This is a genomic window from Streptomyces sp. NPDC001920 (genome assembly GCF_053594495.1).
In genome coordinates, this window is record NZ_JBSFEP010000016.1 from 114,331 (window position 1) to 170,104 (window position 55,774).

51 protein-coding genes and 2 pseudogenes (2 of these 53 running past the window's edge) are annotated in these 55,774 nt (G+C 71.6%); 27 read left to right on the forward strand and 26 right to left on the reverse strand.

The genetic code is table 11. The features are described 5' to 3' along the window. From ACWCPI_RS26875 to ACWCPI_RS26885, 3 genes are all read right to left on the reverse strand, one after another. Positions 1–173, reverse strand: partial view of a hypothetical protein gene (locus ACWCPI_RS26875; RefSeq protein ID WP_451040546.1) — the 5' portion only. The gene continues 268 nt to the left of window position 1, outside the view; only the first 173 of its 441 coding nucleotides appear in the window; its start codon is at positions 171–173; its stop codon lies off the left edge, out of view. Positions 174–420: 247 nt separating this feature from the next. Further along, positions 421–1,368 carry a DUF389 domain-containing protein gene (locus ACWCPI_RS26880; protein ID WP_451040547.1) on the reverse strand — a complete coding sequence of 316 codons (948 nt, stop codon included), beginning with the start codon at positions 1,366–1,368 and terminating at the stop codon, positions 421–423. A gap of 41 nt (positions 1,369–1,409) precedes the next feature. After that, positions 1,410–1,658 carry a hypothetical protein gene (locus ACWCPI_RS26885; protein WP_451040548.1) on the reverse strand — a complete coding sequence of 83 codons (249 nt, stop codon included), beginning with the start codon at positions 1,656–1,658 and terminating at the stop codon, positions 1,410–1,412. 351 nt (positions 1,659–2,009) lie between these two features. Here ACWCPI_RS26885 and ACWCPI_RS26890 point away from each other — a divergent pair. From ACWCPI_RS26890 to ACWCPI_RS26900, 3 genes and pseudogenes are all read left to right on the forward strand, one after another. After that, positions 2,010–2,447: pseudogene (locus ACWCPI_RS26890) on the forward strand (hypothetical protein); the annotation flags it as partial. After that, positions 2,444–3,304 carry a MurR/RpiR family transcriptional regulator gene (locus ACWCPI_RS26895; protein ID WP_451040549.1) on the forward strand — a complete coding sequence of 287 codons (861 nt, stop codon included), beginning with the start codon at positions 2,444–2,446 and terminating at the stop codon, positions 3,302–3,304. The pseudogene ACWCPI_RS26890 and the gene ACWCPI_RS26895, both read left to right, overlap by 4 nt. A gap of 79 nt (positions 3,305–3,383) precedes the next feature. After that, entirely contained in the window at positions 3,384–3,977 is a 594-nt protein-coding gene (locus tag ACWCPI_RS26900) for a hypothetical protein (protein WP_451040550.1), read from the forward strand. A gap of 24 nt (positions 3,978–4,001) precedes the next feature. Here ACWCPI_RS26900 and ACWCPI_RS26905 read toward each other — a convergent pair whose 3' ends face one another. The 5 genes from ACWCPI_RS26905 to ACWCPI_RS26925 all read right to left on the reverse strand — a co-directional run bounded on the left by ACWCPI_RS26905 (position 4,002) and on the right by ACWCPI_RS26925 (position 7,748). Next, entirely contained in the window at positions 4,002–4,376 is a 375-nt protein-coding gene (locus ACWCPI_RS26905; protein WP_451040551.1) for a hypothetical protein, read from the reverse strand. 14 nt (positions 4,377–4,390) lie between these two features. After that, positions 4,391–4,909 (reverse strand): roadblock/LC7 domain-containing protein, encoded by a 519-nt coding sequence (locus tag ACWCPI_RS26910; RefSeq protein WP_451040552.1) that lies wholly within the window; start codon positions 4,907–4,909, stop codon positions 4,391–4,393. A 79-nt stretch (positions 4,910–4,988) separates the two neighbouring features. After that, positions 4,989–5,783, reverse strand: a complete 795-nt coding sequence (locus tag ACWCPI_RS26915; RefSeq protein WP_451040553.1) for a transcriptional regulator — start codon at positions 5,781–5,783, stop codon at positions 4,989–4,991. After that, positions 5,780–6,172, reverse strand: a complete 393-nt coding sequence (locus ACWCPI_RS26920; protein WP_451040554.1) for a hypothetical protein — start codon at positions 6,170–6,172, stop codon at positions 5,780–5,782. Before ACWCPI_RS26920 ends, ACWCPI_RS26915 begins: the two co-directional genes overlap by 4 nt. 181 nt (positions 6,173–6,353) lie before the next feature. Further along, a complete protein-coding gene (locus ACWCPI_RS26925; RefSeq protein WP_451040605.1) occupies positions 6,354–7,748 on the reverse strand; it encodes a diaminopimelate decarboxylase in 1,395 nt (464 codons plus the stop codon). Positions 7,749–7,915: 167 nt separating this feature from the next. On the opposite strand from ACWCPI_RS26925, the gene hutU reads away from it, so the two are divergent. Genes hutU through hutI form a run of 4 tightly spaced genes read left to right on the forward strand, consistent with a single transcriptional unit; the run spans position 7,916 to position 13,516 of the window. Next, entirely contained in the window at positions 7,916–9,634 is a 1,719-nt protein-coding gene (gene hutU, locus ACWCPI_RS26930; protein WP_451040555.1) for a urocanate hydratase, read from the forward strand. A gap of 50 nt (positions 9,635–9,684) precedes the next feature. Then, a complete protein-coding gene (locus ACWCPI_RS26935) occupies positions 9,685–10,887 on the forward strand; it encodes an allantoate amidohydrolase (RefSeq protein ID WP_451040606.1) in 1,203 nt (400 codons plus the stop codon). Next, positions 10,878–12,230: a formimidoylglutamate deiminase gene (locus ACWCPI_RS26940; protein ID WP_451040607.1), complete on the forward strand. Its 1,353-nt coding sequence runs from the start codon at positions 10,878–10,880 to the stop codon at positions 12,228–12,230. The genes ACWCPI_RS26935 and ACWCPI_RS26940 overlap by 10 nt, the downstream gene beginning before the upstream one ends. After that, positions 12,227–13,516: an imidazolonepropionase gene (gene hutI / locus ACWCPI_RS26945; RefSeq protein WP_451040556.1), complete on the forward strand. Its 1,290-nt coding sequence runs from the start codon at positions 12,227–12,229 to the stop codon at positions 13,514–13,516. The genes ACWCPI_RS26940 and hutI overlap by 4 nt, the downstream gene beginning before the upstream one ends. A 21-nt stretch (positions 13,517–13,537) precedes the next feature. Here hutI and ACWCPI_RS26950 read toward each other — a convergent pair whose 3' ends face one another. Together ACWCPI_RS26950 and ACWCPI_RS26955 are read right to left on the reverse strand one after the other, a co-directional pair. Next, positions 13,538–15,100, reverse strand: coding sequence for a ricin-type beta-trefoil lectin domain protein (locus ACWCPI_RS26950; protein ID WP_451040557.1), 1,563 nt, complete (start codon positions 15,098–15,100; stop codon positions 13,538–13,540). 318 nt (positions 15,101–15,418) lie between these two features. Beyond that, positions 15,419–16,360 carry an RNA polymerase sigma factor SigF gene (locus ACWCPI_RS26955; protein WP_451040558.1) on the reverse strand — a complete coding sequence of 314 codons (942 nt, stop codon included), beginning with the start codon at positions 16,358–16,360 and terminating at the stop codon, positions 15,419–15,421. A 239-nt stretch (positions 16,361–16,599) separates the two neighbouring features. Here ACWCPI_RS26955 and ACWCPI_RS26960 point away from each other — a divergent pair, with 239 nt between their 5' ends. From ACWCPI_RS26960 to ACWCPI_RS26990, 7 genes and pseudogenes are all read left to right on the forward strand, one after another. Then, entirely contained in the window at positions 16,600–16,986 is a 387-nt protein-coding gene (locus ACWCPI_RS26960) for an STAS domain-containing protein (protein ID WP_451040559.1), read from the forward strand. A gap of 236 nt (positions 16,987–17,222) precedes the next feature. Continuing rightward, positions 17,223–17,735: an ATP-binding protein gene (locus ACWCPI_RS26965; RefSeq protein ID WP_451040560.1), complete on the forward strand. Its 513-nt coding sequence runs from the start codon at positions 17,223–17,225 to the stop codon at positions 17,733–17,735. Positions 17,736–18,087: 352 nt separating this feature from the next. Then, complete coding sequence (gene serS / locus ACWCPI_RS26970; RefSeq protein WP_451040561.1) at positions 18,088–19,377, forward strand: serine--tRNA ligase; 1,290 nt, start codon at positions 18,088–18,090, stop codon at positions 19,375–19,377. Positions 19,378–19,511: 134 nt separating this feature from the next. Next, on the forward strand, positions 19,512–20,198 hold the full coding sequence (locus ACWCPI_RS26975; protein ID WP_451040562.1) for an LPXTG cell wall anchor domain-containing protein: 687 nt from the start codon (positions 19,512–19,514) through the stop codon (positions 20,196–20,198). A 28-nt stretch (positions 20,199–20,226) separates the two neighbouring features. Beyond that, positions 20,227–20,589 (forward strand): hypothetical protein, encoded by a 363-nt coding sequence (locus ACWCPI_RS26980; protein ID WP_451040563.1) that lies wholly within the window; start codon positions 20,227–20,229, stop codon positions 20,587–20,589. Between the two features lie 41 nt (positions 20,590–20,630). Further along, positions 20,631–21,752 carry a hypothetical protein gene (locus tag ACWCPI_RS26985; protein ID WP_451040564.1) on the forward strand — a complete coding sequence of 374 codons (1,122 nt, stop codon included), beginning with the start codon at positions 20,631–20,633 and terminating at the stop codon, positions 21,750–21,752. Between the two features lie 62 nt (positions 21,753–21,814). Continuing rightward, positions 21,815–23,099, forward strand: a pseudogene (locus tag ACWCPI_RS26990) (hypothetical protein). Between the two features lie 154 nt (positions 23,100–23,253). Here ACWCPI_RS26990 and ACWCPI_RS26995 read toward each other — a convergent pair. After that, complete coding sequence (locus tag ACWCPI_RS26995) at positions 23,254–24,765, reverse strand: peptide MFS transporter (protein WP_451040565.1); 1,512 nt, start codon at positions 24,763–24,765, stop codon at positions 23,254–23,256. 486 nt (positions 24,766–25,251) lie between these two features. Between ACWCPI_RS26995 and ACWCPI_RS27000 the strand changes: the two genes are divergently transcribed. Continuing rightward, the gene (locus ACWCPI_RS27000) at positions 25,252–25,929 is read left to right on the forward strand and encodes a response regulator transcription factor (protein WP_018566970.1); all 678 of its coding nucleotides are present in this window, start codon (positions 25,252–25,254) and stop codon (positions 25,927–25,929) included. A gap of 32 nt (positions 25,930–25,961) precedes the next feature. Continuing rightward, on the forward strand, positions 25,962–27,236 hold the full coding sequence (locus tag ACWCPI_RS27005) for an ATP-binding protein (protein ID WP_451040566.1): 1,275 nt from the start codon (positions 25,962–25,964) through the stop codon (positions 27,234–27,236). Positions 27,237–27,284: 48 nt separating this feature from the next. Here the strand turns inward: ACWCPI_RS27005 and ACWCPI_RS27010 are convergent, their stop codons facing one another. Next, positions 27,285–27,848 carry a GtrA family protein gene (locus tag ACWCPI_RS27010; protein WP_451040567.1) on the reverse strand — a complete coding sequence of 188 codons (564 nt, stop codon included), beginning with the start codon at positions 27,846–27,848 and terminating at the stop codon, positions 27,285–27,287. 164 nt (positions 27,849–28,012) lie between these two features. Between ACWCPI_RS27010 and ACWCPI_RS27015 the strand changes: the two genes are divergently transcribed. Genes ACWCPI_RS27015 through ACWCPI_RS27025 form a run of 3 tightly spaced genes read left to right on the forward strand, consistent with a single transcriptional unit; the run spans position 28,013 to position 30,887 of the window. After that, positions 28,013–29,173, forward strand: a complete 1,161-nt coding sequence (locus ACWCPI_RS27015; protein ID WP_451040568.1) for a 5-(carboxyamino)imidazole ribonucleotide synthase — start codon at positions 28,013–28,015, stop codon at positions 29,171–29,173. After that, positions 29,170–29,697 (forward strand): 5-(carboxyamino)imidazole ribonucleotide mutase, encoded by a 528-nt coding sequence (purE, locus tag ACWCPI_RS27020; protein WP_388807918.1) that lies wholly within the window; start codon positions 29,170–29,172, stop codon positions 29,695–29,697. The genes ACWCPI_RS27015 and purE overlap by 4 nt, the downstream gene beginning before the upstream one ends. Positions 29,698–29,702: 5 nt before the next feature. Further along, positions 29,703–30,887: a dipeptidase gene (locus ACWCPI_RS27025; RefSeq protein WP_451040569.1), complete on the forward strand. Its 1,185-nt coding sequence runs from the start codon at positions 29,703–29,705 to the stop codon at positions 30,885–30,887. On the opposite strand, the gene ACWCPI_RS27030 is transcribed toward ACWCPI_RS27025, so the two are convergent. Then, positions 30,836–31,966: an alkene reductase gene (locus ACWCPI_RS27030; RefSeq protein ID WP_451040570.1), complete on the reverse strand. Its 1,131-nt coding sequence runs from the start codon at positions 31,964–31,966 to the stop codon at positions 30,836–30,838. The two genes, ACWCPI_RS27025 and ACWCPI_RS27030, sit on opposite strands and share 52 nt — an antisense overlap. Positions 31,967–32,027: 61 nt before the next feature. Between ACWCPI_RS27030 and ACWCPI_RS27035 the strand changes: the two genes are divergently transcribed. Next, the gene (locus ACWCPI_RS27035; RefSeq protein WP_451040608.1) at positions 32,028–32,387 is read left to right on the forward strand and encodes a MerR family transcriptional regulator; all 360 of its coding nucleotides are present in this window, start codon (positions 32,028–32,030) and stop codon (positions 32,385–32,387) included. 108 nt (positions 32,388–32,495) lie between these two features. Then, positions 32,496–33,632 (forward strand): dipeptidase, encoded by a 1,137-nt coding sequence (locus ACWCPI_RS27040; protein WP_451040571.1) that lies wholly within the window; start codon positions 32,496–32,498, stop codon positions 33,630–33,632. 52 nt (positions 33,633–33,684) lie between these two features. Here the strand turns inward: ACWCPI_RS27040 and ACWCPI_RS27045 are convergent, their stop codons facing one another. Both ACWCPI_RS27045 and ACWCPI_RS27050 read right to left on the reverse strand, forming a co-directional pair. After that, complete coding sequence (locus tag ACWCPI_RS27045; RefSeq protein WP_451040572.1) at positions 33,685–34,071, reverse strand: VOC family protein; 387 nt, start codon at positions 34,069–34,071, stop codon at positions 33,685–33,687. A 37-nt stretch (positions 34,072–34,108) separates the two neighbouring features. Then, positions 34,109–34,468, reverse strand: coding sequence for a VOC family protein (locus tag ACWCPI_RS27050; protein WP_451040573.1), 360 nt, complete (start codon positions 34,466–34,468; stop codon positions 34,109–34,111). A 118-nt stretch (positions 34,469–34,586) separates the two neighbouring features. Between ACWCPI_RS27050 and ACWCPI_RS27055 the strand changes: the two genes are divergently transcribed. After that, a complete protein-coding gene (locus tag ACWCPI_RS27055; protein ID WP_451040574.1) occupies positions 34,587–35,087 on the forward strand; it encodes a CGNR zinc finger domain-containing protein in 501 nt (166 codons plus the stop codon). 151 nt (positions 35,088–35,238) lie between these two features. Here the strand turns inward: ACWCPI_RS27055 and ACWCPI_RS27060 are convergent, their stop codons facing one another. After that, entirely contained in the window at positions 35,239–36,582 is a 1,344-nt protein-coding gene (locus tag ACWCPI_RS27060; protein WP_451040575.1) for a UDP-glucose dehydrogenase family protein, read from the reverse strand. A gap of 189 nt (positions 36,583–36,771) precedes the next feature. Between ACWCPI_RS27060 and ACWCPI_RS27065 the strand changes: the two genes are divergently transcribed. Beyond that, complete coding sequence (locus tag ACWCPI_RS27065; protein WP_451040576.1) at positions 36,772–37,929, forward strand: acyl-CoA dehydrogenase; 1,158 nt, start codon at positions 36,772–36,774, stop codon at positions 37,927–37,929. Positions 37,930–38,000: 71 nt separating this feature from the next. Here ACWCPI_RS27065 and ACWCPI_RS27070 read toward each other — a convergent pair whose 3' ends face one another. Next, positions 38,001–38,558, reverse strand: a complete 558-nt coding sequence (locus tag ACWCPI_RS27070) for an acyl-CoA thioesterase (protein WP_451040577.1) — start codon at positions 38,556–38,558, stop codon at positions 38,001–38,003. Positions 38,559–38,676: 118 nt separating this feature from the next. Between ACWCPI_RS27070 and ACWCPI_RS27075 the strand changes: the two genes are divergently transcribed. After that, entirely contained in the window at positions 38,677–39,945 is a 1,269-nt protein-coding gene (locus ACWCPI_RS27075; protein ID WP_451040578.1) for an LCP family protein, read from the forward strand. A 60-nt stretch (positions 39,946–40,005) separates the two neighbouring features. Here ACWCPI_RS27075 and ACWCPI_RS27080 read toward each other — a convergent pair whose 3' ends face one another. Continuing rightward, positions 40,006–40,368: a four-helix bundle copper-binding protein gene (locus ACWCPI_RS27080; protein ID WP_388807931.1), complete on the reverse strand. Its 363-nt coding sequence runs from the start codon at positions 40,366–40,368 to the stop codon at positions 40,006–40,008. Positions 40,369–40,563: 195 nt separating this feature from the next. After that, positions 40,564–42,015: an LCP family protein gene (locus tag ACWCPI_RS27085; protein WP_451040579.1), complete on the reverse strand. Its 1,452-nt coding sequence runs from the start codon at positions 42,013–42,015 to the stop codon at positions 40,564–40,566. A 142-nt stretch (positions 42,016–42,157) separates the two neighbouring features. On the opposite strand from ACWCPI_RS27085, the gene ACWCPI_RS27090 reads away from it, so the two are divergent. Next, positions 42,158–43,186: a glycosyltransferase family 2 protein gene (locus ACWCPI_RS27090; RefSeq protein WP_451040580.1), complete on the forward strand. Its 1,029-nt coding sequence runs from the start codon at positions 42,158–42,160 to the stop codon at positions 43,184–43,186. 29 nt (positions 43,187–43,215) lie between these two features. Here ACWCPI_RS27090 and ACWCPI_RS27095 read toward each other — a convergent pair whose 3' ends face one another. The 4 genes from ACWCPI_RS27095 to ACWCPI_RS27110 all read right to left on the reverse strand — a co-directional run bounded on the left by ACWCPI_RS27095 (position 43,216) and on the right by ACWCPI_RS27110 (position 49,542). Further along, positions 43,216–44,802 carry an LCP family protein gene (locus ACWCPI_RS27095; RefSeq protein WP_451040581.1) on the reverse strand — a complete coding sequence of 529 codons (1,587 nt, stop codon included), beginning with the start codon at positions 44,800–44,802 and terminating at the stop codon, positions 43,216–43,218. Positions 44,803–45,232: 430 nt separating this feature from the next. Further along, positions 45,233–47,026, reverse strand: a complete 1,794-nt coding sequence (locus tag ACWCPI_RS27100) for an LCP family protein (RefSeq protein ID WP_451040582.1) — start codon at positions 47,024–47,026, stop codon at positions 45,233–45,235. Between the two features lie 224 nt (positions 47,027–47,250). Next, positions 47,251–48,405 (reverse strand): LCP family protein, encoded by a 1,155-nt coding sequence (locus tag ACWCPI_RS27105; protein WP_451040583.1) that lies wholly within the window; start codon positions 48,403–48,405, stop codon positions 47,251–47,253. A 381-nt stretch (positions 48,406–48,786) separates the two neighbouring features. Then, positions 48,787–49,542 carry a TIGR03089 family protein gene (locus tag ACWCPI_RS27110; RefSeq protein WP_451040584.1) on the reverse strand — a complete coding sequence of 252 codons (756 nt, stop codon included), beginning with the start codon at positions 49,540–49,542 and terminating at the stop codon, positions 48,787–48,789. A 140-nt stretch (positions 49,543–49,682) separates the two neighbouring features. Between ACWCPI_RS27110 and ACWCPI_RS27115 the strand changes: the two genes are divergently transcribed. Both ACWCPI_RS27115 and ACWCPI_RS27120 read left to right on the forward strand, forming a co-directional pair. Continuing rightward, positions 49,683–51,173: a peptidoglycan recognition protein family protein gene (locus tag ACWCPI_RS27115; protein ID WP_451040585.1), complete on the forward strand. Its 1,491-nt coding sequence runs from the start codon at positions 49,683–49,685 to the stop codon at positions 51,171–51,173. A gap of 184 nt (positions 51,174–51,357) precedes the next feature. After that, complete coding sequence (locus ACWCPI_RS27120; protein ID WP_451040586.1) at positions 51,358–52,440, forward strand: sugar phosphate nucleotidyltransferase; 1,083 nt, start codon at positions 51,358–51,360, stop codon at positions 52,438–52,440. 137 nt (positions 52,441–52,577) lie between these two features. Here ACWCPI_RS27120 and ACWCPI_RS27125 read toward each other — a convergent pair whose 3' ends face one another. The 3 genes from ACWCPI_RS27125 to cofD form a co-directional block, all read right to left on the reverse strand. Next, positions 52,578–53,579 carry a DNA-3-methyladenine glycosylase family protein gene (locus ACWCPI_RS27125; protein WP_451040587.1) on the reverse strand — a complete coding sequence of 334 codons (1,002 nt, stop codon included), beginning with the start codon at positions 53,577–53,579 and terminating at the stop codon, positions 52,578–52,580. Between the two features lie 152 nt (positions 53,580–53,731). Further along, on the reverse strand, positions 53,732–55,033 hold the full coding sequence (locus tag ACWCPI_RS27130; protein ID WP_451040609.1) for a coenzyme F420-0:L-glutamate ligase: 1,302 nt from the start codon (positions 55,031–55,033) through the stop codon (positions 53,732–53,734). A 29-nt stretch (positions 55,034–55,062) separates the two neighbouring features. Continuing rightward, positions 55,063–55,774 carry the 3' portion of a 2-phospho-L-lactate transferase gene (gene cofD / locus ACWCPI_RS27135; protein ID WP_388813072.1) on the reverse strand. The gene runs 248 nt beyond the window's last position, so 712 of the gene's 960 nt are visible here — the last part of the coding sequence; its start codon lies off the right edge, out of view — the gene reads right to left on this strand; the stop codon is at positions 55,063–55,065.

Genomic DNA, 55,774 nt, shown 5'->3' on the forward strand with positions numbered 1-55,774 from the left:
GCCACCTGACGGCGCATCCGGCGCTCGACCGCCCCGTCGATGCGCTGGTCGACCTTCTCCATGAACGAGTCGACCAGCGCGGACTCGTACTCCTCACCCAGCTCCCTGCGGGCCTGCAGGGTGGCGTTGAGTTCCTTCTTGAGCTCGGTGTCCCGCGCGTCCATTCCCGTCATGCCACCCACGGTAGGCAGCGGGGACGAGCGGTGCACTGGGGTTAGCCCCCCTGTCGGTGCGGGGGACGCCGGGAGCGGGGGAGCCCGCCGTGGCCCTTTCCCGGTCGTGGCCTTTCCCGGTCGTAGGGCGCGGCTCCGGTCATAGGCCGCGGCGCCGGTCGCAAGCCGTGTCTCCGGTCGTGGCCTGTCCCCGCCTGTCTCCGGCCGTGGCCCGTCCCCGGCCACAGCTCGTTCCAGGGCCCGGGACCTAGGAGGGGGACTGGATGCGCAGCCCGAAGCGTGCCCAGAGCAGACGTTGGATCAGCAGCGTGAGGACGCCCGCGATGATCATGCCCGCGAGGTTCACGCCGAGCTGCTTGAGAGACGCCCCCACCTCCCCCCAGTGCGCCAGGGGGATGGCGACGGCGATGTTGCCCGCGGCCGGTACGGTCGTGACGGAGATGAAGACCCCGACCAGCACGGAGGACTTCCCCGCGGTCAGCGACAGGATCCCGGCGATACCCGCCAGCAGCGCCACGATGAACGACCAGCGGTCGGGATGCGCGATGAACTCCGTCATCGGCCTGTCGTCCAGCATGTCCGGCGTGATCCAACCGAGCAGGCGGCTGACACCGGCGCACACCGTGGCGACGGCGATCGCGACCGCGAAGCCCACCACCAGCGCACGCACGGCGGCACCCATGAGCGCGGGCCGGCGCCGCAGGACCGCGAAACACAGGGCGGCCACCGGGCCGAACTCCGGACCGAGCACCATGGCGCCGACGATCAGGATCGGCTGGTCCAGGAGGACACCGATGGCCGCGATCTGCGTGGCCAGAGCCAGGAACGCCAGGTAGGACCAGCTCAACCTGGTGTCGGCGGTGACACGAGCCTCCAACTCCGCCCACACCACGGCGTCCTGCGGATCTCCGGGCGCAGCCTTCTCGGCCCTGTCCGCCGCTGCCGAGATCGCGAGGTCGATCTGCTCGACCGTGATCGAGCCACTGTCCTCAAGGCCCAGTTCGCGCAGCTGGTCGAGTATCGCGTTCGCTGCCTCCCTGGTGACGACGAACTCGACCACATCGCCCTCAGGCGACGTGGCGGCACCGGGGAACTTCACGACATTGACGGCTCCCGGGCAGTCCAGGGCGGTGCGAAGCACCTCTGCCGTCCGGTGGGCGGGACTGATGACTCGTACATGCAACACGCTGCGCATTGTGCCCCGTCCGCTTCGCCACCGGAACGCGCGGTGGCGGGTCAGTTCGCCGATCGCCGGCCCAGCACCTGGGCCACCAGCAGACCGGCCAGCAGGGCCCACGCCACCACGCCCCCGCCCATGTGAGGCCAGCCGAGAGCGGCCAGGACCACGGCTGTCAGCGAGCCACCGGCCCAGGCGACCCGGTCGGTGACGAACGTCCACTCCCGTCGAGCGCTGCCGGGATCGCGCAGCTCCAGCACCGCCGCCCTGATCACCAGCGCGGCGGCGATGATCACCACTGTCGTCACTGAGGGGTCCACAGCCGGATTCCTCCGCTTCGTGTTCCGGGGGCCGCAAGGGTCGGCCGTGCGGGCGGTCGACGGGGTCGCGGTGTCCGACCAGTGTGCGCTCCGGGCCCGGCCCGTCGGCCCCGACGGAAGCAAGTGGCCCCTTGCCGGACTGTATGAGGTCATGCAGAGTTCTTGATGTCTGAATAGATCGGCCTCCGGAGTGAGGGGTGAGTGGGGCTCATGTCGGCTCGGTACCTGGACGCGCCCGACTCCCTGCGTACCGGCCCGTCGCCCTCGACGGCGCGGCGCTCGGTGTCACCGACGCCGTGCGCCCCGCCGACGGCACCGCACGGCCCGTTCCCGCGGCCGACGCAGGTGACCCGGCTGCCGACGTCCCGTCCGTCCACCCCGACCGAGCCCGCCTCCACCCTGGAGTACGCCGCCGACGCCGCCCTCGGCGACCTGCGGGCCTTCTCCGCCCCCGCCCCGCTCGGACACGCTGTACTCTCCCGGGGCGTGGCGGAACGGGCCGGGCCCGCCTCACTCGCCGCGCTGCGGACACCGCGCGTCTGCCGCGCGTACCGTCCTGCCGTGGGCCGCGAACTCGTCCGCGCCGTACGGGCCCTGCGGCAGCGCGACCTCGGATCCGGCCCGGAGCCGGAGCCGGAGCCGGGGGCGGGGCGGGCGCTTGCGCCGGCCCGGTCGGTGCTCGACGACGATTCGGCCGACCGGCCGCTCACCGGCGATGTGGCGGCGGCAGCACTGCTGGACCGGTTCACGGACATCTGGAGGGGAAGCGCGGCATGAGCGCGGACAGGAACACCACCGGGACGGACAGCCCCGCCGCGCGGCTGCAGGCGCTCTTCGAGGGGCACCGGCTGACGCCGACCCAGCGCCGTATCGCGCACAGCATGGTGCGGCGGGCCGCCGACGTGCCGTTCCTGTCCAGCGTGGAACTGGCCGAGCTGGCCGGGGTCAGCCAGCCGTCCGTGACCCGCTTCGCCGTCGCCCTCGGCTTCGACGGCTACCCGGCGCTGCGCCGGCACCTGCGCGAGGTGGCGCCCGTCGAGCAGCCCGCGGACGCCGGCTCGTACAACGAGTACCAGCAGGCCGTGGAGGCCGAGATCGAGAACCTGCGGCATCTGGCCGAGGTGCTCGCCGACCCGCGGCCCGTGCAGAAGGCGGGGCGGCTGCTCGCAGCCTCGCGTCCGCTCCCCGTCCTCGGCCTGCGCGCCGCGGCCTCCCAGGCGTACGGCTTCGCCTACTTCGCCGCCAAGGTCCACCCGGACGTACGGCTGCTGCACGAGGGCGGCACCATGATCCATGACCGGGTCGACGCGGCCGTCCGGGCCGGTGCGACGGCCCTGTTGTGCTTCGCGCTGCCCCGGCATCCGCGCGAGGTCGTGGACACGCTGGCGTACGCCAAGGAAGCCGGTCTGACGGTGGTGACGGTGGCCGACTCCGCCTTCGCGCCGGTCGCCAAGGTCTCCGACCTGCTGCTGCCGGCGGCCGTCGGCACGGGCCTCGCCTTCGACACCGCCTGTGCGCCGATGCTGCTGGGCCGGGTCCTGCTGGAGGCGATGTGCGACGACCTGCCGGACGCACAGGCCCGGCTGGAGGAGTTCGACGCGCGGGCGGCGGCACGGGGGCTGTTCGTCGAGTGATTTCTTAAGACTCGTCTCACGTTCCCTCACTAATCTGCCCGTCCGACAGAACTGTGCCAGGACGACGAGGAGGCGGAACGTGGCACGCGGAGATCGCAGAGCTCAGGGTCTGACTCGGGTGGCGGTCGTCGTACGGTCCGGGGCGGCGCCGCTGTGGTGGTTCGGGGTGTTCGCGGCGGGCGTCGGGATGCTGGTGCCGGGGCTGACGGGGCGCCGGATCGGCGTGACGGCCGGGGCCGCGCTGTTCATCGTCGCGCTGGCGGTCGCGGCGTACGCACGTCGCGGGCGCTACAACGACCTGATCCGCACCGCCGCCCGCGCCGGCAAGCACGATGTGCTCCAGGACCGCGCGGTGACCGCGCGCAACTGGCGCCGGGGGCACCGCTGGTGGCTGGTCCTTGCGTTCCTCGCCGCGCTGGGCAGCGCGTTCGCCGTACCGGCGGCGGGCGGGATGCTGCTGGCGGGGTGCGGGGCGGGGCTGTGGCTCAAGGCCGCGTGGCTCGGCCGGCGCGAGCGGGACGAGAACGCCCTGCTGTGGGTGCGGGTGGACTGGCTCGACCGGCGCGGCGGCAGGCCGGCCGGCAAGGCGGTCAAGGCGTACCGCAGCACGGGGATCGCCGCGGGCGACGCGGCCCCCGGCGGGGCCCGCCGCCGCACCGCGGCGCTGGTGTAGGTCGGGCTTCGCGGCTGACGCGCGTCAGACCTCCAGCTCCTCCTCGATCTTCCGCAACTGGTGCCTGGCCATGGCCAGGTTGGAGCGCTTCGCGTCGAGCACCAGGTACAGGAAGAGGCCGTTGCCCCCGCGTCCGGTGATCAACCGGATCAGGTGGTACTGGTCGCTGAGGGTGATCAGGATGTCCTCGATACCGCCCTTGAGGCCGAGGTGCTCCATCGTGCGCATCTTGGCGCGCACGACGTCGGTGTTCCCGGCGGCGGCGACGTTCAGGTCGAAGGTCTTGCCGCCGCCCAGCGTGCCGAGCGCCATCCCGCTGGTGTAGTCGACCAGAGCTGCTCCGGTCGCGCCCTCGATCGAGGCGAGGCATTCCTTCAGCGTGGTCTCGGTGTTGGCCATGATGGTGTGTCCTTTCAACTCTCCGTAGTGGTACGCGCGTTGCCGGAACTTCCGGCGTTGGTGGCAGTGGTGCGTGAGGCGCGCGCGGTCCTCGGGCGGGTGGTCAGGGGTCTGGCGGGCTCCTCGGCGACGTCCTTGGCGGGGCTGCGCCGCAGGGGCACCGCCTCGGCGTCGACGAGCTCGCCGATGCGGGCGCCGGCGCGGCGGCCCTCCAGATGGAGCCGGCCGACGTTGACGTTGTCCTGCGCGAGCAGCGTCAGGACGGCGGTGCGGCCCGCGGCGTACGTCGCCACGTAGCCGCCCGCCCCGCGCACGAGCAGTTCGCGGAAGTCGCCCCGGCCGGTCGCGTCCGTCACCCGCACCGCGACGCCGAGCGCGGCGGCGGTGAGGGCGGCGAGGCCGTCCGGCTCGACACCGGGGGTGTCGTGGGCGAGCACCAGGCCGTCCACGCCGGCGGCGAGCGCGCCGGTCAACTGGGGCACGCGGGATCTGAGTCGACGGAACTCGTCGAGTATCGGTGGCTCGGCCGCCATCAGGCGTCTCCTCTCGGCGCCGGACCGCTGCGACGGGCGCGGCAGCCCGGTGTCCTCGCGGTCCTCGAAGGGTTTGCGGTCAAAGGGCCTCCAGCGCATCCCTGACCCTCTTCAGCAGCGCGATGTAGGGATCGGCGGCGTCGGGTGGTGGTGGGTCGTCCTCGTCGGGCGGGGCCTGTGGGGAGACGAGCCCCGCCGCGGCCAGCCGCCGGATGTGCACCAGCGTGTGGAACGCCGGCCTGCCCAGCTCCCGTGCGATGTCCGTGGCCCGCCGTACGCCGTTCACCCGGGCCAGTACGGCGGCCTGCCGGGGCGGCACCGCGGGCGCCGCGAGCGGGTCGGCGCGGATCAGGGGTGCGGCGTCGGTCGCCGGGTCGGGCCAGATGCGGCGCAGCAGGGCGCGGCGGCGCAGCGTCTCCCGCTCCAGGCCGGCCACCGGCACGGGGTGCACGGCGGCCAGCCAGTGCGCGGTGCCGTAGCGGAACCGGCCGGGCGTGCTGCTGGGGGCGAGCGCGAAGTACGCGGCGTCGTACAGGGCACTCGCCTGGGCCAGCTCCAGCGCGCCCGGGGTGACGCCGTGGCCCAGGAGCCGGGATCCGTCGGCGCTGTCCTCGGCGGCCCGCCAGGTCCCGGCGTCCAGGGTGCCGTGGGCCGTGAGCACCACGTCGAGGCCGGGAGCGAGGGGGCTCTCGGCGTGCACCACCCTGCCCTCGGCCAGGTGGAGTGTGCCGTGCTCGCGGACCAGGACGCCGGTGGCACGCTCGTCGGCGAGCCGGGTCAGCATCGGGGACAGGATGCCCCGGACCCGCTCATGGGCTCCGGCGCTGTCCCGGACCGGCAGCGGAGGCGGCGGGGTGGTGTCGACGAGGGTCATGCCAGCACCAGCCGTTCGGCCATCTCGCCCAGCCGGATACGGGCCAGTGCGAGGTTGCCGTCCGAGCGGGCCAGCCACAGGTACAGCACCACGCTGCTGTCGAAGGTGGTCGGTACGAACCGCAGCACGTGGTAGCTGTCCCGGTTGCTGAGGATCACGTCCTCGACGGGCGGATCCGCTTCGCCCGCGTCGTCGGCGGGCCCGAACGCGTGCTGCTCGGCCGCCAGCCGTGCCAGTTCCGCCGCCTCCGCCGCCGCCACCTCGTGGTCGCCGCCGGGAGGGTCGCCCACCGTGCCGAGGGCCAGCCCGCTCGTCCAGTCGACCAGCGCGGCGCCCCTGGCACCGGGCAACCGCATCGTCTCCAGCAAGCACTCGTCGATTCCGGGCACCGTCGCTCCCCTCCCGCCTGGGGTCCGGCTGAGTGACCGCCAAACTACGCAACGTGTGTGCGGCGAGTGAGCGTTCGGGCATTTTCCAGTGGAACATGCGCGAAGTGGCTAGGGTGGGTCAACTGACCTCGTTTTCAAACGGGTTGATCACCCCTGTCCTGCCGGTGTTTCTCGGTGTGCGTCAACGGCGCTTCGGCGCGGGCAGGGTGGTGAGCGAGGTGGCGTGCGCCGCACCGGATTCGGCCACGATCTCGTCGAGGGACTGCGGCTCGCGCACGGTGGCGAAGGCGACTCCCCCGGAGCCGTCCGGGGCGAAGCCGTAAATGCCGGGCCGCGCAAGGGAGTTGTAGGCGTAGTGATGCGCGAAGTAGTACGCCCCCGTGTCCAGCGCCGCCACGTGGTCGCCCTGCTCCAGCAGCGGCAGCGCGCACCCCTCGGCCAGCAGGTCGCCCGAGAAGCACGCCGGACCGGCCACGTCCTGCACCACGGCCGGGCCCTCCTTCGGGCGCCCCTTGCCGTCGTACGCCCCGATCCGCAGCGGCCAGCTCTCCGGCGCGTACACCGTCCGTGTCGCCACCTGCACACCCGCGTGGGTGACCGCCACCGGGCGTCCTCCCGCGCTCTTGGCGTACTCGACCCGCGCCACCACCGTCCCGTGCTTGGCGAGCAGTGAGCGGCCGAATTCGGTCACCAGCCCGTACCGGCCGTCGAACAGCCCTGGCACGGTCTCGCGCAGCAGTCGCGCGTACTGCGCGTAGGTCGGCGTCGTGGCGTCCGAGGCGAAGTTCACCGGCAGTCCGCCGCCGATGTCGAGCGTGTCGATCTGCCGCCGGCCGATGCGCCGGTTGATCTCCTCCGCGAGCGCGTACGCCTGCGCGACCCCCTGGGCCATGAGCGACAGCGGGATGCCCTGCGACCCGGTGTGCGCATGCAGCCGGGTCAGCCACGGACGGTCCTGACAAGCCCGTACGACCCACTCCCGCGCCCCCTCGTCGCGCAGCGCCACACCGAACTTCGAGGTCGCCGTCGCCGTGGACGTCGCCTCGATGGAACCGCCTCCGATCTGCGGGTTCACCCGGATCCCGAGGGGGGAGCGGCTGGTCGCCGACCTCATCAGGCCGTCGATGCGGTCCAGCTCCTGGGGGTTGTCCGCGTTGACCGCGATGCCCAGCGCCAGCGCCTCACGCAGTTCCGCCGGTGTCTTGGCGGGGGAGTCCAGCACCGTCATCTCCGGGCGCACCCCCGCCGCGCGCGCCAGCGCCAGCTCGCCCGGGCTGGCCACCTCCGCGCCGACGCCCTCCTCGCGCAGCAGCCGCAGCACCGGTACCAGGGGAGTGGCCTTCACCGCGAAGGCGTGCAGCACGGGAGTGCCCGGCGCCACCACCGCGTCGAACGCAGCCCGCAGCGCCGCCGCCGACTCCCGGATGCCGGTGACGTCGAGCAGGCCGACGATGGGGGAGCCGGGCCCGAGCAGCCCCTGCTCCACGACGGCCCGCACCGCCTCGTCCCGCCGTGCCACCCGTTCGGCGTCACCTGTCGGCATCTCGGCCCCGCTGTCCACCGTGCCCCCCGCCATGTGGTTCACCCGCCCCGTCCCGTCGTCGTCCGAGCCCATGCATCCAGCCAAACATCCCCGGCAGGGAGACGCTGGCGCCCGGACGTATTGACTAGTTCTATTCAGGTCGACAGGATGTGAATACCCATTTCAACAGTCCGCAGTCACAGTCCGCTGGGAGGCAGACCATGTCAGGACCCCGCCCGCCCGTCTCCCACCACCACCCTCAAACGAGGCCCTACGGGCCACCCCAGGGTGGAGTCCGGGCGCCGCGCGGTACGGAACTGAGCGCCCTGGGATGGCAGCAGGAAGCCGCCCTGCGGATGCTCCAGAACAACCTCGACCCCGAGGTCGCCGAGCACCCCGACAAACTCGTCGTCTACGGCGGCACCGGAAAGGCCGCCCGCGACTGGCGGTCCTTCGACGCGATGGTCCGGACGCTGAAGACCCTCAAGCAGGACGAGACGATGCTCGTCCAGTCGGGTCGCCCCGTCGGCGTCATGCAGACCCACGAGTGGGCTCCGCGCGTCCTCATCGCCAACTCCAACCTCGTCGGCGACTGGGCCAACTGGGAGGAGTTCCGCCGCCTGGAGCAGCTCGGGCTGACCATGTACGGCCAGATGACCGCCGGCTCCTGGATCTACATCGGCACCCAGGGCATCCTCCAGGGCACCTACGAGACCTTCGCCGCCGTCGCCGCCAAGAAGTTCGGCGGCACGCTGGCCGGGACGATCACCCTCACCGCCGGCCTCGGCGGCATGGGCGGCGCCCAGCCGCTCGCCGTGACCATGAACGACGGCGTCGCCCTCTGCATCGACTGCGACCCGCGCGCCATCGAGCGCCGTATCGAGCACCGCTACCTGGACGTGCAGGCCGAGTCGCTCGACCACGCCCTCCAGCTGGCCACCGAGGCCCGCGACGCCCGCCGCCCGCTGTCCGTCGGCGTCCTCGGCAACGCCGCCGAGCTGGTCCCGCAGCTCCTCGCCATGGGCGCGCCCATCGACATCGTCACCGACCAGACCTCGGCCCACGACCCGCTGTCGTACCTGCCGCTGGGCGTGGAGTTCGACGAGATGGCGTCCTACGCCGCGAAGGACCCGGCGGGCTTCACGACCCGGGCCCGGGAGTCGATGGCACGGCACGTCGAGGCCATGGTCGGCTTCATGGACGCCGGTGCCGAGGTCTTCGACTACGGCAACTCGATCCGCGGCGAGGCCCGACTCGCCGGATACGACCGGGCCTTCGCCTTCCCCGGGTTCGTCCCGGCCTACATCCGCCCCCTGTTCTGCGAGGGCAAGGGCCCCTTCCGCTGGGCGGCCCTGTCGGGCGACCCGGCCGACATCGCCAGGACCGACAAGGCGATCCTCGACCTCTTCCCGGAGAACGAGTCCCTCGCCCGCTGGATCAGGATGGCGGGGGAGCGGGTGCACTTCCAGGGGCTGCCCGCGCGCATCTGCTGGCTCGGCTACGGCGAGCGGGACAAGGCCGGAGAGCGGTTCAACGACATGGTGGCGAGCGGGGAACTCACCGCCCCGCTGGCGATCGGGCGGGACCATCTCGACTGCGGTTCCGTCGCCTCGCCCTACCGCGAGACCGAGGCCATGCTCGACGGTTCCGACGCGATCGCCGACTGGCCGCTGCTGAACGCCATGGTGAACGTGGCGTCGGGCGCCTCCTGGGTGTCCATCCACCATGGCGGCGGCGTGGGGATGGGACGGTCCATCCACGCCGGACAGGTGACGGTGGCCGACGGCACGAAGCTGGGCGGGGAGAAGATCCGCCGGGTGCTGACCAACGACCCCGGCATGGGTGTCATCCGGCACGTGGACGCGGGCTACGACATCGCGGAGTCGGTCGCCGACGAGCGCGAGGTGCGTGTGCCGATGCGCGAGGGTGACGACGCGTGACGCAGCACGACAGTGGCCCACCGCACGGGGGCGGCAGCTCGTTCCACGCCATGTGGCGCGAGCTCCTCCCCGTCGGCCGGGACCCCGACTCCCGCGGCTACCGGCGCTTCGCCTGGACCGGCGCCGACTCCGAATGCCGGGCCTGGTTCCAGGACCAGGCCGAGGCACGCGGACTCACCTACGAGGTGGACCGGAACGGCAACCAGTGGGCCTGGCTCGGTGACCCCGCAGCCGGGGACGCCGTCGTCACCGGCTCACACCTCGACTCCGTGCCCGACGGCGGTGCCTTCGACGGGCCCCTCGGCGTCGTCTCCTCCTTCGCGGCGCTCGACGAACTACGGGGCAGGGGAGCGGAGTTCGCCAAGCCCCTCGCCATCGTCAACTTCGGCGACGAGGAGGGGGCCCGCTTCGGACTCGCCTGCGTCGGGTCCCGGCTCACCGCCGGGCAGCTCACCGTGGCGGACGCCCACGAGCTGACCGACGGGGACGGGATCAGCCTGCCCCGGGCCATGGAGGCCGCCGGATACGACCCCGACGCCATCGGCGCCGACCCGGAGCGCCTCGCCCGCATCGGTGCCTTCGTCGAGCTGCACGTCGAGCAGGGCCGCGCCCTGGACCTGTCCGGCGACCGGGTCGGCATCGCCAGCGCCATCTGGCCGCACGGCCGGTGGCGGTTCGACTTCCGGGGCGAGGCCAACCACGCCGGGACGACCCGGCTCGTGGACCGGCGCGACCCGATGCTGTCGTACGCCGAGACCGTGCTCGCCGCCCGCCGTGAGGCCGAACTCGCCGGTGCCGTGGCCACCTTCGGCAAGATCGCCGTCGAGCCGAACGGCGTCAACGCCGTCCCGTCCCTCGTCCGCGGCTGGCTGGACTCCCGTGCCGAGGACCAGACCGCCCTCGACCGCGTGGTCGGCGGCATCGAGAAGGCCGCCCGGGAGTACGCCGCGGCCCACGGCATCGACCTCGACGTCGTCCGGGAGTCCTTCACCCCCGTCGTCGAGTTCGACCACGCCCTGCGCGACGAACTGGGACGCATCCTGGGCAAGCACACCGGCATCACCGTGCCCGTCCTGGGTACGGGTGCCGGACACGACGCCGGAATCCTCTCCGGGAGCGTCCCGACCGCCATGCTGTTCGTACGCAACCCCACGGGCGTCTCGCACTCCCCGGCCGAGTTCGCCGCCGAGGACGACTGCGTGGCCGGAGTGCTCGCCCTCGCCGACGTACTGGAAGGACTGGCCTGCCGGTGACCACAGCAGCCACACGGACGTACTGGCTGGAGCACGCCTGGCTCGACACCCACGTCGAGCCGGGCGTGGCCCTCGACGTCCAGGACGGCCGCGTCACCGCCGTCCGGACCGACGTGCCGGCCCCGCCCCCCGGCGCGGAGATCCTCCGCGGGCTGACGCTCCCCGGCCTGGCGAACGCCCACAGCCACGCCTTCCACCGCGCCCTGCGCGGCACCGTCCAGGTCGGCTCCGGAACCTTCTGGACCTGGCGCGAGGTCATGTACTCCGTCGCCGACCGGCTGACCCCGGAGACCTACCACGCCCTCGCCCGCGCCGTGTACGCCGAGATGGCACTCGCCGGCGTCACCGCCGTCGGCGAGTTCCACTACGTCCACCACGCGCCGGGCGGCACCCCGTACGCGGACCCCAACGCCATGGGCGAGGCCCTCGTCGCGGCCGCCGCCGAAGCCGGCATCCGCATCACCCTCCTCGACACCGCCTACCTCTCCTCCGGCTTCGGACAGCCGCCCACCGCCCACCAACTCCGTTTCTCCGACGGCACGGCGGACGCCTGGGCCGAACGCTGTTCAGTTCTCAAGGAACGGGATCACGCACGGATCGGGGCGGCCATCCACTCCGTACGGGCCGTGCCCGCCGACCAGTTGGCGACCGTGGCCCGCTGGGCCGAGGAGCGGCGGGCCCCGCTCCATGTGCACCTGTCCGAGCAGACCGCCGAGAACGACGCCTGCCGGGAGGTCCACGGCTGCACCCCGACCCAGCTGCTGGCCCTGCACGGCGTGCTCGGCCCGCGCACCACCGGCGTCCACAACACCCACCTCACCGCCGAGGACATCTCCCTCATCGGCGGCAGCGGCACCGGCACCTGCATGTGTCCGACGACCGAGCGTGACCTCGCCGACGGCATCGGACCCGCCGCCGCCCTGCAGAACGAGGGCTCCCCGCTCTCCCTCGGCTCCGACAGCCACGCCGTCATCGACCTGCTCGAAGAGGCGCGGGCAATGGAGCTGAACGAGCGCCTGCGCACCCGCACCCGGGGTCACTGGACGGCGGCGGCCCTGCTGCGGGCCGCCTCGGCCGACGGCCACGCGGCGCTCGGCTGGGACGGGGCCGGCGCCCTGGAGGCCGGAGCGCTCGCCGACTTCACGACGATCGCGCTCGACTCGGTCAGGACGGCAGGGCCGCTTCCGCGGCTCGGGGCCGAGACGGCCGTATTCGCCGCGTCGGCAGCAGACGTGTCGCATACGGTCGTGGGAGGTCGGCACGTCGTCCGGGACGGAGTGCACGCCCTCGTACCGGATGTGCCGCGAGCCCTCGCGGACGCCGTCGCAGCCCTGCGCGGATGACTCCGGGCCGCTCCGCCGCGTGGGCGGCCCCCGAACCCGACCCCACCGCCGACCAGGCAACCAAGGACGCCATGAGCAACGCGACGACCGTCAGCCCCGCCCACTCCGCGAGCACCGCAAGCACGCTCATCACCAACATCGCCGCCCTGGTCACCAACGACCCCTCCCTCGGTGACAATTCCCCCCTCGGACTGATCCAGGACGCGGCCGTCGTCATCGAAGGCGACCGCGTCGCGTGGACCGGTGATCAAAGCAAAGCACCCGCCACTGACAATCGGGTCGACGCCGGTGGCCGGGCGGTCCTCCCCGGCTTCGTGGACTCGCACTCCCACCTCGTCTTCGCGGGCGACCGGACGCAGGAGTTCAACGCCCGGATGTCGGGGCGGCCGTACAGTGCGGGCGGCATCCGCACGACCGTCGCCGCCACCCGGGCCGCGAGCGACGAGGAACTCGACGCGAACCTCACCCGCTATCTCGCCGAAGCCCTGCGCCAGGGCACCACCACCTTCGAGACCAAGTCCGGCTACGGCCTGACCGTCGAGGACGAGGCCCGTGCGCTGCGCATCGCCGCCGCCCACACCGACGAGGTCACCTACCTCGGCGCCCACATCGTGTCACCGGACTTCGCGCAGGACCCGGCGGCGTACGTCTCCCTGGTCACCGGCGAGATGCTCGACGCCTGCGCCCCGTACGCCCGTTGGATCGACGTCTTCTGCGAGAAGGGCGCCTTCGACGGCGACCAGGCCCGCGCGATCCTCACTGCGGGCAAGGCCAGGGGCCTGCACCCGCGCGTCCACGCCAACCAGCTCTCCTACGGCCCGGGCGTCCAGCTCGCCGTCGAGCTCGACGCCGCCTCCGCCGACCACTGCACCCACCTGACGGACGACGACGTCGACGCGCTCGCCAACAGCGACACCGTCGCCACCCTGCTCCCCGGCGCCGAGTTCTCCACCCGCGCCGAGTGGCCGGACGCCCGGCGCCTCCTCGACGCGGGCGTCACCGTCGCCCTCTCCACGGACTGCAACCCGGGCTCGTCCTTCACCTCGTCCGTGCCCTTCTGCGTAGCGCTCGCGGTACGCGACATGGGGATGACCCCCGACGAGGCGGTCTGGTCGGCCACGGCGGGCGGCGCCGCCGCCCTGCGCCGCGAGGATGTCGGCCGCCTCACCCCGGGCGCCCGCGCCGACCTGCTGCTCCTCGACGCCCCGAGCCATGTGCACCTGGCCTACCGGCCGGGCGTGCCGCTGGTCAGCGGGGTGTGGCGACGGGGACTGCGGGTCGCCTGACCGGGCGCAGGGCCGCCTGGATCAGGCAGCCCCCGCCCGCCACCGCTGGTTCTCCCGTCCCGTCTCCCGCACCAGGGACAGCGAGCCGTCCTCGTCCGGCGTGACCGCGTGGTCCGGGGCGATGCCGGGGCGGATCACCCCGCGCGCGTCCACGGCGAACCTGAGGTTCTGGCCGTTGCGTCCGTACACCGAGGCGCACTCCCAGATGCCCAGGCCCCGCTCCAGGGAGCCGCGGCTGTCCAGGCAGTAGTCGGGGTAGGCGTAGGACTGCAGCACGCCGTGTGCGGCGTCGACCCGCCAGCGCTGGTCGCGCGCGGACGTGCAGGTGGCCGTGACGACGTCCGTGCCGTTCCACGGGCCGCCGTCGACGTCCAGGCACCGCCCCGAGGCGATGTTCACGACCTGGGCGAAGGTGCCGTTCGGCGGGAGGGCGGACGGAGAGGGCGACGGCTTCGGCCGGGGGGTCCTCGTGGGCGCCGGACGCTTCGTGGGCGACGGCGACCGGGACGTCCGCGACGGTGACGGCGAGGCCGACGACGGCGACGGCGTCGCCGACACCGTGGTCGTGACCGTCACCGCGACCGTCGGCAGGCTCACCGCCGTCCCGACCGACCCGACCGGCTCCTGGGCCGGCGGCGAACCGTCCTGCGTGGCCAGGAGGATCACCAGCGGCAGCAGCGCCGCCCCGAGCGCCGCGGACACCAGCACCACCCGGCGACGCTCCCACGGCAGGCCCGACAGTGGCCAACTCCGCGCGGCGGCGGGCCGGACGGCCGCGCGTTCGGCGGCGACCTGTGTCGCGTACGTCCGCCCGCCCCACGGCAACAGACCCTCCACGAGCGCCCCGCACGGCGCGTCCCGCAGGGCCGAGAGCTCCTCGTACGCCGTCGTGCAGTGCGGGCAACGCGTCATGTGGGCGCGCAGGTCGGTGCTGCCACGGGGGCCGTCCGGCCGTACCGACTCCTCGATGAGACGTCCGAAGTCACGGCAGTCCGGGTCGTCGGAGCCCGCGAGACGGGTGCGCAGACAGGCCCGGGACAACTGCTGGAGGGCCGGCCTGATCCCGTACGCGACGTCCTCGCGGGTGAGGCCGAGGAGCCCGGCCGTCCGTTCCACCGGCTCCCGCTCCACGACGCCGTACCAGAGCAGACCCTGCGCACGGGCCGGCAGGGCCTGGAAGGCCGTGAGCATGGGCGGGAGTGGGCCGGAGGGGCCGGCGGTGTTCAGCACGAGCAGCAGGCTCGCGTCGAGGCCCGCGGCCCGCTCGTCCATGGCCCACGTCCCGGCCACCCGGGCGGTCAGCAGCAGCAGCCGGTGCCGCCAGGGCAGGCCCGGGTCGTCGCCGCGCGCCGTCTGACGGGCCGCGAGCGTGAACGCCTGGGCCGCCAACTGCCGGGCCATGGACTCGTTGGGGGTGCACAGGCGGGCGTAGGTGAGGACGGAGGCGTGGTGGCGGGTGCGCAGCTCCTGCAGGGCCGTGTACGCGGTGGCCGTATCGGTGCGCAGCAGCTCGGTCAGCCGCGCGTCGGACGCGCCCGCGTACACCCCGGGATCATGGTCCCTGCCGTCGTCGGCCCGAGCCATCCGCTTGCCTCCTTGCAGCCTTGCCGCCCGCTACGGCAACTGACTTACCGGCGGGTATGACGGCTCATAGTGAAGGAAGGGAGGCTCCGGGGAAAGGGTTTCTGTGGGTAACTCGTGGGGTGGATGTGATCTGCAGCACGCGTACAGTGCTCGAAATCCCGAACAACCATGTCCGAGGTGCCGAACAACCTGGGGCCCGGATGCCGAACGACGTGCCCGATGTCCACAACGCGCTGTGCCCGGTATCCGGCCGACGGATTCGGCGGGGTACCGGGCACAGCGCAGGTCGCCGGAGGGGAGCCCCCTCCGCCACCGGGGTCATTCCTCGACCGTCAGCCCCTTCCGGAGCCGGATCAGGGTGCGCGACAGCAGCCGCGACACATGCATCTGGGAGATACCGAGTTCGTCGCCGATCTCCGACTGGGTCATGCCCGCGACGAACCTCAGGGAGAGGATCTTGCGGTCTCTGGGCTGCAGTTCGGCGATGAGCGGCTTCAACGACTCGACGTACTCGATGCCTTCGATGCCGTGGTCCTCGTAGCCGATGCGGTCGGCCAGCGCGCCCTCGGCGTCGTCCTCCTCGGGCTGGGCGTCCAGCGACGAGGCGGTGTACGCGTTCGACGCGGCCATGCCCTCGACGACCTCGTCGTTGGTCAGGCCGAGGCGCTCGGCCAGCTCCGCCACCGTGGGGGCGCGGTCCAGCTTCTGGGCCAACTCGTCGCCGGCCTTGGCCAGGTCGAGCCGGAGTTCCTGCAGCCGGCGCGGTACCCGCACCGACCACGACGTGTCGCGGAAGAAACGCTTGATCTCGCCGACGATGGTCGGCATCGCGAAGGTCGGGAACTCCACGCCGCGGCTGAGCTCGAAGCGGTCGATCGCCTTGATCAGGCCGATCGTGCCGACCTGGATGATGTCCTCCATCGGCTCGCTGCGCGAGCGGAAGCGGGAGGCGGCGAACTTGACCAGGGCGAGGTTGAGTTCGACGAGCGTGTTGCGTACGTACGAGTACTCGTGGGTGCCTTCCTCCAGCGACTCCAGCCGCTCGAAGAGGGTCTTGGACAGGGCTCGCGCGTCAACCGGCCCCACCTCGTCGTACGGGGGGATGTCCGGAAGCCCGACGAGAGCGTCGTCCTGACCGAAACCGTGTTCGGGATGTACGTCGCTGTTCTGCTCGATGGGATCCAGATGTTCCGGTCGGGATGCCGACGTCGCGCTCTGGGTATGCGATGCGTCGAGCCGGGGTGACATGATGTCCTCCATCGTTCTCGGCATATGGCTGCCGAAGCCTGTGCGTGCACTGCGGTGTGCGGCGCCTCCAAAGCCGGCCGAGTCGGTTACGTGTCTCTACTAGCCCTACCCGCTTTCGTGAGCCCACCGCAAGTGCGCTCTGTTCCGAAATGTCCGTTTCTGGGTGGATGTTCGGGTGTTGGAGGGCGTAGGGAAGGCGTAGTGTTCGGGAGCGTCAGTCAGCAGCCACGACGTCGGGAGTGAGACACGGCATGGACCGCGGGACGGTCGGCAGCGCACAGTCTGGCCGACTTCTGGTCGAGGTGCGGGAAGAGGGCTCCAGTGCCGTCGTGACCCCGGCGGGTGAGTTGGACCACCACACCGCCGATTTGTTGCGTGAGCCGATCGAGGACTGCCTCGCCAAGGGCTTCAGTCGACTGGTCGTCGACTGCTCGCGGCTTGAGTTCTGTGACTCCACAGGGCTGAACGTGCTGCTCGGGGCGCGTTTGAAGGCGGAGGCCGCCGGTGGCGGGGTGCACCTCGCGGGCATGTTGCCCGCCGTTGCGCGTGTGTTCGAGATCACGGGGGCCGAAGCGGTCTTCACGGTCCACGACTCGCTCGACGCGGCCCTGGGTGACGGGGCCGACGGCTCGGATTGACCCCTCCCGCCCGACGCTGCGTCGCCGTCACATCTTTCGTGGCGAATACGGGGGTGTTCCCTCGGCGTGGTCGGGCAGGAGACATCCTGAACATGTCGACTGTGAAGTCGGCCACCGGGGGCGGGGGACTGTGACCGACGTATCAGGCAAGGACCGTGTACGGACGTACTGACTCTGCGTACTGATCTCTGAATCGTGTGAACGTTGAACTGGTGAATCGGTGAGGTGAAGCGCTGATGAGCACCACCCGGCCTTTCTCGCCGGGCGATCGCGGCCCTGAGCCCGGCGGCGCTTCCGGGGCGTCCGAGGGGACCGCGTCGTCCGCCGAGCCGTCGGTGGGGCCTCAGGTCCGTCGGCTGGACTTCGAGGGCCAGAGCGGGGTCGTGCCGCTCGCCCGTGACTTCGCCCGCCAAGCGCTGTACGCGTGGGGCTGGCTGCCCGCCGCGAGCGCCGACCAGCGGGCCGCCGCCGAGGACGTACTGCTCGTCGTCTCCGAGTTGGTCACCAACGCCTGCCTGCACGCCGAAGGCCCCGACGCGCTGCTGATCGCCTGCGACAACAAGGTGATCCGTGTCGAGGTCTCCGACAAGGGCACGGGCCAGCCCGCACCGCGCACCCCGCACCGCGCGGGCCGGCCCGGTGGCCACGGCATGTTCATCGTGCAGCGACTGTGCCTGGACTGGGGGGTCGTAAGGGCCCCGGGCGCCGCCGGCAAGACGGTGTGGGCGGAGCTGGGCGCGCCGGCCTAGGGTCACCCGTCCAGCCCTGCGGAAAATTCGTTTCCGCACCGCTGAGGTGCTGCTTTACCCTTCCGGTAACGCGCTGACGGAGACAAGTACCCCGGGTCCGCGAGCAGAGAGAGCCGCCGTTCGCTGTGAAGGCGGCCTCGCGCACCGGGGGAATCCACTCCCGAGTGCGGGGAGGAAATGCCCCGCCGGCCGGCCCCCGTCATCGGGCCCGAACGAGTCCGTCGTAGGGCCACACGGGTGGTGTACGGCGGTGAAGGCGTGGTGGCACCGCGAGCACCCTCTCGCCCACGCCCCGAGGGGCCACCCCGGGGCGGACCGCGCCGCTCCGGACGACCGGACGGAGCGGAGCGCCATGCTCGACGTCACCCTCATCCGACAGCACCCCGACCAGGTCCGCGAAGGTCTGCGCAAACGCGCCGTGGACGCCGACATCCCGGGCTTCCTGGCCCTCGACGCCGAGTTCCGCGAGGCCCGTGCGGGCGTGGAGCGGCTGCGCGGCGAGCGACGGCGGATCTCGGCCGAGATCGCCGCACGACGCCGTACGGACGCCCCCGTGGACGAACCGCGGGCCGCGGCCAAGGCCCTGGGCGACCGGCTCGCCGAGGCCGAGGCGGACCTCACCCGCCTGGCCGCCCGCCATCAGGAGTTCCTGGACGCCCTGCCCAACCTCCCGGACGACGACGTCGTGGCGGGCGGCAAGGAGAACAACGAGGTCGTGCGGAGTGTGGGCACCCCGCCCGCCTTCGGGTTCCCGGCCCGGGACCACGTCCGGCTCGCCCAGGACCTCGGCCTCGTCGACTACGAGCGGGGCACGGGCCTCGCCGGCAGCGGCCACTGGATCTACCGCGGTGAGGGCGCCGCCCTGGAGTGGGCGCTGCTCAACCACTTCCTGGACGCCCATCGCCGGGCGGGCTACGAGTTCGTGCTGCCGCCGCATGTCCTCACCTACGAAGCCGGTTACACGGCGGGCCAGTTCCCGAAGTTCGCCGGGGACGTCTTCGTCGTGGAGGAGGGCGAGGGCGGCCGGCCCGAGCGGTTCCTGCTGCCCACCGCCGAGACGGCTCTGGTCAACCTCCATCGCGGCGAGACGCTCGACGAACGGGAACTGCCGCGCCGGTACGTCGCCTACACCCCCTGCTACCGCAGGGAGGGCGGCAGCCACCGCACGGCGGAGCGTGGGACGCTGCGGGGCCACCAGTTCAACAAGGTCGAGCTGTTCCAGTTCGCGCGGCCGCAGGACTCGGACGCCGCGCATCGCGAACTGCTCACGCGGGCGGAGGAGTTGGTGGCGCAACTCGGCCTGCACCACCGGGTCACCAAGCTGGCCGCCGGGGACACCAGCCCGGCCCAGGCCAAGACCTACGACGTGGAGGTCTGGCTGCCCAGCCTGGGTGCATACACCGAGGTCAGCTCGGTGTCGAACGCCCGCACCTACCAGGCCCGGCGCGGCGGCATCCGGTACCGCCCGGCCGGCGGAGGCAAGGCGGCGTACGTTCACACCCTCAACGCCTCGGGTCTCGCCACCAGCCGCCTGCTGCCCGCGATCCTGGAACAGCACCAGCGGGCCGACGGCACCGTGGCCGTGCCCGAGGTGCTGCGGCGGTGGGGGCTGCCCGAGGTGCTGCGCCCGGCCCGCCCCTGAGCCCCCGGGGTCACGCCCTCCACTCGGTGCACGCCGGATCGCCACAACTCCGGCGTGCACCGTGTCTTCCTTCCTCAAGGCCCCGGGCGTACCTTGACGGCCCGATCTGATATGCCGTCAGAAATGAGGGGACCGTGTCGAAGCAGAAGCGAACCGCCGCGCTCGCGACCGCCGCGGCCCTGGCCGGCTCGGCGGTGCTGATGGCCGCCCCCGCGGCCCGGGCCGACGTCGTCGAGGTCGACTACGCCTGCAAGACGCCGATCGGCGACAAGAGCGCCGTCTCGCCCATCGACATCAAGGGCGTCAAGAGCGGCAGCGGCTACAAGATCACCATGTCGTGGCAGAAGGGCGTCTCCTCCAGCCCGGTCGAACTGGGCAAGGGTGCGATGAACCCGAGCGCCACCATCGAGCTGGGCGGCGCGGACAGCGGCACCCTGACGGTCAGCGGCCCGGCAAACCAGCAAGCCGTTCCTGCCGACACCCCCATCAAGATCAGCGACCTGACGGGCACCTACACCCCGAAGAAGTCCGGCGAGGTCACCTTCACGGCGGGTGTGCTCACCATCAAGGCTCTCGGTACGACGACCACGTGCTCGCCCACCAACAGCCCCGGGCCGGCGCTGACCCTCGACGTCACGGCGGCGTCCGGGGGCGGCACGGGCGGTACGGGGCAGAGCGGCTCCGGCTCCGGCGCCGAGCTCCCGCAGACCGGTCCCGAGGACTCGGCGATCGCCCTGGGCACCCTCGGCGGCACCGTGCTGCTCGCGGGTGCGGCGGGCGCGCTGTGGCTGAGCCGGAGGGGACGTACGGCGCACCGCTGACCGTTTCGCACGACCCGCTGGAGCCGCCGTGACGTCAGCCGCCCGTGTCCCGTGCCTGTCCCCGCTGCTCGTGCTCACGGCCGTCCCGGAGGCGAGCGCCGACGGGGGCTGGTCCGTCACGCCCTCCGGCGGCGGCCGGCCCGCCTTCCACGCCGAGGGCGAGCCCGGGGCGGTCCTCCGGGACACGGTGTCCGTGACGAACCGGGGTGACGAGGCGGTCACCGTACGGCTGCGCGGCACAGGGGTCACGGTTGCCCTCGCCCTGACCTCGGTGCGTGTCCCGGCCCGCACCCGCGCCGAGGTCCCGTTCACGGTGACCGCCCCGCCGGCGGGGTCCGTGCCCGGAGGGACGCGGGGTGCGTGGAGAGGGGTGTCGGGGGCCGCCGGGTGAGTGGTGGCGGCGGGCGCCTTCCTGGCCGTACGCCGTCGTGGATGTCGTACGGCATACGAGTCGACGGGAGCGGGCACGTGAACGGCAGGGCGCGGATCTCGGCACTGGTGGCGGTAGTGGCGCTCCTCCTGTCACCGACGACGGCTGTGACCGCGTCGGCGGCCGACGGCCCGCCCGTCGTGAAACTCTCCAGGCCCCAGGCGGGTACGGGCGGTTCGGTCACGGTGAGCGGCAGCGGTTGGCGCCCGCGCGCCCTGCTGATGATCCTGATCTGCGGTCAGTCCGTGCCGTCGACGGGTGTGCGAGGGGGCACCAACTCCTGCGCCAACGCGGACGGCAGGGCCGTGACCACGGACGCCGAGGGACGCTTCAGCAGGAAGCTGCCGGTGGCCGAGCCGCCCGTGCCGTGCCCGTGCGTGGTGCATGTCGCGACGGTGACCGGGGCCGGGGCCGAGGCCGACGCCGTCTTCCAGGTGGCCGGTCACACCGTCGAGCCACTGCCGACGGAGCCGGACGGGGGACGGCTGTCGGTCCTCAGCGACTCCCGGCTGGACGGCTCCGACGGCCTGCTCACCCGGTTCGGCGCACCGCCGGCGCGCACCCTCGTCCTCACCGTGGGCAACGTCGGCACTTCCGACGTCCGCGACCCGGTCTTCCACGTCGGCACCTCCCACGGCGTGTTCGCCCCGCAGTGGGAGGAGCAGCAGTGGCGCGGCACGATCCGGCCGGGAGAGAAGGCCCGGGTCGAACTGCCGGTGGAACTCGCCGCCGGGGCGCACGGCGACTACACCGTCTCGCTGAAGTACGGCGGCAAGGTGATGGCCGAACAGCCCTGGGTCGTGGGCCGGCCCTGGGGTGTGACGCTGTTCTGGATCCTGGCCTGCCTGGTCGTACCGGCCGCGCTCTTCCGGCTCGGGATGGCGTTCGTGGACCGCGTACGGCCGCGGCAGAAGGCCCGCCGCCGGGGGCCGCGTCTGCCCGAAGCCGCCCTGCGGCTGCCGGGGTTGCGGCCCCGCGAACGGGCGCGGCACTCGATGCGTTCGTCCTCGGCCCTGCCGTGGTTCACCCCGGACGACGACCCGGGCACGGCCGGTCGGCTCTCCGCACCGCACGACGACGGCCCGACGAGTCCTACGACTCCGACCAGGAAGGGACCCCCGTGAGCAAGCGAAGGAGAGCCTCACCGGCGCGCCCGCGAAGAGCGGGTGCGGCGGGCGCCGCCCTGATGCTCGGCGGCGCGGGCGTCCTGCTGGGCGTGGCCGCCGCGCCCGCGCAGGCGGCCGAGGTGTCGTACGCGACCGAGTGCGTCCCGCCCGCCATCTCGGGACTGCCGCCGGTCCAGGGCACCACGAAGGTGGAGGTCACCGCGCCCGCGGAGGCGAAGGTCGGCGACGAGGTGGAGATCGTCTGGAAGTTCGTCCAGGCGGCGTCCAAGAACCCCGACATCCTCGACCTGGGCGAGAACACCGTCCGGCCGACGGGGGTTCTGAAGGCGGCCGGTGCGCAGACGGGCGACATCGCCCTGCAGGGGCCGCGGCAGAACCCGCCCATCCCCAAGGGCGGCGACATGAAGCTGTCCGACATGAAGGGCCGGCTGAAGCTGACGGCACCGGGCGAGGTGACACTGACGCCGGACGGGTACGACATCAACGTCGACAAGCCGATCTCCACGGACACCAGGTGTGCGCCGAAGGAGGCGGTGCAGCCTGCTGCGACCATCAAGGTGACGAGCGGGGGCGGGAGTTCGGGCGGCACGACGGGAGGGCAGCCGACCGTCGGTCCGACGGAACCGACGGGCGACCCGACCGGACCGGCCGAGCCGACGCCCGGTGAGAGCGAGACGGGCGGGGACGCCGGCGGCACGAGCACGGCAGGCGGGGGCGGCGGCCGGACCGACTTCACGGGCAAGGAGGTGAAGGTCCCCTACGCGTGCAAGACGCCCATCGGCGACAAGAACGCCACCTCGCCGGTCCGGATCGACGCCACGAAGAACGGCGGGAGCTTCGACCTCACCGTCCGGTTCGGGAAGTCGGTGATGGACAGCCCCGCGGAGATCCCCGAGGGCTCGGTGAGGCCGTCGATGGAGGTCGTCCTCGGCGGCGCGGACAAAGGCACGGTCCATGTCGAGGGCCCGGCCAACGCCGAGCCGATCAAGGCGGGTGCCCCGATCGAGATCCCCGATCTCAAGGGCGCCTACCGGCCCGGCGCGAGCGGCGAGTCGACCCTCTCCCCGGGCGTCCTGACGGTGCGTGCCCTCGGTACGACGACCACCCTGCACACCGGTCGGGTCGGAGGTCTCCCTGACCCTCGACACGACGGAACAGGCGGGCGGGGCGTCCGGTGGCGGTTCGGCGGGAGGTTCCGCCGGCGGCTCGTCGGCGGACGGCGGCCTGGCGGCGACGGGGGCCGAGGACCACGGCTCGCTGAAGGCACTCGGCCTGGTGGCGGGTACGGCACTGCTGCTGGGCGGGGCGGTGTTCACGTTCATGCCGGGCAGGAAGGCCGGGTGACCCGCTCAGCGGCCCCGTCACGCAAGGCGACGGGGCCGCTGGAGATCCCGTTGGATCCCAGCGGCCCCGTCGGCTCGGGCAGTGCGCGCCCGGGCCGTGCCCGCACGGTCCCGCCTGCCCCGCCGGGCGGACGACGGGACCGCGTGGAGCCGGCCTAGCGCACGTCGCCCATGAGTGCGCGGATCTTGCGGCCGGCCACCATGAAGGCCAGGCCGGCGGCGACGGCGATGACGGCCCACATCGAGTAGTAGAGCGCGTCGCCCAGCGGCGCGTTGAGCTTGGTGGTCCAGCCGTTGAGGGCGTTGCCCGTCGCGGTGGCCAGGAACCACAGGCCCATGATCTGGCCCACGAACTGCTTCGGCGCCAGCTTCGTCGACAGGGACAGGCCGACCGGCGACAGGCACATCTCGCCGAGGGTCTGCACCAGGTAGACGCTCAGCAGCCAGAAGACCGTGACCTTGCCGGTGTCGCTGTTCGCGGCGGCGGCGCCGGCCAGGCCCATGATGCCGAACGAGCCACCGATGAGGAGCATCGCCAGGGCGAACTTCATGGGCGTGCTGGGCTCACGGTTGCGCTGGGCCAGCTTCACCCACACCGCGGCGAAGACCGGGGCGAGCACGATGACCATCGCCGGGTTCACCGACTGGTACCAGGACGCCGGGAACTCCCAGCCGCCGATCATGCGGTCGGTCTTGCCGTCGGCGAAGATCGTCAGCAGCGAACCGGACTGGTCGTAGATCATCCAGAACAGCACGGCGGTGGCGAAGAACCAGGCGAAGGCCTGGATCTTCGGCTTGTCCTCCGCGGCCAGGGCGGGGTTCCGGTACATCGTCACGAAGTACACGATCGGGACCACGATGCCGAGGATCGCGAGCACGTTGACGATGTGCTCGATGTCGTACGTGCCCAGCGCGATGTCCGCGACCAGCGCGGCGACGGCGATGCCACCCCACAGGCCGACCTTGCGCAGTGCGGCGCGCTTCTCCTCGGGGGAGGCCGGGGTGCCGGGCTCCTTGCCGATGTCGCCGAGGTGGCGGCCGCCGAGGACGTACTGGACGACGGCGAGCGTCATACCGACACCGGCGACACCGAAGCCGAGGTGCCAGTCGACGTTCTCGCCGAGGTAGCCGACGACCAGCGGGGCGGCCATGCCACCGATGTTGATCGCCATGTAGAAGAGGGTGAAGCCGGCGTCGCGGCGGGCGCTGGGCTGGCCCTCGTAGAGGCCGCCGACCATCGCGGAGATGTTCGGCTTCAGCAGACCGGTGCCGATCGCGATCAGGCCGAGACCGCAGAAGAAGGCGATGTCCGCCGGGATGGCCAGGGTGAAGTGACCGGCGGCGATGACGATGCCGCCGACGAGAACGGCCTTGCGGGCACCCCAGAGGCGGTCCGCGACCCAGCCGCCGGGCATGGCGGCCATGTACACGACCGCGTTGTAGACACCGTAGATCGAGGCGGCCAGGGCCTCGCGGCCCGCCAGGGGGCCGTCGAGGACGCCCGCGATCAGGTAGAGGACGAGGATGCCGCGCATTCCGTACCAGGAGAAGCGCTCCCACATCTCCGTCATGAAAAGCGTGGCCATACCGCGGGGGTGGCCGAAGAAGGTCTTCTCGGTGCCGGGGGTGCCCGGGGAGGCCGAGTCCTTCGTCAGGCTGGACGCCATGGTCGATCCTTGCTGGTCGGGACGCGTATCGACACAGAACGGTCACGCGCCCGGTGGGGGGCGGCCGGCACCGGCGGGTACGGCCGCCCGCCCCACGCCCGAAGGGGGTCCCACTCCGGGTCTCGAAGCGGAGGACGGCGACCGCCGGGATCCTCGCCCCCGCCTTCGGGGGCCCGGCCACAGGTCATTCCTTGTTCGGTCCGCACATGGAAGAGACCCCCGGCGTCAAGCCGAAGGTCCCCGCAGTGCTACAGGCGTGAGGTCACCATACGTCAGGACAGTGCCTGAAATGGAAGGACTTGAGACACGGATCACAGGTGTCAAGGGAACCACAGGCACCCTTTCCAAGGTCCTTTCCAGGATCGCACCTCTCAGACATGGTCTGTACCACAGGCGGGCGAAGGTAAGAGAGGCGTCAGAAGCGAGTAAGAATCCAGACCCGCGATCACACCCCGGCTCTTGTCCCGGGCGGACTACCATCAGCTCATGACCCGTGTACTGCTCGCCGAGGACGACGCGTCCATTTCGGAGCCACTGGCCCGCGCACTGCGCCGGGAAGGGTACGAGGTCGAGGTGCGGGAGGACGGCCCCACCGCGCTCGACGCAGGAATGCAGGGCGGCGTCGACCTGGTCGTGCTGGACCTGGGACTGCCCGGCATGGACGGGCTGGAGGTGGCCCGCCGTCTGCGCGCCGAGGGCCACACCGTGCCGATCCTCATCCTGACCGCGCGCGCCGACGAGGTGGACACCGTGGTCGGTCTGGACGCGGGCGCCGACGACTACGTCACCAAGCCGTTCCGGCTCGCCGAGCTGCTCGCCCGGGTGCGGGCCCTGCTGCGGCGCGGGGCGGCCGAGCCCCAGCAGCCGCCGGCCACGCACGGGGTGCGGATCGACGTCGAGTCGCACCGGGCGTGGATGGGGGACGAGGAACTCCAGCTCACGGCCAAGGAGTTCGACCTGCTGCGGGTGCTCGTGCGCGACGCGGGGCGGGTCGTCACCAGGGACCAGCTGATGCGCGAGGTGTGGGACACCACCTGGTGGTCGTCGACCAAGACGCTCGACATGCACATCTCCTGGTTGCGTAAGAAGTTGGGCGACGACGCGGCGAATCCCCGCTACATCGCCACCGTGCGGGGCGTGGGCTTCCGCTTCGAGAAGAGCTGAGCCGCAGGGCCGGCACGGACAAGTAGCAGGACATGCGTCGTCGACTGATCCAGTCCACGCTCGCCGTCGTTCTCGTCGTCATCGCCGTCTTCGGGGTGTCGCTCGTGATCGTCGAGACGCGGACCATCACCACCACCGCGCAGGAGCGCGTGGACACCGAAGCGGTACGGCTGGTCAGCATCGTGGACAGCCGGCTCCTCGGGGACGAGACCGTGAACGCCTCCGTGCTGCGGGAACAGATCCAGGGGGACCGCTACGCCGAGATCCGCATCCCCGGCCAGGCCGTCATCGCGGTGGGGGACAAACCCACCGGTGACGTCATCAGCGCCACCGAGAAGGGCGAGGAGGGCGAGACGGTCACCGTGCAGGAGCCGCGCTCCTCGGTGACGCGCGAGGTCGGCCGTACGTTGGTGATCATCGGGGCGGTGGCGCTGCTGGCGGTGATCGCGGCGGTCCTGCTGGCGGTGCGCCAGGCCAACCGCCTCGCCTCACCGCTGACCGACCTCGCGGAGACGGCGGAGCGCCTCGGCTCGGGAGACCCCCGCCCCCGTCACAAGCGGTACGGCGTGCCGGAGCTGGACCGGGTTGCGGACGTACTGGACGCCTCCGCCGAGCGCATCGGCCGCATGCTCACGGCGGAGCGCCGCCTCGCCGCGGACGCCTCCCACCAGCTGCGCACCCCGCTCACCGCACTGTCCATGCGCCTGGAGGAGATCACCCTCACCGACGACCCCGACACGGTGAAGGAGGAGGCGACGATCGCGCTGACGCAGGTGGAGCGCCTCACGGACGTGGTCGAACGCCTGCTGACCAACTCCCGCGACCCGCGCAACGGCTCCGCCGTCACCTTCGACCTGGACGAGGTGATCCAGCAGCAGCTCGCGGAGTGGCGCCCGGCGTACCGCAGCGCGGGGCGGGCGATCGTCAGCTCCGGCAAGCGCCACCTGGAGGCGGTCGGCACCCCGGGAGCGGTCGCGCAGGTTCTGGCGGCCCTGATCGAGAACTCCCTCATGCACGGCGGCGGAACGGTGGCGCTGCGCACGCGTGTCACCGGCAACCAGGCGGTCATCGAGGTCACGGACGAGGGGCCCGGCATCCCGGCGGACCTGGGCGCCCGCATTTTCGAGCGTGCCATCAGCGGCCGCAACTCCACGGGCATCGGCCTGGCGGTCGCCCGCGATCTCGCGGAGGCGGACGGCGGCCGCCTGGAGATGCTCCAGGCGAACCCCCCGGTCCTGGCCCTGTTCCTGTCCCGCACGCCGCCGCCGAAGAAGCCGGCGCAGGATTCGGGCCCGACGGTCAGGTGACGGTCGCCCTTCCGAGCGAGTGGCCGTGGCCGTCCCGCCGCCGACGTGTCAGCCCACTCGCTGCCTGACCCGCGGCTTCGGCTTCTCGGCCCGCTTGCCCGTCTCCAGGAACGATTCCGCGCCGCCGGTCGCCGGCTCCTGAGCCGGAAGCGCACGGAACACCCAGGTCCGGTACGACCAGAACCGGAACAGCGTCGCGACGCCGATGCCGAGGAACTTGAAGATGTTGCTCTGCAGCGGGCTGTCCCAGCCGAATCCGTAGGTCGCCGCGTACAGCACACCGTTCTCGATCACCAGGCCGACCACGCTGAACAGCAGGAACAGACTCAGTTCCCTGGTGCGCCGGCCCTTGTCGCGGTCCCGGTAGGTGAAGTAGCGGAACCCGATGTAGTTGAAGATGATCGCGACGACCGTCGCGATGACGCTCGCCCGCACCACCTGGAGGTCGGTCACATGCCGCACCAGGTTGAACACCGCGAGATTGACCAGGAGCCCCGCTCCACCCACCGCGCCGAACTTGGCGACCTCACGCACCAGCCGGTCGACGCGTTGCCGTACGGCACTGCGGGGTACCGGAGGCGCCGCCTGAAGCCCCGAGGAACCACGTCCCATGGTCGTGAAGGCTCCTGTCGGTCGATTCGTCGGTCGGTTTGCGTCAACCCAGCCATGCTAACCACCCCCCTCCGCGATTGCCTGTGGGCGAGCTCATCGGCCCGGAAGAGGCCCGGAAAAGTCCGGTAAGAGGGTCGACCCGGCGCGGCCGATACCCTAGGGGCGTGACGTTCCCGGTAGTCGGCATGGTCGGCGGTGGCCAGCTCGCTCGTATGACACACGAGGCGGGCATCCCGCTGGGCATCAGGTTCAAGCTCCTCAGTGACACCCCTCAGGATTCCGCGGCGCAGGTCGTCGGCGATGTCGTCATCGGCGACTATCGCGACCTCGACACGCTGCGTGACTTCGCGCGGGGCTGCGATGTGATCACCTTCGATCACGAACATGTACCCACCGAGCACCTCAGGGCTCTGGAGGCGGACGGCATCCCCGTCCGCCCGGGCCCCGACGCGCTTGAGCACGCCCAGGACAAGGGGGTGATGCGCGCCAGGCTCGACGCGATCGGCATCCCCTGCCCGCGGCACAGGATCGTGAGCGACCCGCAGGACGTCGCCGCGTTCGCACGCGAGGGTCTCGCGGAAGGCGGCGGGGGAGACGGTTTCCCCGTCGTCCTGAAGACGGTCCGCGGTGGCTACGACGGCAAGGGCGTGTGGGTCGTCGACTCCGTCGAGGAGGCCGCCGAGCCGTTCCGCGCCGGCGTGCCCGTGCTCGCCGAGGAGAAGGTCGACTACGTCCGCGAGCTCGCCGCCAACGTCGTACGCTCCCCGCACGGCCAGGCCGTCGCCTACCCGGTGGTCGAGTCGCAGCAGGTGAACGGCGTCTGCGACACGGTGATCGCCCCCGCCCCCGGCCTCGACGAGGCCCTCGCGCTCAAGGCCGAGGAGATGGCCCTCACCATCGCCAAGGAACTCGGCGTCGTCGGCCACCTCGCCGTCGAGCTGTTCCAGACCCGTGACGGCCGCATACTCGTCAACGAACTGGCGATGCGCCCGCACAACTCGGGCCACTGGAGCCAGGACGGCGCGATCACCTCGCAGTTCGCCAACCACGTCCGGGCGGTCCTCGACCTCCCCCTCGGTGACCCGCGCCCGCGCGCGAAGTGGACCGTGATGGTCAACGTCCTCGGCGGCGACTACCCCGACATGTACTCCGCGTACCTGCACTGCATGGCCCGCGACCCCCAGCTCAAGATCCACATGTACGGCAAGGACGTGAAGCCCGGCCGCAAGGTCGGTCACGTCAACACCTACGGCGACGACCTGGACGACGTGCTGGAGCGCGCCCGTCACGCTGCCGGCTACCTGAGAGGCACGATCACCGAATGAGCCCTGTTGTTGGCATCGTCATGGGGTCGGACTCCGACTGGCCTGTCATGGAGGCCGCCGCCAAGGCCCTCGACGAGTTCGAGATCGCGTACGAGGTCGACGTCGTCTCCGCGCACCGCATGCCGCGCGAGATGGTCACGTACGGCGAGCAGGCCGCCGAGCGCGGCCTGAAGGTGATCATCGCGGGGGCCGGCGGCGCCGCCCACCTGCCCGGCATGCTCGCCTCGGTCACGCCGCTGCCGGTCATCGGCGTCCCGGTCCCGCTGAAGTACCTCGACGGCATGGACTCGCTGCTCTCGATCGTGCAGATGCCGGCCGGCGTGCCCGTGGCCACCGTCTCGGTCGCCGGCGCGCGCAACGCCGGACTGCTCGCCGCCCGCATCCTCGCCACCCACGACGAGGACCTGCTCCAGAAGATGCGGGACTTCCAGCAGGACCTCAACGACCAGGCCACCGAGAAGGGCAAGCGCCTGCGCGCCAAGGCAGAGGGCGCGGGCGGCTTCGGCTTCGGCACGGGGAAGTGACGACGATGACCTCCTTGGAGGCAGCCCGGGAACTCCTGCGCGAGTTCCCGGTCGTCGACGGCCACAACGACCTTCCCTGGGCCCTGCGCGAGCAGGTCCGCTACGACCTCGACGCCCGCGACATCGCCGGCGACCAGGCCGCCCATCTGCACACCGACCTCCCACGCCTGCGCGCGGGCGGTGTGGGCGCGCAGTACTGGTCGGTGTACGTCCGCTCGGACTACGCCGGCGACAAGGCGGTCAGCGCGACCCTCGAACAGATCGACTGCGTACGGCAGTTGCTGGCGCGCTACCCGTCCGACCTGCGCCCTGCGCTGACGGCGGCCGACATGGAGGCCGCCCGCGCCGAGGGCCGTATCGCCTCCCTCATCGGTGCCGAGGGCGGCCACTGCATCGCCGACTCCCTCGCGACGCTACGCGCGTTGTACGCGCTCGGCGTCCGCTACATGACCCTCACCCACAACGACAACATCGCGTGGGCTGACTCCGCGACCGACGAGCCCGGGGTGGGCGGCCTGACGGCCTTCGGCCGCGAGGTGGTCCGGGAGATGAACCGCGAGGGCATGCTGGTCGACCTCTCGCACGTGGCGGCCACGACCATGCGCGACGCGCTCGACACCTCCGTCGCGCCGGTGATCTTCTCCCACTCCTCGTCCCGCGCCGTGTGCGACCACCCTCGCAACATCCCGGACGACGTCCTGGAACGCCTGCCCGGCAACGGCGGCGTCGCGATGGTGACCTTCGTGCCCAAGTTCGTCCTCCAGGCCGCCGTCGACTGGACCGCCGCCGCCGACGAGAACATGCGCGCACACGGCTTCCACCACCTCGACACCACCGCCGAGGCGATGAAGGTGCACCGCGCCTTCGAGGAGAGCACCCCGCGCCCGGTCGCCACGGTGTCCACCGTCGCCGATCACCTGGACCACATGCGCGAGGTCGCCGGCATCGACCACCTCGGCATCGGCGGCGACTACGACGGCACCGCCTTCACCCCGGACGGCCTGAACGACGTCTCCGGCTACCCCAACCTGATCGCCGAACTGCTGGACCGCGGCTGGTCGAGAACCGACCTGGCCAAGCTGACCTGGCAGAACGCGGTACGGGTGCTGGGCGCGGCCGAGGACGTGGCGCGTGATCTTCAGGCGACGCGAGGGCCCTCCAACGCCACCATCGAGGAACTGGACGGCTGAGCGCCGAGGGCGGGGTAGTCGGTGTACCCGGCGGCCCCGCCCGTGTACATCAGGTACCGGTCCCGCACCGGGTTGAGCGGTGCGCCGAGACGCAGCCGGGCGACCAGGTCCGGGTTGGCGAGGAACGGCCTGCCGAGGGCCACCAGGTCGGCCCCGGCGCCCAGCATGTCCGCGGCGGCACGGGTGACGGCCTCGGTGGTGAGGCCGGTCAGGACCGGGTTGCCGATCAGGACGCCGGGCCAGTCGGCGCGGATCCTGCGGTACACCGCCGTGTCCGGGTCGGCGTGCACGAGGTGCAGATAGGCCGGTCCCAGGTCCCGCAGCCGGGCCACCAGCGCCGGGTAGAGAACGTCGGTGTCGTCCTCCTCGATGCCGTTGACGGTGTTCCCGGGGGAGATGCGCACGCCCACCCGGTCGGCGCCGATGGCGTCGGCCACCGCCTCGGTCACCTCCGCCGTGAACCGCACCCTGCGCTCCACCGGCCCGCCGTACGCGTCCGTCCTGCGGTTGGTGTTCCCGGCGAGGAACTGGTGGAGCAGATGACCGTTGGCCGAGTGCACCTCGACGCCCTCGAAGCCGGCCTCGACGGCCCGCCGGGCCGCTGCGGCGAAGTCGGCGGCGGTGGCCCGGATGTCGTCCCGGGTCATCTCCCGGGGCACGACGGCGGGCCGGTGCCCGCCCGGTGTGAAGATCGTCTCCGGCAGTGGCACGGGCGAGGGCGCGACCGGCGTACGGCCGGTGGTCGCCGGATGGCTGACCCGCCCGCCGTGCTGGAGCTGCAGGAACATCCGTCCGCCGCCCGCCCGCACGGCCTCGGTCACCCGCCGCCACCCGGCCGTGTGCCGGTCGCTGTGGATCGCGGTGATGTTCGGATACGTCTGCCCGACCGCGTTCGGCGTCGCGGCCTCGCCGATGATCAGGCCGGCCGTGGCGCGCTGGGAGTAGTAGGTGACCATCAGGTCGGTGGGGGTGCCGTCGGCCTCCGCGCGGTTGCGGGTGAGCGGTGCCATCACCAAGTGGTGGGGGAGTTCGAGTCGGCCCAGCCGGGCCGGTGCCAGGAAGTCGGTCGTCTGCCTCATGCCCGTACGCTAGAACCTGACATCAATGTCAGATTCAAGCGTGGAGCGAGGGGGCAGCGGCATGCGTATCGGGGAACTGGCCCGGCGCACCGGCGTGAGCGAGCGGTCGCTGCGCTACTACGAGACCCAGGGGCTGCTGCGTGCCGAGCGCACCCCCGGCGGGCACCGCGACTACCCCGAGGCGGCCGTCGACCGGGTCATCCGGATCCAGGAGCTGTTCGCCGCCGGGCTGCACAGCAGCAGGATCGCCCAGCTGCTGCCGTGCATGCGGGACGCCGACGGCGGCCCCTCCGAGATCGCCACGCCCCGGCTGGTGGAGGACCTCACCGCCGAGCGCGACCGCATCGAGGGCATGATCGCCGACCTCCTCCGGTCCCGGGACACCCTGGACGAGGTGATCGAGGCGGCGCGCCGGCGCTGACCGCCGGGCCGTACCCCCGAACGCCCCGTCCACCAGGAAGCCGCACCGGGTCCGTGCGACGGTGAACCGTACTGCTGATCAGGACGCCGAGCACGTACGGAGACCGCCATGGCAGACCTCAAGGACGAACTGGACGCCAGCTGCGAGGTCGGCGAACTCGATGACCTGTCCGACCGGTCCGACCGGCTCCCCGACGAGCCGTCCGCAAGCGTCACCCGAACCGGCGAGGACACCGGCGCGGGCCTTCTCGACCGCGCCCACGCCCTCCTGGCCGCCCACCCCGTCGCCGACGGCTACAGCGGGCTGCCGTGGGCCTTGCGCCACCTGACCTTCTTCGACCTGGAGCTCGGTGAGAGCGCGGTCGACACGGACATACCCCGCATGCGCGAAGGCCACGTCGGCGCGCTGTTCTGGGGGCTGCACCTGCCCGAGGGGATCGGCGGGGACCGTGCCGTCGCGGCCACACTGGACCAGCTGGACCTGGTCAAGACCGTCGTACGAGCCCATCCCGACGGGCTGCGCCTCGCCGACGCCCCCGGCCCGGTCACCGACGTGCGGCACCGCGGCCGGATCGCCGTCCTGCCCGGCCCGGCAGGAGCCACGGCCATCGGCGACTCGCTCGGCATCCTGCGTTCCCTGCACGGCCTCGGCCTGCGCGCCCTGACCCTGTGCGGCACCTCCTGGGCGAGCGAGGCGGGGCTGACCCGGTTCGGCGAGGAGGTGCTGCGCGAGATGAACCGCCTCGGGGTGCTGGCCGACCTCTCCGGTGCCTCCGAGGACACCGTGCGCCGGGCGTGCGCCGTGTCCAAGGCTCCGGTCCTGTGCGCGCGCTCCGCCGCCCGCGCCCTGCGCCCTCACCCGGCCAACCTCAGCGACGAACTCCTCCGCGAGCTGGGCGCCGCCAAGGGCCTGTGCATGGTGCCGCTCACCGCCGAGCAGGCCGGCCCGACCGTCCGGGACGTCGCCGACCATCTCGACCATGTGCGCGAGGTCGCGGGCCCGGAGTGCGTCGGCCTCTCCGGCACCTACGACGCCGGCACCGCCCATCCCCAGGACCTCGCCGACGCCTCCCGCTACCCCCACCTCGTCGCCGAACTGCTCCGCAGAGGCTGGCCCGACGCCGATATCGCCCTGCTGACCTGGGGCAACGTCCAGCGAGTGCTGCGGGAGGCGGACTTCACGGCACGGGAGGCACAGCGGCGCCGGGAGCCGTCGACGGCGAAGATCGCGGATTTCGACGGCTGACCAGGTCCCGGACCCGGCAGAGGGATCAGCCGTGCTCGATCCGGCAGGGGGATCAGCCGTGCTCGATCCGGCAGAGGCAGAACGGGTGCCCCGCCGGATCGGCGTACACCCGGAAATCCTCCTTGTCCTCCGCGTGCAGCAACCGCGCGCCCAGCGCCAGCACCTTCTCCTGGGCGGCCTCGACCTCCTCCCAGGTGGACCCCGCGTCGAAGTCGAGGTGGAACTGCTGGGAGTTGCGGTCGGCCCGCGGCCACTCCGGCGCGGTGTACCCGGGCGCCGGCTGGAAGGCGAGGCGCGGCCCGTCCGGCAGCCGGAGCACGACCCAGTCCGGGTCCTCCTCCTCCGGTGTACCGCCGCCGATGCCGGCGTAGAAGCGGGCCAGGGCGCTCGGGTCGGGGCAGTCGATGACGACGGAGCGCAGGGGGGCCACTGGGGCCATGACTTCCTCCCGGCGGATCAGGCGCGGTCAGACGCGATCAGCAGGCGCACAGGCAGAACGGGTGCCCGGCAGGATCCGCGTAAACCCTGAAGGTCCGCGTGCGGTCCTCGGTGTCGAGGGGCTTCGCGCCCAGGGCCAGGACCTCCTTCTCGGCCGTGTCCAGGTCCTCGACGGTCAGGTCCAGGTGGAACTGCTGCGACTGCTCGGGCGACGGCCACTTCGGCGGCACGAACCCGGGTGCGGCCTGGAACGCCAGCGTCCGCCCGCCGGGCAGTTTCAGGTCCACCCAGTCCCCCTCGTCCTCGACGCTGCCGCCGACGACGCGGGCGTAGAAGTCGGCGAGTGCGCGCGGGTCGGGACAGTCCAGAACGACGGCGCCCAGTGCGGCGATGGCCATGGCTTCCTCCTCGAAGCGTCTGTTACCTGCATTCGGCCTCAACAGGTAACTGCGTTACCGCATACTCCCGCATTGGCGGTAACGTCGCAAGGGGAAATGCGGGAGGTAGCGTGCAGCCATGAGTGAGAGATCGCCCGCGCCCGGAGGGCTGGGGCTGGTCCAGTCCCTGGTCAACACGCTGGACCTGGAGTCGGGCGCCGACTCGCTGGACACGGCGGAGGGCCGGGCGCGTTTCGGGCTGGCGCAGGAAGAGCTGCCGCGAGCGCGGGAACTGCGGGAGTCGCTGCGCGTGGCGCTCCTCGCTCACGCGGGCCACCCGCCGCACCGTGAGGTGACGCCGCTCGGCGAGCTGCTCTCCGCGGCCCCGCTGCTCGTCCGGGTCGACCCCGAGGACGGCTCGGCCATGCTCTGCGCGGCGGACGACACTCCGCTGCTCTCCCGGGTCGCGGCCGCTGTCGCCCGGTCGCTCGTCGAGGGCACCTGGTCACGGCTGAAGGCGTGCGAGGCGGCCGACTGCCACTGGGCCTACTACGACCGCAGCCCTGCCGGCCGCGGCCGCTGGTGCTCGATGCAGGTGTGCGGGGCGCGCGCGAAGATGCGGCGCTACCGAGCCAAGTGAGCCTTTTCGAAAGGTTGTTGAAGATTCACTCGGCGCCGGGCGGCCGTTGTGGGGCAGAATGCCACAAGACGCCGTTTCGGCCGACTGAGCCTCGGCCGAAACGGCGTCACCCGTCCGCGCCGGGGGGCTCCACCCGGCCCTGTCCCGAGGGTCAGGCCGTCGGCCGGCCCATCGCCCGGTAGGTCCAGCCCGCACTGCGCCAGACCTCCGGATCGAGCGCGTTGCGCCCGTCCAGCACGACCCGGGCCGCCACGACCTCACCCAGCTGCGCCGGGTCCAGCTCGCGGAACTCCCGCCACTCCGTCAGGTGCAGGACCACATCGGCACCCCGCACCGCCTCGATCGCGCTGTCGGCGTAGCCGAGGGTGGGGAAGAGGCGGCGGGCGTTGTCCATGCCCTTGGGGTCGTACACCGTGACCTGGCCGCCCTGCAGGTGGATCTGCCCGGCGACGTTCAGCGCGGGCGAGTCCCGTACGTCGTCCGAGTCCGGCTTGAAGGTGGCGCCGAGCACGGCGACCCGCTTGCCCAGGAACGGCCCGCCGCCCAGCGCCTGCCGCGCGAGCTCCACCATCTGACCGCGCTGGCGCATGTTGATCGAGTCGATCTCGCGCAGGAAGGTCAGCGCCTGGTCGGCGCCCAGCTCACCGGCGCGGGCCATGAAGGCACGGATGTCCTTGGGCAGGCAGCCACCACCGAACCCGATCCCGGCCCGCAGGAACTTCTTCCCGATCCGGTCGTCGTAGCCGATGGCCTCCGCGAGCTTGGCGACATCGCCGCCTGCGGCCTCGCACACCTCCGCCATCGCGTTGATGAAGGAGATCTTGGTGGCGAGGAAGGAGTTGGCGGAGGTCTTCACCAGCTCGGACGTGGGGAAGTCGGTGACGACGAAGGGGGAGCCGTCGGCGATCGGCGTCGCGTACACCTCGCGCAGCAGCTTCTCGGCCCGCTCGCTGCGCACACCGACCACGATCCGGTCCGGGTGCAGCGTGTCCTGGACGGCGAAGCCCTCGCGCAGGAACTCCGGGTTCCAGGCCAGCTCCACCTCGCCGCCGCCGGGAGCCAGCTCCAGGATGCGGGCGGCGAGCCGGTCGGCGCTGCCCACCGGCACGGTCGACTTGCCCACCACCAGGCAGGGCTTGCGCAGATGCTTGGCGAGCGATTCCATGGCCGTGTCGACATAGCTCATGTCACACGCGTACTCGCCGTGCTTCTGCGGAGTGTTCACACACACGAAGTGCACATCGCCGAACTCGGCGACCTCCGCCCAGTCCATCGTGAAGCGCAGCCGCCCGGTGGAGCCCTCGATACCGGCGACGTGCTTGCGCAGCAGCTCCTCCAGGCCCGGTTCGAACATCGGGACCCGGCCCTGGCCGAGCATCTCGATCTTCTCGGGCACCACGTCCAGTCCCAGCACCTCGAAACCGAGTTCGGCCATGGCCGCGGCGTGGGTGGCGCCGAGATAGCCGGTACCGATCACGGTGATCTTCAGGGCCATGGAGACTCCAGCAAGAGGGACGGAGGCAGTGCGGGCTTGAGCATAGTCGGAGGGCTTGACGGGCAGCGTTCCAGCTGTCGCCAAGCTCACGTATCACTCCCGTGAGCCGACCCTTAAAATTTGAGTTACTTAACGGTAGTTAGCGCGCATCGCACACAGACACACAGCGTCCTTGGAGCGTGAGAAACCTTGGCCGGATCGGCTGACTTCGACTTGTACCGCCCGTCCGAGGAGCACGACATGCTCCGTGACGCGATCCGCTCACTGGCCGAGGCGAAGATCGCGCCGTACGCCGCCGCGGTCGACGAGGAGGCCCGCTTCCCGCAGGAGGCGCTGGACGCCCTCGTCGCCAATGACCTGCACGCGGTGCACGTGCCCGAGGAGTTCGGCGGCGCGGGCGCGGACGCCCTCGCCACGGTGATCGTGATCGAGGAGGTGGCCCGCGTCTGCGCGAGCTCCTCCCTCATCCCGGCCGTGAACAAGCTGGGCTCGCTCCCGGTGATCCTCTCCGGCTCCGAGGACCTGAAGAAGAGGTACATGACGCCGCTCGCCAAGGGCGAGGGCATGTTCTCGTACTGCCTGTCCGAGCCCGACGCCGGCTCGGACGCGGCCGGCATGAAGACCAAGGCCGTCCGCGACGGCGACCACTGGGTCCTCAACGGCGTGAAGCGCTGGATCACCAACGCCGGCGTCTCCGAGTACTACACGGTGATGGCCGTGACGGACCCGACGAAGCGCTCCAAGGGCATCAGCGCCTTCGTCGTCGAGAAGTCCGACGAGGGCGTCTCCTTCGGCGCTCCGGAGAAGAAGCTCGGCATCAAGGGCTCGCCGACCCGCGAGGTCTACCTGGACAACGTCCGCATCCCGGCGGACCGCATGATAGGCGAGGAGGGCACCGGCTTCGCCACGGCGATGAAGACCCTGGACCACACCCGCATCACCATCGCGGCGCAGGCCCTCGGCATCGCGCAGGGCGCCCTCGACTACGCCAAGGGCTACGTCCAGGAGCGCAAGCAGTTCGGCAAGCCGATCGCCGACTTCCAGGGCATCCAGTTCATGCTCGCCGACATGGCGATGAAGATCTCCGCCGCCCGTGCCCTGACCTACCAGGCCGCCGCCGCCTCCGAGCGCGGCGACGCCGACCTCACCTACCTGGGCGCCGCCGCCAAGTGCTTCGCCTCGGACGTGGCGATGGAGGTCACCACGGACGCCGTCCAGCTCCTCGGCGGGTACGGCTACACCCGTGACTACCCGGTGGAGCGCATGATGCGGGACGCCAAGATCACGCAGATCTATGAGGGCACGAACCAGGTCCAGCGGATCGTGATGGCCCGCAACCTGCCGTAACGGCTGCCGAGCCGATGACTGAGGGGCGCCGTGTACCGGCGCCCCTCACTTTTTTCGGAAGGTTCCGGCCCTCAGTCCTCGAACCCCTCCGCCGCCCGCTTCTCGCGCAGTTCCTTGATCGCGCGACGGCGGGCGAGCCGGTGTGTCCGCCGGATCTGGGCCTCCTGGTAGCGCCGCTTGTCGCGCTCGGTCTCCGGAATCACCGGCGGCACCTGGCGCGGCTTGCCGTCCGCGTCCACCGCCGCGAACACCAGGTACGCCGAGCCGACCTGGGTGGGCGGTGCCGACTCGTTCCAGCGCTCCGCCAGGACGCGTACGCCGACCTCCATCGAGGTCCGGCCGGTCCAGTTGACCTGCGCCTTCACATGCACGAGGTCACCCACCCGCACCGGCTCGAGGAAGGCCATCTCGTCCATGGAGGCGGTGACGGCGGGGCCGCCGCTGTGCCGTCCGGCCACGGCGCCCGCCGCGTCGTCGACGAGTTTCATGATCACGCCGCCGTGCACCGTCCCCAGAAGGTTGGTGTCGTTGTGGGTCATGATGTGGCTCAGGGTGGTGCGGGATGCGGCTGTCGGCTTGCCCGGGATCTCCGGAGTGCCCGACTCCGCGGCGGTGACCTGGTCTGTCATGACCTCCACCCTATGCCGCGTCGTCATTCGCGGACTTTGTGTTGGGTTCGCAACAGCCGTGCCCCTATTTTCCGCCGAAGCTTGTAAGTCACCTGGCCGGGCCCTGCACACTAAGCGCATGAATGACTGGCCCCAGGGATGGTCCGACGACAACCGCGGCAACAGCTACGGACGCGGCAGCGCGAGCGCACAGCCGGAGAGCGCGCGCGTGATGCGGCAGGTCCGCCGCGGCCAGGCGGCACCGCCCGGCCAGGGATACGGCGGCGTGCCGCAGCAGCCGTCGTACGTCGACGGCCGGGGCCACGGTGGCTACGACGACGGGTACGACAGCGGCTACAACACGGGCCAGGTCTACGGCGGCGCGGGCGGCCCCGGCGGTACGGGGATGCGCGAGCCGCGCCCCGCGCCGAACTGGCGGCGCCGCATCAAGGTGACCTCCATAACCGTCGTGACGGTGCTGCTGGTCACGACCGTCGCCACCTACTTCTGGGCCGACTCCAAGCTCAACCGCGAGGTCGACCTGTCCAAGGTCATCGAACGGCCGGAGGCGGGCGAGGGCACGAACTACCTGATCGTCGGCTCCGACAGCCGTGCGGGCATGTCGGCCGAGGAGAAGAAGAAGCTGCACACCGGGTCCGCCCAGGGCAAGCGCACGGACTCGATGATGATCCTGCACACCGGCGGCAACGGCGACACGCTGATCTCCCTGCCGCGTGACTCGAACGTCACGATCCCGTCCTTCAAGGGCTCGGACTCCGGCAAGTTCTACAAGGGCACCGGCCGCCAGGTGAAGCTGAACGCGGCGTACGCGGAGGACGGCCCCGAGCTCCTGGTCCGCACCGTCGAGGCCAACACCGGTCTGCACATCGACCACTACGTCGAGATCGGCTTCGCGGGCTTCGCGAACATCGTGGACGCGGTCGGCGGCGTCGAGATGGACATCCCGCAGGACATCAAGGACTCCAAGTCCGGCGCGGACTTCAAGAAGGGCAAGCAGACCCTGAACGGCGAGGAGGCGCTCGCCTTCGTCCGCACCCGGTACGCGCTCGCCGGCTCCGACCTGGACCGTACGAAGAACCAGCAGAAGTTCCTGTCCGCCCTGGCCAACCAGGTCGCGACCCCGGGCACGGTCCTCAACCCCTTCAAGCTGTACCCGACGATGGGCGCCGGCCTGGACTCCCTGATCGTCGACAAGGACATGGGCCTGTACGACCTGGCGTCCATGTTCTGGGCGATGAAGGGCGTCAGCGGCGGCGAGGGCAAGTCCATGAACATGCCGATCTCGGGCAACGCCGCGAACGGCAACCTGCAGTGGGACACCGCCAAGGTGAAGCAGCTGGTGGAGCAGCTGAAGAACGACGAGAAGGTGACCGTCTCGGGCAACTGAGCCGCACCCCGCAGACGACGAGGGCACCCCCGCCGGGGGTGCCCTCGCGTGCGTCCGGCGTCACATGGTGGCGCCCGCCATCGTGCGACAGCTCTCGGCGCAGCGGCGACACGCCTCGGCGCAGCGCATCATCTGGGGATCGTCCGGCATGGACATACACGCCTCGGCGCACATCTCACAGGCCTTCGCGCACATCGCGCACATCTCGGCCGACATGGGCGAGCGGCGCATCATCATGTCCGCGCACATACGGGTCGTCTCGGCGCAGTCCATGAGCGCCCGCATGATCTGCATCTGCGGCTGACCGCCCATCTGCATGCAGGAGCTCATCGTCTCCTCGCAGATGGCGTGGCAGGACATGCACGCGTCGACGCAGGCCTGCATCTCCGTGCTCATGGCGCTCATGGTTCCGGGCTGGGTCATGGCTCCTCCTCGGGGTGCTGGAGCCCGGGGGCGGGCCCCGTGCCCTTCCGTCCTACGCCCGCCCGGGGCGCTGCGCCATCGGGGGGACGGGGCGATTTCCGTCGATTGCCGCTCCCGCGGGGCGCCCGACGATCCGCCGGGGGCCCATTGGAGTGACGGCCTGCGCCCACCCGGCCACCACGAGTGACATCCCGCCTACGAGCACCCCGCCTCGTCACCCCGCAGCACGACGGCCTCACCCTCCGGGCCCTCCGCCCGCACCTTCCTGACCTGCTTGAAGTCCTCCCCGACGATCACCTTCAGGGTCGGCCCCAGCCCCTTCACCGGTCGCAGCTCGCTCCCCGGCAGCGCGGCCGCCAGGGACCTCGCCGAGCGGTCCCAGCCCGGGTCGTGCGCGACGACCGTCCGCTTCGTCGCGCGGTCCGCCGCGAACGCCGGCCGCCCTGTCGTGCGGAACCCGGTTGCCGCCAGCGCGGCGTCGACGCGTTTGCCGAGGTCCTCCGTCCGCGTGCCGTTCTCGACCTGGACGTGGATCTCGCGCGGGGCGACCTCCACCCGGACCGCCTTGCGCTTCGACCGGTACGCGGCCAGCGGCCGGTCCTCACGCAGGGCCCTGAAGAGGCGCTCCGCCTTCACGGTGTCCCACTTCACGGTGGAACCGACGCCCTTCACGGTGTATCCCATCTGCTTGATCGGCACGGTCGTGAACTCCGACGACGACGGGGAGAAGTTCCGCATCGCCCGTCCCAGGTCGAGCAGCTCACCCGTCCCGAACCCCTTGTCGGCGCGTACCGAGCCCAGCACCGCCCGCGTCACGTCCCGGAACCGCATCGGGTTCAGCAGGATCCCGGACGACGTCGCCCGCTCGATCAGTGCCGCCATGAAACGCTGCTGGCGCTGCACCCGGCCCAGGTCGGAGTCGGTGTCGATGTGCCGGGCCCGGACGAACTGCAGTGCCTCGCCGCCCATCAGCCGGTGCGTGCCGGCCGGCAGGTCGAGGCCGGTGTAGGAGTCCTTCAGCGGTGCGGCGGTGCAGATCCGCACCCCGCCGAGCACGTCCACCGTCTTCATGAAGCTGGTGAAGTCGACCTCCAGATAGTGGTCGATCTTCACATGGGTCATGTGCTCGACCGTGCGCACGGTGAGGTTCGGCCCGCCCTCCGCGTACGCCGCGTTGATCTTGATGGGGTGTGCCTTGTGCCCCTCGCCGGCCGGCACCTCGGCGTAGGAGTCGCGCGGCAGGCTGACCACGCTCGCCCGCTCCCGGTCCTCCGAGATGTGCACGATCATCATCGTGTCGGTGCAGTGACAGGGGGCGCCGCCCAGCCGGTACTTGCGCCGCTCCTCCTCGCTGATGCGGTCGCGGCCGTCGGTGCCGACGAGCAGGACGTTCATCCCGTGCCCGGCCTGCGGCCGGTTCTTCATGTCCTTGAAGGGGTCCACGCGCGCGATCTTCGCGTCCAGGCTGGTGACCACCGCGTGCCCGATCCCCGCGGAGGCGAGGACCACGACGGACAGCGTGGTCACCGCCCGCATGGCCCACCGCGGCCTCTTGCGTCGCACGGGCGCGACCGGCCGCGCCCCGCGGCGGGACGGCTGCGTGCGGCGCTGCGCAGGAGGGGGAGACTGGCGGGGCGGCGTGGGCATGGGGGAGATACCTCCACTGTCGCTTGCCCTGGGGGCCGTACGTGGATCCGTGAGCACCGTAGGCCCATACGATCTGCTGACCGGTGCAGCGACCCCGGCGGCGCGCACCGCTGTCCCCCGTTCGCGGTAACGTGAGCCCCCTATGAACGCCAAGCCCGACGTGCAGCTCCCCGCCGTGTCCGTCATCATGCCCGTCCTCAACGAGGAGCGGCATCTGCGCGGAGCCGTCCAAGCGATCCTCGCGCAGGAGTACGCCGGCGAGATGGAGGTCGTGATCGCCCTCGGTCCGTCCACGGACCGCACGGACGAGATCGCCGCCGAGCTCGTGGCCGAAGACTCCCGCGTGCACACCGTCCCGAACCCGACCGGCCGCACCCCCGCCGCCCTGAACGCGGCGATCAAGGCGTCCCGCCACCCGATCGTCGTCCGCGTCGACGGCCACGGCATGCTCTCGCCGAACTACATCGCCACCGCCGTGCGGCTCCTGGAGGAGACCGGCGCGCAGAACGTCGGCGGCATCATGCACGCCGAGGGCGAGAACGACTGGGAGCACGCCGTCGCGGCCGCGATGACCTCGAAGATCGGGGTCGGCAACGCCGCCTTCCACACCGGTGGCGAGGCACAGCCGGCCGAGACCGTCTACCTCGGTGTCTTCCGGCGCGAGGCGCTGGAGCAGCAGGGCGGCTACAACGAGGAGTTCATCCGCGCCCAGGACTGGGAGCTCAACTTCCGGATCCGTGAGGCGGGCGGGCTGATCTGGTTCTCACCCGAGCTGAAGGTGTCGTACCGCCCCCGGCCCTCGGTGAAGGCCCTCGCCAAGCAGTACAAGGACTACGGCCGCTGGCGGCACGTCGTCGCCCGCTACCACTCCGGCTCCATCAACCTGCGCTACCTCGCCCCGCCCACCGCGGTGTGCGCGATCGCGGCGGGCCTCGTGGTCGGCGCCGCCCTGACCCCCTGGGGCTTCGTGATCCCCGGCGGCTACCTCGCGGCCATCACCGCGGGCTCCGTCCCGGCCGGCAAGGGCCTCCCGCTGAAGGCCCGCCTGCAGATCCCGGTCGCCCTCGCCACCATGCACATGTCCTGGGGCTACGGCTTCCTGACCAGCCCGCGGTCCCTGGCGAAGAAGGTCATCGCCTCCCGCCGCCCGGCAGTGCTCAGCGTCGACTGAGCCCGCCGGGCGGGGCGCCCGTCAGCCCGTCACCAGGTGAAGTTCGGGTCGACCTTCATACACGCCTTGGTGTCCGAGGCGTTGAGTGCCTCGGCCGTGTCCGGCGTCTTGTCGTTCTGCTTCGGGGCCTTGTACGCCGTGCCCTCCCGCCAGTCGGCGCCGACGACGAGGGTGACACCGGAGACGTCCGTGGACTTCTCCACCGCGCTCATGGGGATGCCGAGGGCCTTGGCGACGCGCTGGGCGTCGCCCTCCAGTTCGGCGCTCGGGTAGCGGACGACCGTCGTCTTCTCGATCGGCGCGGCCGACTGGTCCGCCACGGCCCGGGTGAAACCCTCGTCGGCCAGCGCTCCGGCGACGGCGTGCGCGCGACCGCGGACCGGGGCGAGAGTGTCGGTGCGGGTGCCGTTCTGCACCTGGACGGCTATCTCGCCGTCCGCCGCGGCCGGGTCGGAGGAGGTCTTCTCCTCGGGGGTCTTCTTCTTGTCCTTGCCGTCGAGGGAGATGTCCTCACGCACCAGCCGGAACAGCTGGGAGGCGTCCTCGGTGGGCACCACCCGGCCGGTCTGGATGGTGTCGTACGCGTTCGGCATCGTCGTCATGGTGATGCGCGAGGTGGGCACCTTCTTCAGCTCGCCCGCGAGGTCGTACAGCTTCGCCACCGTGCCCAGGCCCGGGTCGACGGTGAGCGCGTTCGTGGCCGCCTCGGCGAGCTTGCGCAGCTTGTTCGGGCTGCTCAGCTTGGCGTTCTTGCGCAGCTCGCGGACCATCGAGTTCATGTACTGGTGCTGCGCCTTGGCGCGGGCCAGGTCGCTGCCGTCCTCGAAGCCGTACCGGGTGCGCAGCCACTGCAGGGCCTGCTCGCCCTTGATGTACGTGGTGCCCTTCTCCAGCTTCAGCCCGGAGCCGTGGCCCTCGCGGTCCTTGGAGTGGATGTTCTTGTTCACGCAGACCGGGACGCCGCCGATGGCGTCCGCCATCGACACCACGCCCGAGAAGTCGATCATCATGAAGTGGTCGATGTGGATGTCGGTCAGCTTCTCCCACGTCGCCACCGTGCATCCCGGGCCGCCGCGGCCGAGCGAGCGGTTCGTCATCGCGCGCCGGATGGCCGGGTACACGTCACCGCTGTCCGGGTCCGTGCACTTGGGTATGTCCACCAGAGTGTCGCGCGGCATGCTGACGACCGACATGTTGGTGCGGTCCGCGGAGACGTGCAGCAGCATCTGGACGTCGGCGAGCGGGGTACCGCCGAAGGTCTCCTTGGCGCCGCCCAGCTTCTGGTTCTCCTTGCTGTCCCGTGCGTCCGAGCCGATCAGCAGGATGTTCAGCGGCGTCTGACCGAACGCGTTCGCCTCGGTCCTGGCGGCGCGGTCCTTGGCGTCGCCGATGTTGAGGTCGTCCTTCTTCAGGTTGCCGTTGAGGTGCTGGTAGTAGAGATATCCGGCACCCGCGGTGCCCAGTACCACCACTGCCAGAACCGTCGCCGACCAGCGCAGCACACGCCGCCTGCGGGGCCTGCCGCCGGCCTTCCGGTCTTCCGTGTGTCCCCCGCCACCGTGCCGGCCGTCCAGGTCGGCCGGCGTGTCCTGGTCGGTCCGCGGGGTGAGGGACATGGTGTCCTCCACCGCGGGGGCCTCCCCTCGCACACTGCTCTGCGCCAACTCTCCGCCCTTCCCCACCCTTTGCCCGGCACGGCATCGCTCCGCGCCGGGCCTCCCTGACCGATGCGGAGCGAACCATGTCAGGCCAGCCTGTCCGACACCGGTTCACAACCTGTCAGACCCGTATGCGTCCGGGTCGGGTTGGCCACGTGTCGGCAAAATCCAGCCTTGGTACGGCCTGTGATGCGTCCGGCCGAAACCACCTGACACACCTATGTCCTGTGTCAGACCAACGAGGGCCTGCCACAGTTGCCCTCTTCACCGCAGATTTCGCGCCACAGGTTTCACGCGGCGGACGGATCCGTTCCGAAACGGGCACGCTCCGTACCGAAACGGGCCCGCGCTCACCCCGGTCGCCGCGCGGGGCGGGCGCGTCGGACCGTTACGACGCGCACTTGACCTTGTCGGCCGTGGACTTCTCCACATCCGGCGCCTTCGTCGGAGCCGTGAGCGGTACGCCCGCCCCCTTGAAGTCCTTGCCCAGTGTGAGCGTCATCGTGGGCAGGCCCTGGGAGTTGGTCACGCTCTCGCCGGGCTTCATCGCGGAGCCGGAGAGCCCCAGGATGGCGGCGAGCCGACGGGCCTGGTCGGCCTGGTCGGGGCCGTACTCGAGCGTCGTCTTCGCGAGCGTCGCCGGGGCGTTGCCCGCGTTCTCGGACTTGGTCACGCCCTCCTCGGTCTGCAGCCAGGTGAGGGTCTCCTGGGCGCTGCCCGCGGGCGCCCCGCCGTTGAAGACCTGCACCCGCACCTCGGAGGGGTCGGCCTTGGTGCCCTCGAGTCGGGCGGCCACGGCGGCGGCCTCCTTCTTCTTCTGCTGCTTGACCGCGGTGAAGGAGACGTCGTTCTGGATCGCCCGGAAGACCTCGGGGGCCGTGGTCGGGTTGGGGACGACCGTCGCCCTGACCTTCTCCGCCGGGTTGTCGATCACCGGGACCGTCGTGAACGTCAGGTTCTTGGTGTTGAGCTTGCCCAGCTCCAGACCCAGGTCCTTCAGCTTGTCGATGCTGTCGAGCTGGGAGTCGACGGTCAGGGCCTTGGTGCCCGCCTCCGCCAGCTTGATCATCTTCGTGGGGCTGGTGAGGGTGTCGTTCGACTTCAGCTTGCGCATCAGCGCGCTGAGGAACTGCTGCTGCAGCCCGATCCGGCTCAGGTCGCCGCCGGTCCCGACGGCATGCCGGGTGCGGACGAACGCCAGCGCCTGCTCGCCCGCGATGACGTGGTTGCCCTTGGGGAGATCGAGGTGCGAGTCGGGGTCCTTGATGTCCTTGGCCAGACACACCTCGACGCCGCCGACGGCCGAGGTGAGCGTCTTCACCGCGTTGAAGTCGGCCACCATGAAGTTGTCCGGCTTGATTCCGGTGAGCTCGGTGACCGTGCGCGCGGTGCAGCTGGGCGTACGGCCCTCCTGGCCGAGGCTGGTGTTGAAGCGGACGCCGGTCTGACCCGAGATGACCTTCTGGGAGCCGTCCTCCTGCTCCGTCGGGCAGTCCGGGATGTCGACGATCAAGTCGCGCGGGATGCTGAGCGCGGTCGCGTTCGAGCGGTCCTTGGAGACGTGGAGCAGGATCGTGGTGTCGGCGTGTCCCTCGCTGCCCTTGTCGCCGTAGCTGCCGTTGCCCGCGCCCGTGCGCTTGTCCGTGCCGATGAGCAGGATGTTGATGGCCTTGTCCTTCTGGAAGCCACCGGTGCTCGCGCCGTCGTCGGAGATGGACTGGATGTTGCCGTTGAGGTGCTCGATGTAGAGGTAGGCGCCGGCCGCGGCGGCGACCACCACGAACGCCATCACGCCACCGGTCCACAGGAGAGCCTTCTTCGCCTTGCTCTTCTGCTTCACCGGCCGTCGGCCACGCCGCCCCGGCGGCTCCTCGGGCGCACCGCGACGCCTGCGCTGCGAGGGGACCTCACGTCCGGGCGCCGGTCTCGTCTCGCGTCCCGGCCCCGGCGCCGCGGTCCTGCTGCGCGCGGGGCCCGGCGCACCGGCCGAGCCCTTGGCGCTCGCGGCCCCGGCGGCGCGTGAGGCGGCGCCTGCGCGGGACGCGGATCTACGGGGTCCGGGGACCGATGACTGCGGTGCGGAAGGAGTCAGTCGCAGTTCGTATTCGCCGGTGTTCGGATTGAGCACCCACTGGTCTGCGGGATCGATGTCGTCCGCCCGCCCACGGCCTTGCGCGTCCACGGTTGTCTGAATCCTCCGTCGGGGCCACGCGGCGCCTTCCCCCTCCAAGGCGCTCGGGTCTCGGTCAAACAGTGCGCAAGCCTAACTACGGCCGGGTGCACCGGACCGCTCACACTATCCGCCCAGTTCAGCGTCGAGCCACGACGGTGACAAATTCCACGTCCCTACAACTGGGCAATCCGCCCCATTTCTTTGAATTGTGCTTCGCCGGCTTGGTGAGCGCTTTACCCGCAGGGGTTCTCGGCGGCGGTGTTGCCGCGGAAGGTGGGTGGCGGGGGAGGGGGATCCGAGGCGTCATGCGGCCCGTGCATACCGGGCGAATCCACTACTTTCACCGGCGTGTCGGTGCGCAGCCGCTCGAAGAGGCGCTCGGCCTCGGGCTCCACGAGCTGGTCGCGATTGGCGTTGTGCGCGTAGGCCTCACGAGGAACGGTGAGGAATTGCACGCGTTCGGTGGGGATGTCGCGCACTCCGCGCACGAGTTCGTACAAACCGCGCAAACTGGCCAGGTCCGGGTCGGTGGTGAGGGAGGACGTGGCGGCGTCGAGCACGGGGTAGAGCCGGACCGGGTTCAGCAGGACGTCGTTGCTCTGCGCCTTGTGCACCAGGGCGGCGAGGAAGCGCTGCTGGCGCTCCATGCGGTCGGTGTCGCTGCCGTTGCCGAGGGACTTGCGGGCGCGGACGTAGCCGAGGGCCTGCTCGCCGTCGAGGGTCACCTTGCCGGCGGGGAGCCTGAGCTTGGCGGCCTTGTCGTCGATGGGTTTCGCGAGGCATATCTCGACGCCGTCGAGTGCGTCGACCATCTTCTTGAAGCCCTGGAAGTCGACGACCACGTGGTGGTCCATGCGGATGTCGGTGAGCCGTTCCACGGTGCGGATGGTGCAGGCCGAGCCGCCCACCTGGAAGGCGTAGTTGAACATCGCGAACATGGGGGCGCTGCGGGTGCCGTCCCGGCGGCGGCAGCCGGGGACGTCGACCATCAGGTCGCGGGGTATCGACACGGCGGTGGCGCTGCGGCGTTCCGCGGAGAGGTGCAGCAGGATGGTGGTGTCGGAGCGCGCGGTGCCGGAGTCACGGCCGTAGCGGCGGTTTCCGCTTCCGGCCCTGGAGTCCGACCCGATGAGCAGGATGTTCTGGGCGCCGCGCACGAGTGAGGTGGGGCGTTCCTTCTCGTACCGGGCGAGTTCGGCCGCGGCGGCCTCGTCGGGGGTGATGTTGGAGTCGAGCTTGGCGTAGACGGCCCACCCGGCCCCGCCGGCGGCCACGACCAGCAGTCCCATCCCCAGGGCGCCCCGCCGCGCCCACCGCCACCGACGTCTCGACGAGACGCGCCCGACAACACCGGAACCTGCGGGGCGTGGTCGTGCGGTGCCGGTCACGTCGGGCTCCACTCCTCAGCTGTGGTGTGGGCTGCTCTTACGACGATGGCTCGGATCGGGGGGTGGGGGTGGGTGGTGGTGGGCTGAACGGGTGACGGGGTGGTGGGGGTGGGTGTTGATGCCTGCGGGTGGTGGTGGGGGGGGTGTTGATGCCTGCGGCGCCTGTGCGGGTTCGGTGGGGGTGCGCGTCGCGCCTGCGGGGGGTGGGTGGAGCGGGGCCGTGCCGGGGGGTGTCCGTCCTCGGACCGGCGGCCCGTGAGGGCCAAGAAGTGCTGTTTCTTGACGCCGGCCACTGCGGGCGGGCACCCCCCCGGCACGGCCCCTTCCCGCCGTCGGCGGCCGCGGGGCGGTGGGGGTACGCGTCGTGGCGGCGCTGGGGGTCTACCTCGCTGTCGTCGTCACGCGTTCGCTGTCGATTCGCTTGGCCAGCGTCTCCTCGTCCAGGGACTCGATGTGCCGGCACAGCACCACCGAGCCGTCGGTCGCCAGCGCCGCGTACAGGCCGGCGTTGAGGCCCTCCCAGGTGTCGTACGGCAGGGTCGAGAGGATGCGTGAGCCCGGGCCCGTGAGGCCCAGGCCTGTCGCCTCCGCGCGGGCCCGTTCGACCACTTCGGCGCCGCTGAACTCCCGGCCGGCCACGATCAGCGCGGGATCCTCCGGGTCGACCGGAGCGAAGGGGGCGAAACGGTCTCCCTGGCTCGGCACCTCCACGGCGTAGTCGGCGAAACCGGCGGGGGGTTGTGGGAAGCGGCCTCCCAGGGGTCGTAGAGCCAACGCGACGCGTTCGCCTCGGCACGCCCGCGCGGCCTCCAGGCTCTCCGGACCGCTCACGACCACGTCGGCCGCGGCGGGGTCCCCGCCCACGTCCGCGATCGTGCCCACCGACGAACACGCCAGCAGCCACACCGCCGTCTGCCAGTGCGCGGGCAGCAGCAGCGCGACCCGGTCCCCGGGGCCGGCCCCCAGATCACCCTGGAGAAGATTCGCGGTCTTGGCCACCCAATTGGCGAAGGTGGCCACGGACAATTCGACGCGTTCCCCGGTGGCGTCGTCGTAGAAGGTCACCAGGGGGCGTCCGGGATCCGCGGCGAGCGCGGAACGCAGCAGGTCGGCAGGGGTGCGATCGGTGGCGTTCACTCGGGCAAGAGTACGCCGACGCGCCGGTGCGCACCCGCCGTTGGGGCGCCCTCGCGCCACCGGTTCGGGGGAAGGGTGCGTCGACGGCCCGTCAGTTCGCCGATGGACAAGTTTGTATGAATTTGCCCAATATCAGAAACATGCGTGGATTCCTTGCTTCCTCGATCGGTGTCACGTGCGCGGTCGCTCTCGCCCTCCCGCTCACCCCGCCCGCCCTCGCCGCGACCGCGAGACCGGCGCCTGGCGTGGAAGTGGGCCCACGCGCGCCAGTGGCCGCGGTGGGTTCGGAGCGCCGTGCCGCCGAGCCCTACGTGCCCGGCAGCACCCAGTCGCTGCCCCTCGCCCCCCGCAGCCGCGACCGCGTCGCCGGCAGGCCCGTGGAACAGGGCCTGACCCGCCGGGACGTACCGCAGTTCTCCCTCGTCGGCGTCATCTGGGACGACCCGGACGTCGAGCTGCACGGCCGCGTCCAGGTCCGCACCCGCGCGGTCGGCACCGGTGCCTGGTCCGGCTGGCAGGACGTCGAGACGCACAACGCGGACCACGCGGCCGACCCGGGCACCGCCGAGCGCGCCTCCGGCCGAGTGCGCGGCTCCACGGCGCCGTTGTGGGTGGGGCGGTCGGACGGCGTGGAGGTGCGGGTCACCGCGGAAGCGGTCCCGGTCCGGGGTGAGGAGTCCGTACGGGGTGGCGGTGACCCGACTCCGGACCCGGCTTCCACCGGGACCGGCGTCGACGTCGCCTCCCCGCTGCCCGCGGGACTGCGCCTCGAACTCGTCGATCCCGGCGACCCCGCCCCTGCGCCGGACGACCCCGCCGGCGCCCCCCGCCCCGGATCCCTGACCGGCGAGACCACCGAGACCCTCGCCGGGTCCTCCGCGGCCGACACGGCCGCCTCCACCGCCAACCTGGAACTCGCGCCCCTGGGCGCCGCCGAGATCCCCGCGCTCGGCCAGGCCGAGACCGAACGGGAACTGCTCGCCCTGCGTGGTGACGAACTGACGCAGGAACAGCGGGCGAAGCCCTACATCGGCCCGCGACCCCGTGTCGTCACACGGCGAGGCTGGGGCGCGAACGAGAGCTGGCGGGAACGGCAGTTCGCCTACACGAAGAAGGTGAAGGCGGCCTTCGTGCACCACACGGCGACCGGCGGCGGATACCGGTGCTCACAGGTCGGCTCGCTCATTCGCGGTATCTACCGCTACCACGTCAAGAGCATGGGCTGGCGCGACATCGGCTACAACTTCCTCGTCGACAAGTGCGGAAACATCTACGAGGGGCGGGCCGGGGGAGTGGCGAAGCCCGTCCTGGGTGCCCACACCCTCGGTTTCAACTCCAACAGCATGGGCATCGCCGTCCTCGGTAGCTACGGCACCACCAAGCCGTCCAGCGCCTCGGTGAAGGCCATCGCCCGGCTCACCGCATGGAAGTTGGGGCTCTTCGGCGTCAATCCCCGTGGAAAGACATACCTGAAGTCCGGTGGTGGCAATCTCTACCGAAAGGGAAAGAACGTACGACTGAATACGATCTCCGGCCATCGGGACGGATACTCCACGGAGTGCCCGGGATGGCAGCTCTACCGCAAGCTCGGCACGGCCCGTGCCGCGGCGGCCCGCTACCAGGGACGCTGAGGCGGGCCGGTCCACCCCGGGGAGGGTGGGAGAAGCGGTGAGCGCGAGGACGTATTCACCGCCGTCGGGGGACGAAGAGCGGGAGCACTGCCGCACTGCCGTCGAAGGCGCCGCACAACGGTCTGCATACACTGGCCGGCCGAAAGACAGTTCGGCCGGTCCCGGCAGGAAGCAGAGACGACAGGTGACAGAAGCGATCCTCCTGGTCGGCGGCAAGGGCACTCGGTTGCGCCCGCTCACCGTGCACACGCCGAAGCCCATGGTTCCGGCGGCCGGAGTCCCGTTCCTCACGCACCAGTTGGCGAGAGCGAGAGCGGCGGGCGTCGAGCACATCGTCCTCGCGACGTCGTACCTGGCCGAGGTCTTCGAGCCCTACTTCGGCGACGGCTCGGCGCTCGGACTCCACCTGGAGTACGTGACGGAGGAGGAGCCCCTCGGCACGGGCGGCGCCATCCGCAACGTGGCCTCGCGTCTCCACTCCGGGCCCGACGACCCGGTCCTGATCTTCAACGGCGACATCCTGACGGGCCTCGACATCAGGGCCCTGGTCCGCACCCACGAGACGACGGGCGCGGACGTCTCACTCCACCTCACCAAGGTGACGGACCCGAGGGCGTACGGCCTGGTCCCCACCGACGGCACGGGCCGGGTCACCGCCTTCCTGGAGAAGCCCCAGACGCCGGAGGAGATCGTCACCGACCAGATCAACGCGGGGGCGTACGTCTTTCGCCGCTCGCTCATCGACACGATCCCGGCGGGCCGCCCGGTCTCGGTGGAACGCGAGACCTTCCCGGACCTCCTCGCGGCCGGTGCCCACCTCCAGGGCATGGTCGACTCGACCTACTGGCTCGACCTGGGCACCCCCGCCGCCTTCGTCCGCGGCTCGGCCGACCTCGTGCTGGGCCGGGCTCCTTCCCCCGCGGTCCCCGGCCGCTGCGGCGACCGCCTGATCCTCCCCACGGCCACGGTGGCCCCCGACGCCAAGCTGACCGGCGGCACGGTGGTGGGCGAGGGCGCCTTCGTGGCCGAGGGCGCGCGCGTCTTCGGCAGCACGATCCTGCCGGGTGCCGTCATCGAACCCGGCGCGGTCATCACCGATTCCCTCATCGGCACTCGCGCCCGGGTCGGCGAACGCTCCGTCCTCACCGGCACGGTCATCGGCGACGGTGCGGTGATCGGCGCCGACAACGAGCTGGCCGAGGGCGCGCGGGTGTGGTGCGACGCGCGGATCCCGGCGGGCGCGGTGCGGTTCTCGCCGGATCTTTAGGGCCTGTCGTTCGGATCATGCCGGGGCCGCGGGGCGCGCGATTCCGCCGGTCGAGGTGGCTCGGCCCGCGGACACCGGCCGCAGGAGCCTGGGAGGCGGGGGCGGCGCACACCACGGCAACCGCGGCGCGCGCCCCGTCACAACCGCCCGATGTCCGCCCGGTACATCCGCGGTGCACGTCGCTCCGGCACCCGCCCGCTCAGCAGGATCAGCCGAGCCGCCCGATGCCGCTGCCCCGCGTACGGCTCCAGCAGCTCCAGCATCACGGAGTCGTCCGCGTCCCGGTCCCCGGCGAGCGCCCACCCCACGATCCCCGGTAGATGCAGATCCCCCACGGTCACCGCGTCCGGCGCCCCATGGCTGCGCTGCACGACCTCCGCCGATGTCCACGGCCCGATCCCCGGTACGACCTCCAACCGGGCCTGCGCCTGCGCCGGAGGCATCCGCACCGCCTCCTCAAGCCGCGCGGCGACCCGTACGGCCCGCAGGATCGTGGACGCCCGCTTGTTGTCGACCCCCGCCCGATGCCACTCCCAGGACGGGATCATCCGCCAGGTGTGCGCATCCGGCATCACACACATCCGCGCGGGCGCCGGGCCCGGCGCCGGCTCCCCGTACTTCCGCACCAGCAACCGCCACGCCCGGTACGCCTCGTCCGCCGTGACCTTCTGCTCCAGAATCGACGGGATCAACGACTCCAGCACCAGCCCGGTCCGCGTCAGCCGCAGCCCCGGTCGCCGGTGCCGGGTCAACGCCACCAGCCGATGCCGCGGCACGAAGACGGACGGGTCGTCGGCGGCCCCGAGCAGCTCCGGCAACTGCTCCAGCAGCCACTCGGCCCCCGGGCCCCACGCCTCACCCCGTACGCCGGCCCCTCGCGCGGTGACCCGCAGCGTCCCGGGCCCGACGGGCGTACGGGTGGCCCGCCACACGGACCCGTCCGGCGTCGCCCGGAACGTGGGATCCCCCGGCCCTCGCCGCAGCGGCCCGAGCACGAGCCCGAGATCGACCGGCTCGTCCGGCACCCAGGTCCGCTCACGGGCGGGCGCATGAGCCTGCCGCGGTATCCCCGGGGGCACGGCGACATGGCCACCGCGCACAGTCGTACGCGTGGGCCGAGGAGCGAAACGTCCTGCCACGACAAACCCCGGGATGCGACCAGATACCGATGAGAGTTACGAGCCTATGCGGTTCCGCGGCGCCCCGCGGTGTGTGCGGACGAGCGTGAGGCGGGGGACGGCCCGCCCGACGAACCGCGACCGCGGTCGTCCGCCGCGCCGCCGGTGCGCTGTCACCGCACCTCGATGAACGCCCCCGCGTCCCGGTCCGGACGCGGCCGGGGCTCCTCGGCCGGATGACCGACCGCCACCGCTCCCATCGGGTCCCAGTCCGGTGGCAGCCCGAGCACCTGGCGCACCACGTCCCGGCAGAACATCGTCGACGACACCCAGGCCGAGCCCAGCCGCTCCCCGGCCAGCGCGACCAGGAAGTTCTGCACCCCGGCGCCGGTGGCGACGACGAACATCTCCCGCTCGGCCCCGTCCCGCCGAGGGTCGCCGTAGGTGTGCGAGCCGTCCATGACCAGGCAGGGCACCACCAGGTACGGCGCGTTGCGCAGCACGTCCCCGCGGCGCACCCGCTTGGCGACGGACTCCTCGCTCTTGCCGTCCCGTCGCAGATCGGCGATCCACGCTTCCCGCATCGCGTCGAGCAGCCGCACACGCGACTCCTCCGACTCCAGCAGCACGAACCGCCACGGTGTCGTGTGATGCGGCGCCGGCGCCGTCACGGCCGCCGCGACCGCTCTTCGTACGGCGCCGGGGTCGACGGGCTCGTCGGTGAAGGCCCGTACGGTCCGCCGCTGGGTGACCGCCTCGCGTACCGCCTCCGACGTCCCCAGCCGGAACATGTCGTCGCGCGCGCCGCGCACCAGCGCCCGCGCGCCCTCCCCGTGCTCCTCGGCCACGGTGTGCGCCAGCCCGCGCACCACGGCGACGGGCAGGCCGGCGGCCTTCCCCTTCACCAGGTCACCGGCGGCGGCGAGTTCGTCCGCCGTCGCCACGACGGTCGCGCTGAGCGGATTGCCGTGCGCGTCCGTGCCGCCGCGCAGATCGTCGAGCACACGCACCCCGGCGGCGCCGATCGCCACGTCCGTGAGCCCCGCGCGCCAGGGTCGCCCGAAGGTGTCGGTGACGACGACGCCGACGGTGACGCCGAGGGCGTCGCGCAGGCCGTCGCGGATCGCCCGTGCGGACGCGTCGGGGTCCTCGGGCAGCAACAACACCGTCCCTGCGGGGGTGTTGGAGGCGTCGACCCCGGCGGCTGCCATCACGAGCCCCTGCCGGTTCTCGACGATACGGAGGGCGCCGCGCCGCGCCACGACCCGGACGGTCTCCGCGTCGATCGCCGCCTCCCGGTCGGCCGCCTCGACGATGCGCCCCTCCGCCTTGGAGACGATCTTCGAGGTGACCAGGAGCACGTCCCCGTCGGCGAGGCCGGGCTCGGCTGCGGCGATCAGCTTCGCGAGGTCGTCGCCCGGCTGGATCTCGGGAATCCCGGGGACGGGCCAGACCCGGTACCCCTTCGCCGACATGTCACCGGGTCCGTCGCTCGACACACCGCTCAAGCGCTTCGCACCTCCTCCGCCAGTGCCAGCGCCTCGCGGGCCATCTGCGCGGCCGCGTCGACGTCGGTCATCATCAGCGGCACGGCCCGGCAACGGATACCGGCCGCCTCGACCCGCTCGACGGTCCCGGCGTCCACGGTGTCGACGAGCCAGCCGTCGAGGAGCCCCGAGCCGTAGTGCTCGGCGACCGCCGCCGCCGTCGACTCCACGCCGACCGCCGCGAGCACCTTGTCGGCCATCCCGCGCACGGGGGCGTCCCCGACGATGGGGGACAGGCCCACCACGGGCACCCCGGCGTCGGCGATCGCCTCCCGGATGCCGGGCACGGCGAGGATCGTGCCGACCGAGACGACCGGGTTCGACGGCGGGAAGAGGATGACGTCGGCCTCGGCGACGGCCTCGAGGACGCCCGGCGCCGGCTTCGCCTGGTCCGCGCCCACCGGCACGATCGCCTCCGCCGGCACGGCGGCGCGCAGCCGCACCCAGTACTCCTGGAAGTGCACGGCCTTGCGTTCGCCGTCCACCTCGACGGCGACATGCGTCTCCACGCGGTCGTCGGTCATCGGGATGAGACGGACGCCGGGCTTCCACCGGTCGCACAGCGCCTCCGTCACCGCGCTCAGCGGATATCCGGCGCCGATCATCTGCGTCCGCACGATGTGTGTGGCGAAGTCCCGGTCGCCCAGCCCGAACCACTCCGGCCCGACC

What these genes read in the sequence shown, in the direction of transcription:
- ACWCPI_RS26880 (WP_451040547.1), bottom strand. Translation starts at nt 1,368, where the DNA reads ATGCGCAGCGTGTTGCATGTACGAGTCATCAGTCCCGCCCACCGGACG.
- ACWCPI_RS26895 (WP_451040549.1), top strand. Translation starts at nt 2,444, where the DNA reads ATGAGCGCGGACAGGAACACCACCGGGACGGACAGCCCCGCCGCGCGG.
- ACWCPI_RS26905 (WP_451040551.1), bottom strand. Translation starts at nt 4,376, where the DNA reads ATGGCCAACACCGAGACCACGCTGAAGGAATGCCTCGCCTCGATCGAG.
- ACWCPI_RS26910 (WP_451040552.1), bottom strand. Translation starts at nt 4,909, where the DNA reads ATGGCGGCCGAGCCACCGATACTCGACGAGTTCCGTCGACTCAGATCC.
- ACWCPI_RS26915 (WP_451040553.1), bottom strand. Translation starts at nt 5,783, where the DNA reads ATGACCCTCGTCGACACCACCCCGCCGCCTCCGCTGCCGGTCCGGGAC.
- ACWCPI_RS26925 (WP_451040605.1), bottom strand. Translation starts at nt 7,748, where the DNA reads ATGGCGGGGGGCACGGTGGACAGCGGGGCCGAGATGCCGACAGGTGAC.
- hutU (WP_451040555.1), top strand. Translation starts at nt 7,916, where the DNA reads ATGTCAGGACCCCGCCCGCCCGTCTCCCACCACCACCCTCAAACGAGG.
- ACWCPI_RS26935 (WP_451040606.1), top strand. Translation starts at nt 9,685, where the DNA reads ATGTGGCGCGAGCTCCTCCCCGTCGGCCGGGACCCCGACTCCCGCGGC.
- hutI (WP_451040556.1), top strand. Translation starts at nt 12,227, where the DNA reads ATGACTCCGGGCCGCTCCGCCGCGTGGGCGGCCCCCGAACCCGACCCC.
- ACWCPI_RS26950 (WP_451040557.1), bottom strand. Translation starts at nt 15,100, where the DNA reads ATGGCTCGGGCCGACGACGGCAGGGACCATGATCCCGGGGTGTACGCG.
- ACWCPI_RS26955 (WP_451040558.1), bottom strand. Translation starts at nt 16,360, where the DNA reads ATGGAGGACATCATGTCACCCCGGCTCGACGCATCGCATACCCAGAGC.
- ACWCPI_RS26960 (WP_451040559.1), top strand. Translation starts at nt 16,600, where the DNA reads ATGGACCGCGGGACGGTCGGCAGCGCACAGTCTGGCCGACTTCTGGTC.
- ACWCPI_RS26965 (WP_451040560.1), top strand. Translation starts at nt 17,223, where the DNA reads ATGAGCACCACCCGGCCTTTCTCGCCGGGCGATCGCGGCCCTGAGCCC.
- serS (WP_451040561.1), top strand. Translation starts at nt 18,088, where the DNA reads ATGCTCGACGTCACCCTCATCCGACAGCACCCCGACCAGGTCCGCGAA.
- ACWCPI_RS26985 (WP_451040564.1), top strand. Translation starts at nt 20,631, where the DNA reads ATGTCGTACGGCATACGAGTCGACGGGAGCGGGCACGTGAACGGCAGG.
- ACWCPI_RS26995 (WP_451040565.1), bottom strand. Translation starts at nt 24,765, where the DNA reads ATGGCGTCCAGCCTGACGAAGGACTCGGCCTCCCCGGGCACCCCCGGC.
- ACWCPI_RS27000 (WP_018566970.1), top strand. Translation starts at nt 25,252, where the DNA reads ATGACCCGTGTACTGCTCGCCGAGGACGACGCGTCCATTTCGGAGCCA.
- ACWCPI_RS27005 (WP_451040566.1), top strand. Translation starts at nt 25,962, where the DNA reads ATGCGTCGTCGACTGATCCAGTCCACGCTCGCCGTCGTTCTCGTCGTC.
- ACWCPI_RS27010 (WP_451040567.1), bottom strand. Translation starts at nt 27,848, where the DNA reads ATGGGACGTGGTTCCTCGGGGCTTCAGGCGGCGCCTCCGGTACCCCGC.
- purE (WP_388807918.1), top strand. Translation starts at nt 29,170, where the DNA reads ATGAGCCCTGTTGTTGGCATCGTCATGGGGTCGGACTCCGACTGGCCT.
- ACWCPI_RS27025 (WP_451040569.1), top strand. Translation starts at nt 29,703, where the DNA reads ATGACCTCCTTGGAGGCAGCCCGGGAACTCCTGCGCGAGTTCCCGGTC.
- ACWCPI_RS27030 (WP_451040570.1), bottom strand. Translation starts at nt 31,966, where the DNA reads ATGAGGCAGACGACCGACTTCCTGGCACCGGCCCGGCTGGGCCGACTC.
- ACWCPI_RS27035 (WP_451040608.1), top strand. Translation starts at nt 32,028, where the DNA reads ATGCGTATCGGGGAACTGGCCCGGCGCACCGGCGTGAGCGAGCGGTCG.
- ACWCPI_RS27040 (WP_451040571.1), top strand. Translation starts at nt 32,496, where the DNA reads ATGGCAGACCTCAAGGACGAACTGGACGCCAGCTGCGAGGTCGGCGAA.
- ACWCPI_RS27045 (WP_451040572.1), bottom strand. Translation starts at nt 34,071, where the DNA reads ATGGCCCCAGTGGCCCCCCTGCGCTCCGTCGTCATCGACTGCCCCGAC.
- ACWCPI_RS27050 (WP_451040573.1), bottom strand. Translation starts at nt 34,468, where the DNA reads ATGGCCATCGCCGCACTGGGCGCCGTCGTTCTGGACTGTCCCGACCCG.
- ACWCPI_RS27055 (WP_451040574.1), top strand. Translation starts at nt 34,587, where the DNA reads ATGAGTGAGAGATCGCCCGCGCCCGGAGGGCTGGGGCTGGTCCAGTCC.
- ACWCPI_RS27060 (WP_451040575.1), bottom strand. Translation starts at nt 36,582, where the DNA reads ATGGCCCTGAAGATCACCGTGATCGGTACCGGCTATCTCGGCGCCACC.
- ACWCPI_RS27070 (WP_451040577.1), bottom strand. Translation starts at nt 38,558, where the DNA reads ATGACAGACCAGGTCACCGCCGCGGAGTCGGGCACTCCGGAGATCCCG.
- ACWCPI_RS27075 (WP_451040578.1), top strand. Translation starts at nt 38,677, where the DNA reads ATGAATGACTGGCCCCAGGGATGGTCCGACGACAACCGCGGCAACAGC.
- ACWCPI_RS27080 (WP_388807931.1), bottom strand. Translation starts at nt 40,368, where the DNA reads ATGACCCAGCCCGGAACCATGAGCGCCATGAGCACGGAGATGCAGGCC.
- ACWCPI_RS27085 (WP_451040579.1), bottom strand. Translation starts at nt 42,015, where the DNA reads ATGCCCACGCCGCCCCGCCAGTCTCCCCCTCCTGCGCAGCGCCGCACG.
- ACWCPI_RS27090 (WP_451040580.1), top strand. Translation starts at nt 42,158, where the DNA reads ATGAACGCCAAGCCCGACGTGCAGCTCCCCGCCGTGTCCGTCATCATG.
- ACWCPI_RS27095 (WP_451040581.1), bottom strand. Translation starts at nt 44,802, where the DNA reads ATGTCCCTCACCCCGCGGACCGACCAGGACACGCCGGCCGACCTGGAC.
- ACWCPI_RS27115 (WP_451040585.1), top strand. Translation starts at nt 49,683, where the DNA reads ATGCGTGGATTCCTTGCTTCCTCGATCGGTGTCACGTGCGCGGTCGCT.
- ACWCPI_RS27130 (WP_451040609.1), bottom strand. Translation starts at nt 55,033, where the DNA reads ATGTCGGCGAAGGGGTACCGGGTCTGGCCCGTCCCCGGGATTCCCGAG.